This is a genomic window from Xylanivirga thermophila (genome assembly GCF_004138105.1).
GTDB classification, from domain to species: domain Bacteria; phylum Bacillota; class Clostridia; order Caldicoprobacterales; family Xylanivirgaceae; genus Xylanivirga; species Xylanivirga thermophila.
Genome location: NZ_RXHQ01000018.1, coordinates 1 through 51,433, shown reverse-complemented (window position 1 = coordinate 51,433; position 51,433 = coordinate 1). Strand labels below are relative to the sequence as shown.

Annotated in this window: 42 protein-coding genes, 1 tRNA gene and 1 other RNA gene; 1 reads left to right on the top strand and 43 read right to left on the bottom strand. The window is 36.3% G+C overall.

The annotated features are described in order from the left end of the window. Positions 1 to 348 precede the first annotated feature (348 nt). The 16 genes from EJN67_RS09150 to EJN67_RS09075 form a co-directional block, all read right to left on the bottom strand. A complete protein-coding gene (locus EJN67_RS09150; RefSeq protein ID WP_129724024.1) occupies positions 349 to 804 on the bottom strand; it encodes a VOC family protein in 456 nt (151 codons plus the stop codon). A 28-nt stretch (positions 805 to 832) separates the two neighbouring features. Beyond that, positions 833 to 2,191, bottom strand: coding sequence for a GH1 family beta-glucosidase (locus EJN67_RS09145; protein ID WP_129724023.1), 1,359 nt, complete (start codon positions 2,189 to 2,191; stop codon positions 833 to 835). Between the two features lie 111 nt (positions 2,192 to 2,302). Beyond that, positions 2,303 to 4,744, bottom strand: coding sequence for a GH36-type glycosyl hydrolase domain-containing protein (locus tag EJN67_RS09140; protein WP_129724022.1), 2,442 nt, complete (start codon positions 4,742 to 4,744; stop codon positions 2,303 to 2,305). 66 nt (positions 4,745 to 4,810) lie between these two features. Further along, positions 4,811 to 5,827 carry a LacI family DNA-binding transcriptional regulator gene (locus EJN67_RS09135; RefSeq protein WP_129724021.1) on the bottom strand — a complete coding sequence of 339 codons (1,017 nt, stop codon included), beginning with the start codon at positions 5,825 to 5,827 and terminating at the stop codon, positions 4,811 to 4,813. 182 nt (positions 5,828 to 6,009) lie between these two features. After that, positions 6,010 to 8,829, bottom strand: coding sequence for a glycoside hydrolase family 3 protein (locus tag EJN67_RS09130; RefSeq protein ID WP_129724020.1), 2,820 nt, complete (start codon positions 8,827 to 8,829; stop codon positions 6,010 to 6,012). 125 nt (positions 8,830 to 8,954) lie between these two features. Further along, positions 8,955 to 11,276, bottom strand: coding sequence for an alpha-xylosidase (gene yicI, locus EJN67_RS09125; protein WP_129724019.1), 2,322 nt, complete (start codon positions 11,274 to 11,276; stop codon positions 8,955 to 8,957). 128 nt (positions 11,277 to 11,404) lie between these two features. Beyond that, positions 11,405 to 13,141, bottom strand: a complete 1,737-nt coding sequence (locus tag EJN67_RS09120; protein ID WP_129724018.1) for an ABC transporter substrate-binding protein — start codon at positions 13,139 to 13,141, stop codon at positions 11,405 to 11,407. Between the two features lie 153 nt (positions 13,142 to 13,294). Beyond that, a complete protein-coding gene (locus tag EJN67_RS09115; RefSeq protein ID WP_165000822.1) occupies positions 13,295 to 14,191 on the bottom strand; it encodes an ABC transporter permease family protein in 897 nt (298 codons plus the stop codon). A 20-nt stretch (positions 14,192 to 14,211) separates the two neighbouring features. Beyond that, positions 14,212 to 15,165 (bottom strand): ABC transporter permease, encoded by a 954-nt coding sequence (locus EJN67_RS09110; RefSeq protein ID WP_129724017.1) that lies wholly within the window; start codon positions 15,163 to 15,165, stop codon positions 14,212 to 14,214. A 118-nt stretch (positions 15,166 to 15,283) separates the two neighbouring features. Then, positions 15,284 to 16,516, bottom strand: coding sequence for an ROK family transcriptional regulator (locus tag EJN67_RS09105; RefSeq protein WP_129724016.1), 1,233 nt, complete (start codon positions 16,514 to 16,516; stop codon positions 15,284 to 15,286). A gap of 172 nt (positions 16,517 to 16,688) precedes the next feature. After that, positions 16,689 to 17,029: RNase P RNA component class A (gene rnpB, locus EJN67_RS09100), an RNA gene on the bottom strand. A gap of 67 nt (positions 17,030 to 17,096) precedes the next feature. Beyond that, positions 17,097 to 17,807 (bottom strand): zinc ribbon domain-containing protein, encoded by a 711-nt coding sequence (locus EJN67_RS09095; RefSeq protein WP_129724015.1) that lies wholly within the window; start codon positions 17,805 to 17,807, stop codon positions 17,097 to 17,099. Between the two features lie 112 nt (positions 17,808 to 17,919). Beyond that, a complete protein-coding gene (locus EJN67_RS09090; RefSeq protein WP_129724014.1) occupies positions 17,920 to 19,038 on the bottom strand; it encodes a Nif3-like dinuclear metal center hexameric protein in 1,119 nt (372 codons plus the stop codon). Beyond that, complete coding sequence (locus EJN67_RS09085; protein ID WP_165000821.1) at positions 19,014 to 19,718, bottom strand: tRNA (adenine(22)-N(1))-methyltransferase; 705 nt, start codon at positions 19,716 to 19,718, stop codon at positions 19,014 to 19,016. The genes EJN67_RS09090 and EJN67_RS09085 overlap by 25 nt, the downstream gene beginning before the upstream one ends. A 72-nt stretch (positions 19,719 to 19,790) precedes the next feature. Further along, positions 19,791 to 19,867: transfer RNA gene (locus EJN67_RS09080), tRNA-Ile, on the bottom strand. Positions 19,868 to 19,922: 55 nt separating this feature from the next. Then, positions 19,923 to 20,504 carry a YdcF family protein gene (locus EJN67_RS09075; protein ID WP_129724012.1) on the bottom strand — a complete coding sequence of 194 codons (582 nt, stop codon included), beginning with the start codon at positions 20,502 to 20,504 and terminating at the stop codon, positions 19,923 to 19,925. 177 nt (positions 20,505 to 20,681) lie between these two features. On the opposite strand from EJN67_RS09075, the gene EJN67_RS09070 reads away from it, so the two are divergent. Then, positions 20,682 to 21,470 (top strand): undecaprenyl-diphosphate phosphatase, encoded by a 789-nt coding sequence (locus EJN67_RS09070; protein ID WP_243641272.1) that lies wholly within the window; start codon positions 20,682 to 20,684, stop codon positions 21,468 to 21,470. Positions 21,471 to 21,502: 32 nt separating this feature from the next. Here EJN67_RS09070 and EJN67_RS14400 read toward each other — a convergent pair whose 3' ends face one another. From EJN67_RS14400 to gpr, 27 genes are all read right to left on the bottom strand, one after another. Then, on the bottom strand, positions 21,503 to 21,628 hold the full coding sequence (locus tag EJN67_RS14400) for a hypothetical protein (RefSeq protein ID WP_279387724.1): 126 nt from the start codon (positions 21,626 to 21,628) through the stop codon (positions 21,503 to 21,505). Between the two features lie 589 nt (positions 21,629 to 22,217). Then, positions 22,218 to 23,288 carry an RNA polymerase sigma factor RpoD gene (gene rpoD, locus EJN67_RS09065; RefSeq protein ID WP_129724011.1) on the bottom strand — a complete coding sequence of 357 codons (1,071 nt, stop codon included), beginning with the start codon at positions 23,286 to 23,288 and terminating at the stop codon, positions 22,218 to 22,220. A 24-nt stretch (positions 23,289 to 23,312) separates the two neighbouring features. Then, positions 23,313 to 25,118 carry a DNA primase gene (gene dnaG, locus EJN67_RS09060; protein WP_165000820.1) on the bottom strand — a complete coding sequence of 602 codons (1,806 nt, stop codon included), beginning with the start codon at positions 25,116 to 25,118 and terminating at the stop codon, positions 23,313 to 23,315. A 107-nt stretch (positions 25,119 to 25,225) separates the two neighbouring features. Continuing rightward, positions 25,226 to 26,227: a deoxyguanosinetriphosphate triphosphohydrolase gene (locus tag EJN67_RS09055; protein WP_129724009.1), complete on the bottom strand. Its 1,002-nt coding sequence runs from the start codon at positions 26,225 to 26,227 to the stop codon at positions 25,226 to 25,228. Between the two features lie 190 nt (positions 26,228 to 26,417). Continuing rightward, complete coding sequence (gene ppdK, locus EJN67_RS09050) at positions 26,418 to 29,051, bottom strand: pyruvate, phosphate dikinase (RefSeq protein ID WP_129724008.1); 2,634 nt, start codon at positions 29,049 to 29,051, stop codon at positions 26,418 to 26,420. A 92-nt stretch (positions 29,052 to 29,143) separates the two neighbouring features. Further along, positions 29,144 to 29,896: a DNA repair protein RecO gene (gene recO / locus EJN67_RS09045; RefSeq protein WP_165000819.1), complete on the bottom strand. Its 753-nt coding sequence runs from the start codon at positions 29,894 to 29,896 to the stop codon at positions 29,144 to 29,146. Further along, positions 29,847 to 29,999 carry a YqzL family protein gene (locus EJN67_RS14050; protein WP_165000818.1) on the bottom strand — a complete coding sequence of 51 codons (153 nt, stop codon included), beginning with the start codon at positions 29,997 to 29,999 and terminating at the stop codon, positions 29,847 to 29,849. Before EJN67_RS14050 ends, recO begins: the two co-directional genes overlap by 50 nt. A gap of 116 nt (positions 30,000 to 30,115) precedes the next feature. Then, positions 30,116 to 31,006 (bottom strand): GTPase Era, encoded by an 891-nt coding sequence (gene era / locus EJN67_RS09040; RefSeq protein WP_129724006.1) that lies wholly within the window; start codon positions 31,004 to 31,006, stop codon positions 30,116 to 30,118. Between the two features lie 16 nt (positions 31,007 to 31,022). After that, positions 31,023 to 31,466, bottom strand: coding sequence for an rRNA maturation RNase YbeY (gene ybeY, locus EJN67_RS09035; RefSeq protein WP_394347514.1), 444 nt, complete (start codon positions 31,464 to 31,466; stop codon positions 31,023 to 31,025). Positions 31,467 to 31,506: 40 nt separating this feature from the next. Next, positions 31,507 to 33,729 carry an HD family phosphohydrolase gene (locus EJN67_RS09030; protein ID WP_129724004.1) on the bottom strand — a complete coding sequence of 741 codons (2,223 nt, stop codon included), beginning with the start codon at positions 33,727 to 33,729 and terminating at the stop codon, positions 31,507 to 31,509. Positions 33,730 to 33,731: 2 nt separating this feature from the next. Continuing rightward, positions 33,732 to 34,655, bottom strand: a complete 924-nt coding sequence (locus tag EJN67_RS09025) for a PhoH family protein (protein ID WP_129724026.1) — start codon at positions 34,653 to 34,655, stop codon at positions 33,732 to 33,734. A gap of 10 nt (positions 34,656 to 34,665) precedes the next feature. Continuing rightward, positions 34,666 to 35,910 (bottom strand): sporulation protein YqfD, encoded by a 1,245-nt coding sequence (gene yqfD / locus EJN67_RS09020; protein ID WP_129724003.1) that lies wholly within the window; start codon positions 35,908 to 35,910, stop codon positions 34,666 to 34,668. 33 nt (positions 35,911 to 35,943) lie between these two features. Continuing rightward, positions 35,944 to 36,222, bottom strand: coding sequence for a sporulation protein YqfC (yqfC, locus tag EJN67_RS09015; protein WP_129724002.1), 279 nt, complete (start codon positions 36,220 to 36,222; stop codon positions 35,944 to 35,946). Between the two features lie 119 nt (positions 36,223 to 36,341). After that, on the bottom strand, positions 36,342 to 37,193 hold the full coding sequence (locus EJN67_RS09010; RefSeq protein WP_165000817.1) for an endonuclease/exonuclease/phosphatase family protein: 852 nt from the start codon (positions 37,191 to 37,193) through the stop codon (positions 36,342 to 36,344). Positions 37,194 to 37,367: 174 nt separating this feature from the next. Continuing rightward, positions 37,368 to 37,541, bottom strand: a complete 174-nt coding sequence (gene rpsU / locus EJN67_RS09005) for a 30S ribosomal protein S21 (protein WP_129724000.1) — start codon at positions 37,539 to 37,541, stop codon at positions 37,368 to 37,370. Positions 37,542 to 37,657: 116 nt separating this feature from the next. Further along, entirely contained in the window at positions 37,658 to 38,002 is a 345-nt protein-coding gene (locus EJN67_RS09000) for a histidine triad nucleotide-binding protein (RefSeq protein WP_129723999.1), read from the bottom strand. Positions 38,003 to 38,087: 85 nt separating this feature from the next. Continuing rightward, positions 38,088 to 39,407 carry a tRNA (N(6)-L-threonylcarbamoyladenosine(37)-C(2))-methylthiotransferase MtaB gene (gene mtaB, locus EJN67_RS08995; RefSeq protein ID WP_207208005.1) on the bottom strand — a complete coding sequence of 440 codons (1,320 nt, stop codon included), beginning with the start codon at positions 39,405 to 39,407 and terminating at the stop codon, positions 38,088 to 38,090. Beyond that, the gene (locus tag EJN67_RS08990; protein ID WP_129723998.1) at positions 39,398 to 40,144 is read right to left on the bottom strand and encodes a 16S rRNA (uracil(1498)-N(3))-methyltransferase; all 747 of its coding nucleotides are present in this window, start codon (positions 40,142 to 40,144) and stop codon (positions 39,398 to 39,400) included. Before EJN67_RS08990 ends, mtaB begins: the two co-directional genes overlap by 10 nt. Further along, on the bottom strand, positions 40,137 to 41,081 hold the full coding sequence (prmA, locus tag EJN67_RS08985; protein WP_129723997.1) for a 50S ribosomal protein L11 methyltransferase: 945 nt from the start codon (positions 41,079 to 41,081) through the stop codon (positions 40,137 to 40,139). Before prmA ends, EJN67_RS08990 begins: the two co-directional genes overlap by 8 nt. Before the next feature lie 39 nt (positions 41,082 to 41,120). Next, positions 41,121 to 42,257 carry a molecular chaperone DnaJ gene (gene dnaJ, locus EJN67_RS08980; RefSeq protein WP_129723996.1) on the bottom strand — a complete coding sequence of 379 codons (1,137 nt, stop codon included), beginning with the start codon at positions 42,255 to 42,257 and terminating at the stop codon, positions 41,121 to 41,123. A gap of 80 nt (positions 42,258 to 42,337) precedes the next feature. After that, positions 42,338 to 44,179 carry a molecular chaperone DnaK gene (gene dnaK / locus EJN67_RS08975; RefSeq protein ID WP_129723995.1) on the bottom strand — a complete coding sequence of 614 codons (1,842 nt, stop codon included), beginning with the start codon at positions 44,177 to 44,179 and terminating at the stop codon, positions 42,338 to 42,340. Between the two features lie 72 nt (positions 44,180 to 44,251). Then, positions 44,252 to 44,833 carry a nucleotide exchange factor GrpE gene (gene grpE / locus EJN67_RS08970; protein WP_129723994.1) on the bottom strand — a complete coding sequence of 194 codons (582 nt, stop codon included), beginning with the start codon at positions 44,831 to 44,833 and terminating at the stop codon, positions 44,252 to 44,254. 34 nt (positions 44,834 to 44,867) lie between these two features. Then, positions 44,868 to 45,902: a heat-inducible transcriptional repressor HrcA gene (hrcA, locus tag EJN67_RS08965; RefSeq protein WP_129723993.1), complete on the bottom strand. Its 1,035-nt coding sequence runs from the start codon at positions 45,900 to 45,902 to the stop codon at positions 44,868 to 44,870. Positions 45,903 to 46,008: 106 nt separating this feature from the next. Next, entirely contained in the window at positions 46,009 to 47,145 is a 1,137-nt protein-coding gene (hemW, locus tag EJN67_RS08960; RefSeq protein ID WP_129723992.1) for a radical SAM family heme chaperone HemW, read from the bottom strand. A gap of 12 nt (positions 47,146 to 47,157) precedes the next feature. Then, positions 47,158 to 48,963 carry a translation elongation factor 4 gene (lepA, locus tag EJN67_RS08955; RefSeq protein ID WP_129723991.1) on the bottom strand — a complete coding sequence of 602 codons (1,806 nt, stop codon included), beginning with the start codon at positions 48,961 to 48,963 and terminating at the stop codon, positions 47,158 to 47,160. 133 nt (positions 48,964 to 49,096) lie between these two features. After that, complete coding sequence (gene spoIIP, locus EJN67_RS08950; protein ID WP_129723990.1) at positions 49,097 to 50,209, bottom strand: stage II sporulation protein P; 1,113 nt, start codon at positions 50,207 to 50,209, stop codon at positions 49,097 to 49,099. Positions 50,210 to 50,274: 65 nt separating this feature from the next. Then, complete coding sequence (gene gpr, locus EJN67_RS08945) at positions 50,275 to 51,246, bottom strand: GPR endopeptidase (RefSeq protein WP_129723989.1); 972 nt, start codon at positions 51,244 to 51,246, stop codon at positions 50,275 to 50,277. Between the last annotated feature and the right edge of the window lie 187 nt (positions 51,247 to 51,433).

The following is a 51,433-nucleotide window of genomic DNA, read 5'->3' as shown; positions in this document are numbered from 1 at the left end:
ACTATATGACTCCTGAAGCTTGCTTTAATAGTGAATTATCTACTCTCAGTGTAATGTGATTATGAATATACTAGTAAGGCCTTCCGGCAAATGTGCCGAAAGGCCAACAGAAATTATATCATTACCACCGTTGTCAAGGTTGGGTAGTATTTTCTCGTATACACTCGAAAATCTCCACCCTCCCCTTGACAAGAGGAAGTAAATGGATAAGTATGATTTTCTCAAAAGTGTTGCATTTAATATTGCAATTTAGAAATAAAATATGATATATGTTTGTAAAAGCATTATAAAATGCTCTCATAGAAGATCAATTTACCAACTATATTTTTTACTTCCATTAAACCCATTTTAGTCATTTTCTAGCGTTTCAATGATTACCTTTAAATCTTTTAATGCATCTATATATACATATCGTCCACCTTCATACTCACCCCTTTGAATTAGCGGCATATCCATATCTTGCAACTTTTTAATCTTTACATTAGTATCTTTTATATTGAATGCTATATGATGTATTCCCTCCCCCTTAGTATCCAAAAACTCTCTCCAGGTTGAAGGATGTTCATCAGGTTGAATTAATTCAATCTCTAACAGCTCTCCCACCTTAAAGAAGGCAAGATATGCCCTTGCAACACACGGCTCTCCCTTATACATGGCCCTAGTTTTATCAACGGTATCTGTTAATATAATCTCAGGTTGAGGCAGACCCAAAAACTGGGCATAGTTCTTAGACGTTTCCTTTATATCCTTTACTACTATACCTATTTGAGTCACCATATTCGTACCTAATACACCCTTATCCATACTTATATCCCCCTTCTTAATAAGAATATTATAAAATTTCACCATTCGTTTTTATCAGTTTTTGATACCAATATCCAGAATCCTTAATAATTCTCTTTTTATTCTTATAATCTACATATACCAATCCAAACCGTTCAGAATATCCATTAGTCCATTCAAAATTATCCAACAAAGACCATATAAAATATCCTGAAATATCTACTCCATCTTCAATAGCTCTCTTTAGTTCACTAATATAGCGGTGTAAAAAATCTATTCTATTGGGATCATGCACTTTACCATCTACAGATACAGTATCGTGACATGCCATTCCATTTTCAGTAATATAGATTGGAAGTCCATAACGCTCAAATAAAAATTTAGGCCCCCAATAAAGACATTCTGGTGTTACGGGCCAGCCAATAGATGTCTTTGAATAGCCCTTTACCCTTTCGGCATATTCACAAGCGCCATCTATGCCTGCTTTGATAGCAAAACCATTATATATATTCTGACCATAAAAATCCAGTGGTTGAGAGATTATATCCATATCATCCTGTCCAATTACAGGTAAATCTGGTCCAAATAATTTGATCCCTTCTTCTGGATATTTTCCAAGTAGCACAGGATCACTCCACCAAGTTACATTCCATAAATAATTATGTGGATTTGTTTGTATACTAAAATAGGCATTGCGCGCTGCATCTATATCTTCCGGAGAATTGCTAACTGGATATGCAACAGAGCTTGTAGGAGCATAGCCAATCTTTGAATTGGACACTACACTTCTAATGGCCTGTACCGCATAGCCATGGGCAAGCATCACATTGTGCGCCATTTGCAAATTTGACCTCTTCGACATGATATTTCCCGGGGCATGTGCCCCAGTAACATATCCTAATCCAATAAAGCACTGTGGCTCATTAAATGTAATAAAACACTTTGCCCTATCGCCAAGTTTTTTTGCCACAATTTCAGCATAGTCTGCAAACCATTTTGGACTGTCAGGATTTAGCCACCCCCCATGTTTAAAGAGTTCATAAGGCAAATCCCAATGAAATAAAGTAACATAAGGGAGGATATCCTTTTCCAATAAGGCATCCACTAATTTATCATAAAAATCAAGCCCTTTAGAATTAATCTCACCAAAACCACTAGGTAAAATTCTTGGCCAGGCTGTAGAAAATCGATACGCATTAATACCTAGCTCTGACATTATATCTACATCATCACTGTAGCAATGATAGTGATCACAAGCAATATCTCCCCTATGTCCACCAAAAATTTTTCCCGGTATAGAACAAAAATCATCCCAAATACTAAGCCCTCTACCATCTTCAAAGGCAGCGCCTTCTATTTGATATGAAGAAGTCGCTGCACCCCATATGAAATTTTCCCCAAAACTCATATATAATTCCCCCTATCCCGCAATGGCATTATAGACATAATCAAAAATAGAATCAGTATAGCTTATAAAGGTCTTTCCATGCCATTATTAAATTAATTTAATCTATTTAATTTAAATCTGACCCATATAGGCACATACTTTATGCTTTTCACCATCACCAAATACAGGAATAATATTCCCCTCTATTTCTTTACCATCTATCTCTAAGCGCTTAATTCCCCTTTGTACATGGGCAGAATTATCAATAGTAATTTCATAAGTATCCCCACGAAAATGTCTTATTACTGTAAAACCAGACCATTTTTCAGGTATACATGGTGAAATTTTTAATCCATCATAATCCGGCTTTATACCCAATATGGCTTGAGTGATAGCCACATAGTTCCATGCAGCTGTACCTGTTAGCCAAGAATTCTTCGCTTCACCATAACGTGGGGCATCTTCCCCTGCAATCATCTGTGAATACACATAAGGCTCTGTACGATGAATTTCGCTGATTTCCTCCCGCCAGGCGGGAGCTATTTTACAATATAGATCAAATGCACGATTTCCCCGGCCTACAATAGTCTCGGCAATTATAATCCATGGATTGTTATGACAGAATATACCGGCATTTTCTTTATAACCTGGAGGGTATGAAGAACATTCTCCAAGGTTGGTGTAGTACTTTGTAAAGGCAGGCTGATGGATCATTATACCATGATCTGTCTCGAGCCATTTTTTAACAGAATTCAGAGCACTCAAAGCCTTTCCATCCTCTAATCCAATACCTGCCATGATACAATACCCTTGTGTTTCAATAAATATCTTACCTTCTTTGCATTCATGACTTCCCACCTTATTACCAAATGCATCATAGGCACGTAAAAACCATTCACCATCATAGCCATATTCTAGTATAGCTCTACGCATCGTTTCAATCTCATGACGAGCTCGCTCTGCATTTCCTGTTTCGCCTTTTCGCTCTAACATCTCCACAAGTTCTGGACCAATAGCTACAAACATACCTGCAATTAGAACTGATTCAGCAATCCTTCCGTCTGCAGTTCCAGTTGTTTGAAATGACTCATCTGCTGTAGTAGAATGGCAATTAAGATTTAAACAATCATTCCAATCGGCCCGTCCAATAAGCGGTAAACCATGGGGCCCTTTATTCTTAACCACGTGATCAAATGATGCCTTAAGATGCTCCAATAAATTTCCGCAATCCTCAGGATCGCAGTTATATGGAACTTGTTCATCAAGGATTCCTAAATCTCCTGTTTCTTTTATATAGGCTGCAGTCCCTAAAATTAACCATAAAGGGTCATCATTAAAACCGGATCCAATATCATGATTGCCTTGTTTTGTAAGGGGCTGATATTGATGATAGGCACTGCCATCTTTAAATTGAGTTGCAGCAATATCTAATAGACGCTGTCTAGCCCGAGAAGGAATTTGATGTACAACTCCTAGCAGATCCTGGCTGGAATCACGAAATCCCATTCCACGGCCTACACCTGATTCAAAGTATGAGGCTGAGCGGCTCATATTAAAAGTAGTCATACATTGATACTGATTCCATATATTTACCATGCGTTCTAATTTTTCATTACCGCATCTTAATTGATAAACTCCTAAAAGTTTATCCCAATAATTACAGAACTCTATTACTGCATAATCAACATCTTCATCCGACTTGAATCTATCAATCATTTCATATGCCTTTTGTTTATTTATAACTCCAGGTGAAATAAATTTTTCTTTTTCTGCATTTTCAACATAACCTATTATATAAATTAATGATTTCTCTTCACCAGGCTCTAGCCTTAAATTTACTTGGTGGCTACCACATGGACGCCAGCCTGAGGCAATAGAGTTGCTACAAACTCCCTTTAAAACACTTTTTGGTGCCTCAAGGCCATTATACATGCCTAAAAAGCTGTCAAGATCTGTATCAAAACCGTCTATCTCATGATTAACCGAGAAAAAAGAAAAATGATTCCGTCTCTCCCTATATTCTGTCTTATGATATATAACACTACCTTCTATTTCTACTTCGCCAGTAGAATAGTTTCTCTGAAAATTCGTCATGTCATCCAATGAATTCCAAAGGCAAAACTCAATAAAAGAAAAAACACTAAAATCTTTAGTCTCATTGCTAAGGTTAGTAAAAATCAGACGATGCACTTCGCCATTAAAACCTAAAGGCACTAATGCTAAATGGTTAACCCTTAGATTACCTCGCTGACTGCTGATTTTGGTATATCCCATACCATGTCTACATTCATACCTATCTAATTCTTTTTTTACCGGCTGCCAAGATGGTGCCCAATAGTCCTCTCCATCTCGTATATAAAAATATCTTCCCCCGCTATCCATAGGAATATTGTTATAACGATATCTAGTAATACGTCTCAAGCGTGCATCACGATAAAAGCAGTACCCTCCTGAAGTATTGGAAATTATGCCGAAGAAATCCTCACATCCCAAATAATTTATCCACGGATAAGGCGTACGTGGAGAAGTAATTACATATTCTTTTTGCTTATCATCAAAATATCCAAATTTCATTATAAAAATTTCCCCCTATATAATCTTAATAATCTAGAGTACCATTCAATAATTATTGTTAAAAATTTAAACGTTAACAATAGGTCCAACGGTTTCGTTAGTCCACAATTCACCTTCTATTACGGTTGGCTTAAAAATTGAATGCTTTTTATGTTCAATATTATAAATCAATAATCTAGCTGCTTCTTCTCCTATTTTGGTTGTATTTTGATGAATTGTAGTTAGTTTCGGTGACATAATACGCGAAAATATAACACCATCATATCCAGCAATTGAAATATCATCAGGAATTGTTAGACCATACGATTGAATAGCATCTATAGCACCAAAAGAGCAAACATCATCTGGTAATAGAATGCAGGTAGGTCTATCTTTTAGTCTTAATAATTTCTCCATTGCTTTTCGTGTGGTATACGCATTTGTATATAAGCTTTCAATCATATACTCCATCTTAACCTCTAAGTTTAATTCATTCATAGCCTCAACATACCCAGCAATACGCTGCTGAGTAACATGCGAATCAGTACCATGAATATATGCAATTTTTGTATGTCCCATAGAATAAGCATGATAAACTAGCTTTTTCATATCCTCTTTATTATTAGATAAAACACATGCACAATTTGGAAAAATATAATCAATACTGACAACTGGTATATTACTTTGTGCAAGTTCTTGTACTTCAGGGTCTTCTTGATCTACACAAGCGATACAAACCCCTTCAATGCCCCGAAATTTACAATTTTGTAATAATGTTATAGTTTCCTTACCCCAACGTCTATTAATAAAGGTAATATTATAACCATCCTTTTCGGCTTTATCTTTAAAGCTATTCAATACATGGGAAAAATACAAATGGGTAAGCCCGTTATTTTGGTCATCTATGAATAAGATCCCAATATTAAAAGTCCGATTAGTTTTTAAAGCACGTGCATTGGCATTAGGGACATACCCTAAACTTTTAGCCGTCCTAAGTACTAATTCACGCGTCTGTTCATTAACATCACTATAACCGTTTAATGCTTTACTAACAGTTGATACAGAAAGACCACATTTTAAAGATATGTCGCGAATATTTGCCATGTTTAGCACACCCCACTTAAAAACTATCCATGTTATAGATTATCTAAAACGTTTTAGATGGTGTTTACCTATATTTATTATAGGCACCTTTTATAATAAATGCAAGTATAAATAAAAAAATTATCTATAATACTAAATCAAGATATAAAAATTATAAGAAAAAATAACTTAATTGGTTTAGATTAAAAAAATCTAAACCAATTAAGTCTCAATGGTGTGGTAAATCTAATATAAAGATTATGGTTACCTTCTATAGTTTGAGTTATTTTACATGAAAAAGTTTCCCATGAATGTACCTTTTCTTCATCTTCTGTATAGCATTTTGCTATAATTTCTCCATATGGGTCATCTATTCTTACTTCTAGTAAATCCCCTTTTGTATAAGCGAATGCCCTAACTTCAAAAGCATCTATTCTTTTTGAAAATTGAACATCATTAAAAGCAATCCAGCTCTCTTTATCCTTTGCAATAACGCAGGTTTTATTTTCTTCTCCTTCCCCCAAGGCTATATGACCAAAGCTATAATCATCATAGTTTAAAGCTTTAGTTCTGTATGTAAGGTCACGGGGAGGTATTTTTTCACCTTCTATTTTTATTATTTTATCCAGTCTAATATCTTTAGAAGATGAACCAATCATGATATGATAAAATCCCGACTCGATGCAGAATTTTTCTCTAGTCACATCCCAAAAAGCAAGTTCTTTTGATGATAAGGTAAAATCCATCCTTTTTGATTCTCCTACATCTAGATGAATCCTTTCAAAACATTTCAATTCCTTTAGTGGTCTTTTAACTCTGGAATTATCTGCTGAAACATATAATTGAACAACTTCATCACTTGCCCTTTTGCCTATATTTTCTATATAAAAAGTAATTTTTATATCTTTATCTTGTTCGCTATTTTCTACATCTATTTTTAAATTACTATATTTAAAATCTGTATATGTAAGTCCATGTCCAAAAGGATAAAGGATATCTCCATCGAAATACATATAAGTCCGGTTTCCCTTAATAATATCGTAATCTGTAATAGGCGGGAGCTGATCCATGGATTTATACCATGTCATATTTAGTCTACCTGCAGGACTATAGTCACCAAATATTATATCTGCAAGTGCACTACCTATCTCCTGGCCTGCATGGGAGGTATATAATATAGCTGGGATGTTTTTGTCTGCCCAATTTATGGCGAAAGGATAGCTACCTACCACTACCATAACAGTATTAGGATTGGCTGCATATACAGCTTCAATAAGCTTTTCCTGGGCTGGAGGTAGTATAATATCAGGTCTGTCATAGTTCTCCTTGCCATTTATATAAGGATTGTTGCCCACAAATACAATAGATACATCTGCACCTTGGGCTGAGGCTACTGCATTTTTAATACCATCTGATAGGAGCTCCAATTTGAATCTAGATGCACTTTCCTCGCTTTCTACTGCCAATAAAGTTCCATCTTCTTTGTTGACAGTTATATACTTGCCATCCCATATCTTTATTATATATATATCGTCTCCCTTGGAGATCATGTTGAAAGACTCTTCAACAAACCAGCTTCTAACTTCCTCTTTAGATGCAGTTAAACTCTCTGCTCCATTTACAAATTTGCCATTCACATAGGATTTTAATGTAAAGTTTCCCCATCCCCAATCAGTCACATCAAACATTTCGTTTATTCCTATTGTACTACCTTCTGCCCTCAAGACATTGTCACTGCCTCCTCTTACAGATATATACCTATCATTGTCAAGAGATTTTAATGCAATACAATCGCACCCTTCTGTAAAGGTAATAGCTTTATTATCTGTTTTTTTGCCTATACCTTTAAATGGTGTTATTTTGTAGGGAAGAGTACCACTATACCAGTCTGTATATACTACGTCACCAAGGGGACCAATTACAGCAATGCTATTTATATTATCCCTATTAAGAGGAAGTACCCCCTCTTCATTCTTAAGTAAGACAACAGACTTTTTAGCTGCCTCTCTAGATAACCTCCTATGTTCTGGTCGGCAGATATCTTCCTCAGATATACCTGCATAGGGATTGCATGACTCAGGATCAAACTGTCCCAACCTAAATCTAACCCTGAATATATTTCTTAGTGCATTGTCAATATCTACCTCTTCAAGTAGACCATTTGAAAGTGCTCCTCGTACTGATTCAATAACAAGTTCTGGTTCATCTGTTATACAATCTACACCATTTTTCAAAGCTGCAGCAGCAGTCTCATAATATGAAGAATAATACCCATGCATAGTAACTGTCTGGCTAAAATCAGCAGCATCTGTGACTATAAAACCTGGTAGTCCCCATTCACCCTTTACAATATCATTTAGTATAGGATCCACTATACACGGCGTTCCATTTACAGCGTTATATGCAGTCATAATACAACATGTCTTAGCATTTACTATAGAAGGTTTAAATGCATTCCAATAATATTCCTTCATATTTCTAGGATCAATACTCGCTGAAGAAGTCCCACGATTATACTCGTTATTATTAGCAAAAAAATGTTTTAATGTAGCACCCATTTTTAAATAAAAGGGGTGATCCCCTTGCATTCCATTAATTAACTGGGTAGTTAACTCCCCAGTTAAACAAGGGTCTTCTCCATAAGCCTCTTCGGTTCGTCCCCATCTAGGATCCCGCGCCATATCAACAGTAGGAGCCCATAAAGTAAGACCTCCTTTTGAACCTAGCTTCTTATAATATGCCCTTGCCTCTGTTCCAATTACATCTCCTATTTTATATAGTAAATCCTTATCCCAAGTACATGCCAAACCTATTGGTTGTGGAAATACTGTTGCTTCCCCAACCCAAGCTACACCATGCGCAGCTTCACCCCCAACAGAATACTCTCTTATACCTAAACGTTCCACTGCTGCCTGTTGAGTAGGCAAAAGACTTATTTTTTCTTCCAATGTCAAACGTAATATAAGATCTTCCACTCTATCTTCTAAAGGTAAATCAGGATTTTCAAAAGGATATTTCCCCATTTATACACACCTCACATATCTGATTCAATAAATCGTGTAAATGGATGGATTAGAAATCATCCATTTACCATCCCATATATCTTCTACCCTCGTAGATAAAACACGTTAAACCATAACTACCTATTCTATAGCATTTGGACTTCTAGTCCGTGAATTTCTGGTTTTGGTACTATCTCTAATCCCATATCTCTTTGAATTACCTCAGATGCTCCTTCTACTTTTGCCCCATTGACACCCCTTAGGCAAATTTTATATGGTTTCGTTGCCCCTTCTACTTTTATCTCTATGATATTACCTGATCTCTTTGCCTCTACTTCGAGTTCTATCTCCCCTCGCATATCACAGACAGTGCTTGTTGCAGTATGATTGTCTTCAAGCTGGAAGACATTTAATGTGACTCCCTCTGCATAGTCATAATCAGGTCTATCATCCCTATTGCCCATGGCAATAATACTATTTGGCCTTACAAATAAAGGCAGACTCATATAATCATGATTTTCTTCTATCCATCTCCCGCCTTCTACTCTTTCCCCTGTTAAGAAATTGCTCCATATCCCTTTAGGTAGATAATAGGAGACATTCCCTGTCTCGCTAAAAACAGGTGCAACTAAAATAGAATCGCCTAGCATATACTGCGTATCTAAATAAGTACATGCCATATCTTCTTGAAACTCCAATACCATAGGTCTCATTATAGGTATACCATATTTTGAAGCTTTACAAGCCATACTGAACAAATAAGGCATCATGCTGCATTTTAGTTTGGTAAAAAAACGTAAGACATCTACCGATTCATCATCAAAAAGCCAAGGTACCCTATATGAAGCATTGCCATGCAAACGGCTATGGGAAGAAAGGAGTCCAAAGGCAATCCATCGTTTATAAAGATCAGGAGTTGCTGTATTTTCAAAACCACCTATATCATGGCTCCAAAATCCAAAACCGCAAAGACCTAAAGATAAACCACCGCGCAAGCTTTCAGCCATAGAATCATAATTAGCCAGACAATCTCCTCCCCAATGCACAGGGAACTGTTGACTACCTGCTGTAGCAGACCGAGCAAATAATACTGCATTATTTTTTCCGTACCTTTCCTCAAGTACTTGAAACACAGTTTTGTTGTATAAATATGTATAATAATTATGCATTTTTTCTGGATCCGAACGATCATAATATACAACATCAGTAGGTATACGTTCTCCAAAATCCGTTTTAAAACAATCAACGCCCATATCTATTAATTTTCTCAACTTATCAGCATACCACTCTCTAGCTTGTGGATTCGTAAAATCTACAATCCCCATACCAGGTTGCCATAGATCCCATTGCCAAACACCTCCATCGGCTTTTTTCAAGAGATAACCATTTTTCATACCCTCATCAAATAATTTAGATTGTTGAGAAATATAAGGATTAATCCAAACACATATCTTTAGTCCTTTATCTTTCAGCCGTTTCAACATCCCTTCAGGATCCGGAAAAACTCTTTTATCCCATTCAAAATCACACCAATGAAAGTCCTTCATCCAAAAACAATCAAAATGAAAAACATGAAGTGGTAAATCTCTCTCCTTCATTCCATTGATAAAACTAGTTACAGTTTTCTCATCATAATCAGTTACAAATGAGGTAGAAAGCCATAAGCCAAATGACCAAGCAGGTGGGAGTGCTGGCTTACCAGTAAGATTGGTATAGTGTTCCAATACATTTTTCATACTAGGTCCATTTATAATATAATATTCCAGATACTCCCCTGGTACACTGAATTGAATTCTTGAAACTTTTTCAGAACCCACCTCAAAAGAAACATGCTCTGGATGGGCAACAAATATCCCATATCCTTTATTACTTATATAAAACGGAATATTCTTATAAGCCTGCTCAGAACTAGTCCCCCCGTCTTGATTCCAAACTTCAACAACCTGACCATTTTTAATGAAATTGGTAAATCGTTCTCCAAAACCATAAATATATTCATTTACACCCAAATGGAGCTGTTCACACATATAACTTTTATCTCCATTTGCAGTTATATAGCCCAAGTTTTTTTCCCCTGATCCCGTAAGATAGTTTCCCCGATCAAAAAAATCAATTGCCCAATACTTTTTTGACATCACTGCTTCCAAATTTCCACTCCTAAAAACAATGCTTTCTTCATCATCATCTATATTGATATCCACATCCTTGCTTTCATTTATGTTAAAGCTAGGTTTAGCTTTTATATTCCCTTTATGGTGATATGCCTGAATGCGTATCACATCTGCCATTGGAGAAGAAATTTTTATAGTTATTAAAGGACCAGCCAATGTCTGACCCCTATGATCTACTTTAGTACATGGTGCATAAACCATAACAGAATTATCATTAATATTAGTTTCATATACTTCAGCTGGATTATAAATTTTAAAACCATCTCTAACCAACCAAAAACCATTGCTAAATTTCATGTATAAATCACATCCTTTTGTCTCTCTTCTGCAAGTTTTATTTATATAATAAATCTGTATTGTACAGCAAAATTATATTAATATAATTTTGCTGTACAATACCATTGAAATTTTTTCAATATGCAATCCTATTTACTTTGCCATAACTCCATTTTCTCTTGTATAAGTTTATTCATTGCTTCTGTTAATTTTGGCAAATCTGCTTCATCCATTTCTTTTAAATATTGATCCCAAATCTCATCAAATTTATCTGGTGATGCAAGAATTGCCTTTGGAATCAATCGCATTCCTATATCATCTCTTACTTTATTATCAATTTCCACCAAATCTGGATCATCTATATTATACATCCATGTAGCACCCCATGGCTTGCTTGTAAACTTCTCTGGAGAAGGGAATAGATCCATCCATGTTTTTACACCATATCCTGCAAGTATTTCCTTTTCTGTATCAGTATAATTTGCTATAACATCATCTATTTCACTATCAGGTTGAACATAATTATCAGTGGAATCCTTTATGCCATTACCCCATTCAGGAAATGGATAAGCGTAGTTTCCTATACCCGTTTTCTTAGAAAATTCCGTATCATTACGTCTCTGCTCATCTATTTCAGGCAAAAATACCCTTTTACCATTTGAATCATATTCCCAGTGTTCTCCTTCTATCCCCCAATGGGTAAGTATTTGAGCTTCCTCTGTGGCCATCCAATCTAAAAATTGTATTGCCCTTACAGGATCTTTACAACTCTTAGTTATAGATACGCCCCATCCTCCAGTATATCCAGGGCTTTGGTTTACACGACATTCTGTAGATTCATTTAACACTATAGGATAGAGACCATGCATACGTTCTTCTAGTCCACTCTGACGTAATGCCGTCTCTCCTTCAGAAATTTCCCATTCTGCATCTGTTAATGCTAATACTCTTCCAGATGCAATTTTTGCTTTATATTGATCATACTTTTGAGTAAAACTTTCAGGATCTAACAGTCCTTCGTTATTCATGTGATTTAACCATCTAAAATACTCTTTCTCTTCCTCTCTAGTATGATGACGTACTGCTTTATAAGTCTCAGGATCAACATACCATTCCCCATCATCCGAACCACCTGTTACAGCCCATGCAGGATTAGTTACAGATATCAAAAATCTCCATCCATCTGCCAAAATCGTAATAGGAATTGTATCCTGCCCATCAATTTTAGGATTTTTAGCATAATAATCTTTTATAGCTTTTCCAAAATCATCCAATGTCTTTATTTCAGGATATCCTAATTCTTTAACAACTGCATGTTGTAACCAAAATGCACCCGCTGGCTTTAGACTTACTTCATGTACAGGATAAGTACCTACATAATATATATGAGGATCATCTAAACTCCATTTTAGCCTTGGTAGATAGTCCCCAAATAATTTTTTAATATTTGACCCATGTTCTTCAATCAAATCATCTAATTCAACTATGCCACCAGCATCTTTTAATAAATTCAGATCTCCTTTAGCATATACCAAATCTGGATAATCACCGCTAGCTGCCATTATGCCTAAACGCTGTTTGGGATCAGTTCCTATTTCATTTTCAATCTCCAATGTTACGCCTGTCAACTCTTTAATTTTCTGTGCAACGGGACTTTTAAACTCATCATAGTTTGCATTAGCCTCGGCACTATACATAGTAAATGTAATAGGTTCTTTGGAAACTTCTTCTTTAGGCTCATTATCAGATGTATCGTCATTTCCATTATCTACAGTTTCAGAATTGGATTTTTCGATTTCTGAAGTATTTTTTTCATTTTTCTCACAGCCTGTAAACAAACCTGTAATCAATAGCATTACCAATAATAGACTCAAAAATTTTTTCATATCTATCCCCTTTCTAATCTATTACGTTTCAAAAATCATAGAAAAAATTTATCCCCTTCTAAATTCACCTCCTATCATGATATATTTTATAAACCAATCTAAAAAATCAGCTATATATTCTTATATATTAGCTGTATAGATTGTCCCTTTGAACTAATTCTTCACTGCTCCCAAAACAAGTCCCTGTACAAAATACTTTTGAACAAAAGGATATACAAGTAGAATCGGAACAGTAGCAACAACAGTCATAGCCATCCTTATTGATTCCGGAGAAACCGTCTTTGCTTGAGCTTTATTCAGACCATAGCTATGTATATCCTGACTAGATGTTAATTGCACCTGTGCATTTACTAATATTTTTTGTAGTTCAAACTGCAATGTTGTTAAACGCTTGTTATGTCCGCAATAAAGATAGGTATCAAACCATGAGTTCCAGTGCCCCACTGCAATAAACAAAGATAATGTAGCAATAGCAGGAACACATAGTGGCATAATAATTTTAGCAAATATTATAAAGTCATTTGCACCGTCAAGCTTTGCTGATTCTTGAAGTGCAATAGGTAAACCTTCAATATAAGAACGAAGTATAATTACATTAAAAGCACTTATAAGCCCTGGAATTATATAAACCAAAAATGAATTAATTAGATTTAAATTTCTCATCAGCATATATCCAGGAATCATACCTCCACTTATGTACATCGTAGTTACAAAAAGTGCAGAGACAAACTTCCGGGCAAAAAAATCTTGCCTGCTAAGCACATAAGCCAACATAGATGTAGAAAATATTCCAAGTGCTGTCCCTATTAAAGTGCGTAAAGCTGATATGAAAGTAGCCCAACCAATTGATGGATCATCTAATATCTTTTTATAGTTCTCCAATGTAAATACTCTAGGTACAATAGTTATACCCCCACGCACTGTATCAATAGAGTCATTAAATGATACGGCCAATACATGTAGAAATGGATATAATGTACAAACAGCAATTATTAACATAATAATATAATTAACTATATTGAATATATTATCACCAAGTGAACGTTTCAATCTTCCCGCCTCCCAATCAACTAGATAACCCTTATATCTGTTGTTTTCTTGCTAACTGTATTTGCAACAGTAAGCAATATCAATGATATAAGCGATTTAAACATTCCTGCTGCAGTTCCTAATGAATACCTGCCACTTCCTATTCCATAGTTTAAGATATAAATATCTAGTACATCTGCATATTCTTTTACCAAGGGGTTTCCAAGTAATAATTGTTTTTCAAAACCTATATTTATTAAATTTCCTATACTCATTATTAAGATTACAACAACTGTCGGCATAATCCCTGGCAAAGTAATATGCCGCATTTTAGCGAACCTTCCAGCACCATCAACAGTAGCGGCCTCATATAACTCAGGATTTATAGATGATATAGATGCTAAAAAAATAATAGAATTCCAGCCTAGCTCTTTCCAAACATCTGCAGCAGTTACAATCCACCAAAAAGATTTAGGTTCAATTAAAAATTGCACAGGCTTATCCTTTATACCAAGATTTAACAACAAATTATTTAAAGGACCATTCATTGATAACAATTCAGTAACTATACTTGCTACAACAACCCATGAAACAAAATGGGGTAAATATGAAACAGTTTGCACTGTTTTTTTAAATCTCAAATTATTTATCTCATTCAATAATAAAGCCAAAATAATCGGAAGTGTAAATCCAAAGAGTAAACCTAACAAACTCATAACGATAGTATTTCTCATAACAAGATAAAACATCGGGTCTTTAAAAAGTTTTATAAAATGCTTAAATCCTACCCATTGCTGCTCCGAAAATGGTATACCAGGTTTATATTCTTGAAAAGCCATAGTCCAACCCCAAAGAGGTACGTAGGCAAAGATAATCACCCATATTACAAAAGGTAAAGACATCGCTATTAGATATTTTTGTTGAGATAACGTTTTATGTATATTTTTACTTGAAAATTTGTTTTTTACATTTTCCCTCGCTTTTACTGATACCATTTAAATCACCTCCAAAGTTTATCAAACAATATTAAATATAAATCTGCTCTTTTTAACACCTCCCTTTCTTTTTAATTTCATGACTAAATTTAGTCATGAAATTAAGTTTCTAAAAAAATTATGAAGAATATAACGTAAATCGATCTTTATATAAAGGTACTTGGAATAATTCTTTTATAACCAAAGCTACCGTTCCCAATTCCCAACCAATATTACCTAGTTCTGATTTTTTTACTTCAATATCTATATACCTGCTAAAAAAACTATTCGTTACCGCATTTAGTACATTAGGGGTCAACCATTCTTCCGCTTGCACGCCTTCATCTGCCATTATTATAGTAGAAATATTAAAAAGATTAATTGCACTTACCAAACCTAACCCCAAATTATATCCTGCCTCATTATACGCCTTAATTGCAACCTTATCCCCATATTTTGCAGCTTCACGAACATCATCTATCCATACTTGTTCGTTACTTTTATTATGAAGAATAGAATTTGAATTATCTTTTGCTAGCTCTAAAGCCCTATTCACTATAAATTCTTCATTTGAGTATCTTTCCAAGCATCCTTTTTGTCCACAATAGCATGGTGCCCCATCTTTTTCTAAAATTATATGTCCAATTTCACCTGCGCCTCCAAACTCACCCCTATATATTTCTCCATTCAATACAATGCCAGCGCCTATCCCTATACCGCATTCTACCAATAAAAAATTATCTAAATTTTTACCTGCTCCATACATCATCTCGGCCAAAGTATATGCATTAACATCATTGTCAACAATAACTGGAACATCTATAATCCGTTGAATTTCAGACTTAAACGACACATTATTCCAACCCAATAAAGATGAATTTATTAAAATACCATTTTGTGTATCAACAATACCAGAAACACCAATACCAATTCCTAATATCTCTTTGCCTTCTCCATTAACTTTAGAAAACCATAACCTAATTTCATTTAGTATGATATCCATAACAACGTTTGAAGAGGATCCTTTTACATATTCTTTTATAGCTTTTGCTACAATTTCTCCATTAAGATTTGATAAGGTAAAAATAACTTTTCTGACTTCTATTTTTATTCCAATTATATATCCATAGTACTGATTAAAAAGTAGATGTATTGGCCTTCTACCGCCTGTAGACTCTCCCTCGCCCTCTTCATATATAAAACCCTCTTTTATTAACTGATCAGCAATTCTTGTTATACTTGAAAGACTCAACCCTGTATTTTGTGATATCTCTGTTCGACTTATTGGTCCTTTTGTCCGTATTTCATTTAAAACTAGGGTCTTGTTTAGATCCCTTAATAGTGCTTTACTGCCTTTTCTTAATCCATTCATTGTATAAATTCACCTTCTAGGAAATATTTCATTATAAATATAACATACTTTCTATATGAAATCAAGTAAGAATACTATATAACTTTATTTCATAATTTAAAAATGTCGCAAGTTTTGTATCAACTACAATAAAAGGAGATACCAACCTTAAAAGTTGGTATCTCCTTTTATTGTAATGAGTAAGTCTATAAGCCGAGTTCTGTATTAGACGATCATCTGTCTAGGCCTATCGTTACCGATAGGCTCCAGCGACCTTACCAGGACGTGACGGGCCGCCACAAAACGTCCTATTTGGTCTTGCTCCGGATGGGGTTTACAGAGCCATTCCAGTCGCCTGGATGCTGGTGAGCTCTTACCTCACCTTTCCACCCTTACCTATAAAATAGGCGGTATATTTCTGTTGCACTTTCCTTAAAGTCACCTTCACTGGGGATTACCCAGCATCCTGCCCTATGGAGCTCGGACTTTCCTCGTCTGTTTTATTGGAACAGACGCGATCATCTGGCTTACTCACTTCATATTCAATTCTGAAATATAATATTAACATTAAAAAATGGTATCGTCAACTATAATATAATGGTTACTTTGGCATATATAGTATTCTACCACAGTTTTCGCATTCCACCACTTTTTCTCGTGCTTTAACATTTTGCACAACTAACGATGCCAACTGCATATTACATCCATCACAACAAGTACCATTAATAATAGCTACTGGCATTTGATAGTTTGATTTTAGGGTTTGATATTTATTTAAAAGTTCCTTATCTATCTGCTTTTTAAGCTCATCTCTCTTTTGTTTTGCCTCTCTATAACCTTGATTTATAACCCTTACTTCCTGATCATATTCCGACTTAATAGCATTGTAATTTCTTTTTACCTTTGCTAGATATCTCCTTATTGAATCCAATTCCCTATTGAATTGTTCAAAATCCTTCATGAACTGTAGGAGTTCTTCTTCTTTTTTATCAATTTTTTGTTTTAAATTATCCGCATTTTTTTCAATTTGCTCTAGCTGTTTTAAATTTTTTATAGATCCATCAGTTATTTTATCCCTATCTGAATTTAAACTACTTACCATGCTCTCATATTCATGATGTATTTTGCTAAGTTCATTACTCTTTTTATCTGCTTCTTCATTAAGCTTTAAAAGTTTGTCCTGCTGTTTCATCAAATTCCTTTTTAGTTTTACCAATTTATGTCTAACAGGTAATTTCTTCTTCTCCTTCTGACAACTAGCCATCTTTTGTTCAAGTTCCTGATATTCCCATAACAAATCTAACTGTCCCATCTTCCTTCCTCCTTTTGTACCAAAGTAAAATCTCGTGCCAAATATATTAATCCCCCTATTGGGGGAGTACACATATCCAATTATATAAAAAGGAATAAGAAAGACTTATTCCTTAAAATACATAATAGGGATCAACTTGTTTATCAGGTACTATGACCTCTATTCTATATTGTAAACCATCTAACGCCTTTTGTAAACTAGTAATTAGTTTTGATACAATAGGAATTTCTGTCGAAAAATGGCCTGCAGCAATAACAGGTATGCCTAATGCATTCGCCATTTGGGCCTCATGATATTTAAGTTCTCCAGTTACAAATACATCTGCGCCTTTATATTTTGCCATACCTACTAGGTCGCCTCCCGCCCCTGCACAACTACCTACCCACTTGACTTTTTTATCCCTATTGCCTACTATGGCTACACTTCCTGCATTCAGACTTCTTTTAATATATTCAGCATATTCGATAACCGACATAACCTTTGGAAGCTGTCCTATCCTTCCTATGCTTGGTACCTTTACCCTATTTGCCAATTGATACACATCGTATGCTACCTCTTCATACGGATGCACTTTAAGCATCGCATCCAATACCTTATCTAAATGAGATTTGGGCACAATGGTTTCCAATCTAATTTCATGAACATGTTCAAGCATCCCCACATCGCCTATATATGGTTTAGCTCCTTCAAGGGGTAAAAAAGTACCTGTACCTTCTCCTTGAAAAGTACAATGACTATACCCGCCTATACATCCAGCTCCCGCCTCTGCCATAGCATACAATACTTTTTCCTCGTGTCCCTTTGGAATGTATACAACAATCTTATAATAAGGCATACTATCAACATATGTAAGAGGTTCAACCTCATTTAATCCCAGTATATCAGCTAATGTATCATCTACTCCACCTAAAGCCTTATCCAAATTTGTATGTGCACATAGAACTGAAATATCATGCTTTATAAGGGGACAGAGTATCTTACCTGTATAAGAATCCAGCCTTATATCTTTTATAGGTTTGAATATTATTGGATGATGGGAAATAAGCATATCTATATCCTCTTTTACAGCCTGTTCTATCACCTCGGGCGTCGCATCAAGGGTTAGCATAATCCGTGATACATTCTCTTCCATATCGCCAAGGAGCAGTCCAACATTGTCCCAATCTTCAGCATATTGAAACGGAGCAATCTGTTCCATTATATCTACTATATCTCGAACTTTTGCACCCATCCATATACCTCCTCATATTTTAATAGTCTTGTTTTCAATTCATCCATTCTCTTTTTTGCTGTTTGAGTGTCCTGCTTTTCCAAATGACTAATCAACTTCTTTGTCTTATCCATCTTTTTATATATAAATTTAGGTAAATATGGATCATGATTTACTATAAGATTATACCCTATCTCATAGTATATATCATCCTCAACCGTTTGACTACCATGCCTTGCCACCATTACCTCATAAAACTTTTTATCTTCATATACTAAAACTTCATCCTCTATTGCGAAGCCATTATTTAAAAGATAATGTCTTAATTTTTCCTGACCCATCATAGGTTGTAGTATAAACGTATCTATTTTTTCTGCTATATCTAATCCATCTTTAAGCATATTACCTATAAGTACGCCACCCATACCGGCTATTATTACCGTATCAACCTCTCCAATTTCAAGGGGCAAGAGCCCATCCCCTACCCTAGTATATATTTTATCCTCAACTCTGTGATTTTTTATAATGACTTCAGCTTTTTTAATGGATTTGCTGCTTATATCCGTAGCAATAACAGTTTGGGCTATTTTGTTTTCTATAAGATATACAGGCACATATCCATGATCCGTTCCAATATCTGCTACCTTAACAGATGGTGGTACCTTGTCTGCTATCTTTTGTAATCTTTTGCTTAACTGCATACTTTCACCCATCTACAATAAATTTGTATCAAAAAAAGGCACCATATATATGGTACCTTTTATACTATAAAATGGTGGGCCTTCAGGGACTCGAACCCCGGACCAACCGGTTATGAGCCGGTTGCTCTAACCAACTGAGCTAAAGGCCCTCGAGCTGACAGAGATTATTATAACATCATCATAGTATATTCGTCAATAGTTATTTTAAATTTTTTTAATAAATGCATTTCTTATAACTGCAGGTACTTCCCTAATAAAACCTTTTATCTCGCTACATTTATGCTGCTTTACAAACACCCCTGAATAACTGGCATCCATACCCAATCTTTTTGCTATAATAGATGACCTTTTTAAATGAAATTTGTTAGATACTATTATACTCGTTCGTAAACCACGTTCATCCATCTTAGCTTTAGAGTAGCTTATATTTTGAATAGTAGAAAATGATCTATCCTCCATTATAATCTTTTCTTCATCTATTCCATGTTTTGATAGATATTCTTTCATAGCCTGGGCTTCAGAGATATTCTCTCCCTGCCCCTTGCCACCCGATACAATTATATAGTCTGCATAACCAGCATTATATAACCTCAAGCCCTCATCCAATCGAGCCATCAAAAGAGGGCTAGGAATATTACCATATACACTACATCCAAGTATTATTATACAATCAGCCTTATAAGGACTTGCCTGTATACCGAACAATATTATGCTTGATTCTAATACTATAAAGGAAACCAGAAATATCATCAAAATCTTGAATATGACTGCTCGCTTTTTTCTCATATCATAGCCTTTCAATATATAATTATATAAGTATAGTATATTATATTATATCTAGAAACAAATCAAGAGCTTTATTTTACTGCAATCAATTGAATTCTAGATAATTACCAAAAATGATTGACCATTCAAAATCGTTTGTGTTAAAATCTTTGTAGACTATATTCTTGATAGGAGGTAATGAACATTAGCATTATAAAAGCCATCATACTAGGGATAATACAAGGACTTACTGAATTTTTACCAGTAAGCAGTTCAGGTCACCTGGTATTAGTACAAAATATATTTGGCCTTGAAGGAGATATGCTGCTATTTGATACAATGCTGCATGTAGGCACATTACTTTCAATACTAGTAGTGTTCTGGAAAGATATAGCATATATGTTTAAACACCCTTTTAGTAAATTGCCAATATATATAATAACAGCGACCATACCTACAGTAATAATAGCTCTTTTATTGAAGGACAAGGTAGAAGCCGCTTTTGCATCCGCATCTACACTGGGATTTGGTTTTATCGCAACTGGTTTACTACTTTTGTTTGTAGAATTAACCCAGTCAGGGCATAAGACTTTAAAGAATATGCAAATTAAAGACGCGCTTTTAATTGGTACCATGCAAGGTATAGCCATTTTCCCAGCTATATCGCGTTCAGGATCCACTATATCAGGTGCACTTCTTGGAAAATTGGATAGAAAATTTGCAGCAAAGTTTTCTTTTCTAATGTCCATACCCGCCATTTTGGGATCAGTAGTGCTCCAGGCAAAGGATTTAAATGAAGCAGTAACTGCTGCTTCTGTAACTCCAGCTATAGCGGGCATGATAGCTGCTTTTATATCTGGTCTTATCGCAATAAAAGCTATGATAGAAATAATAACCAATAAAAGTCTTAAAGGGTTTTCATATTATTTGTTTACATTAGGTGGTTTAGTATTGTTGGATCAGTTTGTATTTCATATTTTTCTATAAAAAAGAGGCGAAAGCCTCTTTTTATAATTGTGTCATTTTTGATTTTTTTTATTTTTCTGTCCATCATCCTTCTTAGTAGATGTAGCTTTTATTATAACAAAACTAGCTATACAAAATACTACGACCATAGATAATACAGCTATTTCATCTGGAGCCATACGTTCACCCCCCCTTGCTTGAACTTTATTAGTTCAAACAAGGAACGCTCTTATATTTGCTCCCATTGAAATATGAAGGAATTCTCATAATTATATTTTCCCTTTTATCAATCTTATCAGTTCTATAGTAAAAAACAAATCTTATAACTGCCAGTATACAAACTATTAACAATATCAATAATGTTTGCCACTTTTTTGAACTATATCTCATATTATATCTATATTGTTCTGTCTGCGGCGAACTGGACACTATGTATGAAAACTCATATATTATATCCAATGTTTGATCTCCATGTGAATGGTCCATATACGGGGTATGGTATAGACATATATAAACTTGTTGATACGTAGTACAAAGTAAAAATACAATAAAAATTATGATTATTGCATATACAAGTTTTTTCATTACCTCACCCCCAACCATTTTACAAAAGTATGTATTAATATATAAATTATATATGCTACTCGCCTAAAAGTATAGATATATAAAAAAAGTTTTTATCTGTAATATGGTATATAAGCTCTATTTATTTTTATATTAAAAAATGTACTTACAAAAATAGATAGCCGAAATTATCGGCTATCTATTTTAATCAAGATAATCCTTTAATTTTTTACTTCTACTAGGATGCCTTAATTTACGAAGGGCCTTGGCCTCTATCTGTCTTATCCTCTCACGTGTTACATTAAATTCTTTACCCACTTCCTCTAAAGTCCTGGCACGTCCATCTTCTAGCCCGAATCTGAGTTTTAAGACCTTCTCTTCTCGAGGAGTCAATGTATCTAGTACATCTACTAGCTGCTCCTTTAACAAAGTAAATGCAGCGGCATCAGCAGGTGCTGGTACATCATCATCTGGAATGAAATCACCTAGATGACTATCTTCCTCTTCCCCTATGGGGGTCTCCAATGATACGGGCTCTTGCGCAATCTTTTGAATTTCCCTTACCTTTTCCTCAGAGATACCCATCTCCTGTGCAATCTCTTCTGGAGTAGGCTCCCGCCCTTTTTCTTGCAACAATTGCCTTGATACCCTAACCAGTTTATTTATAGTCTCTACCATATGGACTGGAATACGTATAGTTCTAGCCTGATCTGCTATAGCCCTAGTTATAGCTTGACGTATCCACCAAGTAGCATAAGTACTAAACTTATAACCTTTTCTATAATCAAATTTTTCCACTGCCTTCAAAAGGCCTAAATTGCCTTCTTGTATAAGGTCTAAAAATAACATACCGCGTCCTACATACCTCTTTGCAATACTGACAACCAGCCTTAAGTTAGCCTCTGCTAATTTTTTCTTGGCTACTTCATCTCCTGCCTCCATACGCTTTGCAAGCTCTATTTCCTCTTCTGCAGTAAGCAGAGGAATCTTACCAATCTCCTTTAGATACATCCTAACTGGATCATCAATATTTACCCCTTCAGGTACGCTAATTTCTACTTCTTCTTCTTCCTCTTCCTGTTCTTCATTGGCACTATCATCCACTACATCAATTCCTAAAGTTTCGAGGGTCTCATATACCTTTTCAATATGTTCAGGTTCCAACTCTATCTCTTCCAACATATCCATGATCTCTTTATATGTTAAAATGCCCTTGGCCTTTCCTTTTTCTATAAGTTCCTTTATCTTTAATTTTTTTTGCTCATTATTTTTCATAGGCAGTTCCCTCCTTTCCAGACTCTACATTTTCAATCTGTAGTTTAAATCTTCTAATTCCTGTATTATAGATCTATATTCATCTAGATCAGCTATTCCATGCTGATCCATATCAGCAATTTGCTTTTGTAATTTTCTTCTTCTATCTTGTAAGTTATAAATCTCTATTTCCTCTATACAATCTTGGACATACTTATTAATATTATCATACTCCATTTCTCGCGCAAATATTTCAGCTATTTGCTCCATTTTTTCCTTATCTTTAACGTATGATAGTACGGCAGCAACATTTATCTCTTTTCCCTTTTCAAGGAGCTCCATAATAATCTTAGCTACCTCCTTATTAATATCAACCTGAAACTGTTCTACAGTTAACCTTTTAAATACCTCTTTAGCTATATCCTCATTTTGAGCCATCAAATTTATAAGCCCCTTCTCGGCCTTTATATAGCCAGGTAATAGCGCTGTTTGAGTTTCCAGCCTTCTAATATGGCTATTATTGCCAACACTCGGGTTTTTTACACCTTTTGGGCCATTTCTCGATAATAGTTTGTCTATCTGCTGGTATAGCAACTCTGATTTAAAGCCTGTAAGGCGTTCGAGACGTTTTATATGTACGTCCCTCTCCAGTACGTTATCTACCGTTATTAGAATATTTGCAGCTTTAGTAGCATAACTAACCCTGCCTTCCACAGTCTCCAAATCATGTTCATTTTTTAGATGATCAAGTTTATAATCTATGAGGGATACCGCCTGATTCATAAGTTTATTAAAATATTCACTCCCATACTTCTTCAGTACCTCATCAGGATCCATACCCTTTGGAAATTCCATTACTCTAATCTTTAGCCCAGCTCTGTACAATATATCCAATCCCCTTAGTGTAGCTCTCTGGCCAGCTGCATCGCCGTCATATGCTATAAAAACTTCCCTTGTGTAACGCCTTATAAGGCTGGCCTGCCCTTGCGTTAGCGATGTGCCTAAAGAGGCTACCGCATTTTTAAAGCCATATTGATGTAGAGTAATTACATCCATATATCCCTCTACTATAATTATGTTTTTAAGTGGACGTTCCTTTTTCGCTAAATTAAGGCCAAAAAGAACACTACTCTTATTAAAAACAGGACTATCGGATGAATTAAGATATTTAGGAAGAGAATCATCAAGTACCCTCCCACCAAAGGCTATTACAGTCCCTCTAGGATGTATAATGGGAAACATCACCCTGTTTCTAAATCTATCGTAGCTTTTATTATTCTTTTGTATTATAATACCAGATTGTACAAGCTCTTCCTCTTTAAATCCTAGCTGCAACAAATAGTCTTTTGTATTTTTCCAGCCAGCTGGTGCATATCCTAGTCCAAATCGTCTTATTGTCTTTATATCCACTCCCCTAGACGTCAAATATTCAAGTGCCTGCTCTCCTTTTTGAGAAAATAGCTGTCTGTGGTAGTAACGGGCTGCTTCCCTGTTTATATCATAAAGGGTATCCTTTGTATCCTTAGAATGTATAGCCTGATTAGGGCTTACAGTTTCAGGTAGAGATATACCTACCCTATCTGCCAGATACTTGACAGCTTCTGTAAAATTTAACCCTTCAATCGACATTATAAATGAAAAAACATCTCCACCAACACCACAACCAAAACAATGGTATATCTGTTTCTCAGGATATACATGAAAGGATGCTGTCTTTTCATTATGAAAGGGACACAAGGCAAAAAAACCTCTCCCGCTTGGTTTTAAAACTATATATTCTGAAACAACATCTACTATATCGTTTCTTGACCTTACTTCTTCAATCCAATCTTCTGGAAGAAAATTGTTCATGGCGTTCACCCGACTTTTCATTTATATAACTTCGCCAAATTTTTTGTTTTTCCTTCTTTTTTTGTCATTATACTCGATAATTTAAATATTTGTAACATATGCAAATACTAGTATATGTTCCAGGCATGGGGCATGAAGGTCTCATAGAATAAATTTAATGCATATCTATCACTCATACCTGCAATATAATCACATACTACCTGTTGCACTCCATAAAAATCAATGTTACAATAGTATTCAGATGGGAGTTTGTCGGCGTATTTTAAAAAGTAGCTATAGAGTTCTTCTATAACATACGCCGCTTTTTTTTCTTCATTCCTGGCCCATTCATTAAGATAAACCTCCTCAAACATAAATTTTCTAAGTTTTTCAGTCGCAATATCTATTTTATTGCTCATACATATATTAGCTTGGCCAGTGCTGTTTACAATAACATCGGTAACCATACTGTTTATTCTTTGAGCATGGGTAGTCCCTAATATATCTATGCAATCTTTTGGTAAATCATCCGTTGAAATTAATTTTGCCCTTATAGCGTCATCTATATCATGATTTATATATGCTATCCTATCACTTAAGTTTACTACTTGCCCCTCCAAAGTAGATGGGCGGGAGGATTTTGTATGATTTAATATACCATCCCTAGTTTCCCATGTAAGGTTTAATCCTTTACCATTTTCCAGTACTTCTACCACCCTTAAACTATGAACATTATGTTTAAAACCAAAGTCAGTTATACCATTAAGCACTTTTTCGCCTATATGCCCAAATGGTGTATGTCCTAAATCGTGTCCCAAAGCAATTGCCTCAGTTAAATCCTCATTCAGCCTAAGGGCCCTAGAGACAGTACGGGCAATCTGGGCAACCTCCAATGTATGGGTAAGACGAGTGCGATAATGATCACCTTCTGGGGCTATAAATACCTGTGTCTTGTGTTTAAGGCGTCTAAATGATTTGCAATGTATAATTCTATCCCTATCCCTCTGAAATTCAGTACGTATGATACATTTTTCTTGAGGATACTGACGCCCCTTTGAATTACTACTGAGTGCTGCATAAGGTGATAGAATCTGCTTTTCCAGCAATTCCGTATGTTGACGTATATCCATAAAAATCACACCCAATGATATATAATATCGTATGTTATTTATATACTGAACATTTATGGGCTAAACATATATTTTATTGTCTATAATAATATATACAACATTTATATCTAATATCCTTCTTTTTAAGGCTGATTTTTATAAAACCATTAAAAAATGCATGGAATAAACTCCATGCATTTTTTATATAATCCTATTTATTTAAAATCTCTTTTACTCTAGCTTGAGCTGCAGCTAATCTAGCAATCGGCACTCTATATGGTGAACAAGATACATAGTTAAGCCCTATGTTATGGCAGAACTCAACTGAACTTGGATCTCCACCATGCTCACCGCATATACCCAGTTTAATTTCTGGATTTACTGGTTTTGCAAGTTCGACAGCCATATTCACTAGCTTTCCTACACCCTTTTGATCCAATTTTGCAAATGGATCACTCTCAAAGATGCTCTTGCTGTAATAGTCCTCTAAGAACTTACCAGCGTCATCCCTTGAGAAACCAAATGTCATCTGAGTCATATCATTGGTACCAAAGGAGAAGAACTCAGCTTCTTTTGCTATCTCATCAGCAGTTAAGGCAGCTCTTGGTACCTCTATCATAGTACCTACCTTGTAGTCTATATCTACGCCCTTATCTTCCATAGCAGCCTTTGCAGCCTTATCTATAGCCTCTTTTACATAACTAAATTCCTTAACTTCACCTACTAATGGCACCATAATCTCAGGTACTATATCGTAGCCTTTTTCCTGCTTAACCTCTATAGCAGCCTCTATGATAGCACGAGCCTGCATCTCCGCAATTTCAGGATAGGTTACAGCCAAACGGCAGCCACGATGACCGAGCATTGGGTTGAACTCCTGTAAGCTCTGTACAATTCCTTTAAGCTCTTCAAAATCCAATCCCATTTCCTTAGCCAAATCCTGTATATCATCATCCTCATGTGGCAGGAACTCATGTAGAGGTGGATCTAAAAGTCTTACAGTAACAGGTCTACCTTCCATAGCCTCATATAACCCCTTGAAGTCACCTTTCTGTATAGGTAATAATTTTGCCAGGGCCTTTCTTCTCTGCTCTTCTGTACGTGCTACGATCATCTCTCGAACAGCAGGGATTCTTGTTTCATCAAAGAACATATGCTCAGTACGGCATAGTCCAATACCCTCTGCACCAAATTTAACGGCTTGAGCAGCATCCTTTGGTGTATCGGCATTGGTCATTACCTTAAGTGTTCTCGTAGCATCTGCCCATTCCATAAATGTAGCAAAATCACCTGAAACAGCTGGTGGCTGGGTAGCTATAGATTCACCATATACATATCCAGTACTACCATCTAATGAAATAAAGTCACCTTCGTTATATTTTTTCCCTTTTGCAATAAAGTATTTTTCTGTCTCATTTATGGTAAGCTCACTGCATCCAGCTACACAGCATCTCCCCATACCACGAGCAACAACAGCAGCATGGGATGTCATCCCACCACGGCCTGTAAGAATACCTTCTGCTACATGCATCCCCTCTATATCCTCCGGAGATGTCTCAAGACGTACTAGAATAACTTTTTGGCCGTTCTTACCAGCTTCTACAGCCTCTTCAGCAGTAAAATATATCTGACCGGCAGCTGCACCAGGTGATGCAGGTAATCCCTTTGCAATAGGATCAGCAGCTTTTAATGCCTTAGGATCAAATGCAGGGTGCAATAAAGCATCCAACTGCTTTGGTTCTACCTTTAAAAGTGCCTCTTCCTTTGTTAGTTTGCCTTCATTAACCAAATCAACAGCTATTTTAAGGGCAGCCTTTGCAGTTCTCTTACCATTTCTGGTCTGTAACATATAGAGTTTGCCTTTTTCAATGGTAAACTCCATATCCTGCATATCTCTATAATGATCTTCTAGCTTTTGAGCAATATTTACAAATTGATCATATATCTCAGGCAATGTGTTCTGAAGATGGGATATGGGCTCAGGAGTTCTTATACCAGCAACTACATCTTCACCTTGTGCATTCATCAAATACTCACCATACAGTTTCTTCTCACCTGTTGAAGGATCTCTGGTAAATGCAACACCGGTACCTGAATCATCTCCCATATTACCAAATACCATAGCCTGTACGTTAACAGCAGTACCCCAATCACCAGGAATATCGTTTAATCGTCTATAAACTATTGCCCTTGGGTTATTCCATGAGCGGAAAACAGCCTTTACAGACTCAAGCAACTGTACCTTGGGGTCTTGAGGGAAATCGTTCCCCATCTCTTTTTTGTACAGTTCTTTATAACGCTCTACAACTTCTTTTAGATTTTCTGCTGTTAAGTCAGTATCAGCCTTCGCGCCATTTTTTTCCTTTACATCATCCAATATAGCATCGAATTTAGTTTTATCTATCTCCATAACAACATCTGAAAACATCTGAATAAAACGGCGATAGCTATCATAAGCAAAGCGCTCATTATTGGTTTGTTTAGCCAAACCTTTAACAGCAACATCATTTAAACCAAGATTTAGTATTGTATCCATCATTCCAGGCATAGAAGCCCTAGCACCAGAACGAACTGAAACTAGAAATGGGTTCTCTAAATCACCAAATTTTTTACCTACTATTTTCTCTACCTTTTCCATTGCAGCATAGATTTCATCCACTATCTCAGATGCAATCTTCTGTCCATCTTCATGATACCTTGTGCATGCCTCAGTAGTTACAGTAAAGCCTTGTGGAACTGGTAGTCCTAAGTTTGTCATTTCAGCAAGGTTAGCACCTTTACCACCAAGCAGTTCTCTCATATTGGCATTACCTTCACTGAAAAGATATACGTACTTTTTTGACATACTCACGCCTCCTATGTATGTATTTATATTATTTATTTATTTAAAATAAAATAGTTTGCCAACCTTTATATTATACAATTTTCATTGATAGGTCAACACTCATCACCGATTTTATCTATAAAATCTTTAGATTTTATATTTTTTCCTAGATAATAAACAACATAATTCGACAGTATCTTTTTAAGCTCCCGCCTAGTATTCGTGGACATCTTTAAACTATCCATGCGCTTCATATCCATTTCTAGGATATACTGCATAGTTTTTATAGTGCCCATTTGGATAGTATATCCATTCGACGTTCTATTATAACACCTAGGGCATAAAAGCCCGCCTTGGTCAATGCTAAACTTAAAATTTTTATCCAAATCATTTCCACAGCTAACACATCTGTAAACTTGCGGTCTATACCCAAGTATATCCATAAATTTAAGCTCAAATATACGCGTTATATCCTCGGGATTTGTACTTCCATATGCAAGATATGTAAGCGTGCTAAGGAGCAGATGGAATAGGGGATAATTCCCCTCATTAGAATTTATAGCCTGCTCCGTAGCATTTAATATATAGGTAGCATACGCAAATTTGTCTACATCTTCCCTAATATCAAAAAATATATCCTTAACTTCGGCCTGGGATACAATATAAAAATTATGCACTTTATATAGTACATAATCACCATAGCAAAATGGTTCACTAGTTGATAAAAATCTGCTCTTGGGCTTTCTGCATCCCCTTGCTATGGCATCTACCCTTCCCATCCCCGGTGTTAAAAGAGTAAGCATTCTATCAGCCTCTTTAAAATTGGCGTACCGTAGGACTATGGCCTGTGTCTTCAAAATCCTCATTGTTTGCCTCCGTATTCTGGAGATCACCCTGAACTGCTTTATAAAATAAATAGCTGGATACAGATCCAGTTTGTTCGAAAATTTTCCATAATAGATCATCCATGCTGAAAATGCCTCCTCCTATATGTTGTCCAATATTAGATTTCCCAGGGCATTTTCCATCTATCCCATGTAAAATAATCCGTATACGTCAAAAACCGTCAACCTTTTGCTATATTTTTATTTATAGCCAAGCGTTCTAAGCATACCAGGGCTGTTCCTCCAATCATCCTTTACCTTAACCCATAGTTCTAAATATACATGCGTATCTAGTAGCTTTTCTATATCCGATCTAGCACTGCTGCCTATAGCCTTTAGCATACTCCCGCCTTTACCTATTATTATAGATTTATGGGAGTTTTTTTCACAATATATAGTTGCATTAATATCTATAATATTTTTATCATCACGTTCTTCCATATGCATTATCTCCACACCTATTCCATGGGGAATTTCCTCCCTTAGAAAATTTAGTGCCTTTTCCCTTATAAGTTCTGCTATTATGATCCTCTCAGGTTGGTCTGTTATCATATCTGGAGGATAATATTGGGGACCTTCCGGCATATATGAACGCAATATATCTTCCAGTTGATTCAAATTTTCACCTGTAGAAGCAGATACTTTTACAATTCTATCAAATATATCAAATTGTTCTATCTTTGATAGTTCCCCGTCTATTTTTTTAGTAGACATACCATCTATCTTATTAGCGGCAAGTATAATGGGCGCCTTTACCCCTTTTAGCATCTCAATTATTCTTTTATCTCCTCCACCTATGCCATCTTTAATATCTACCACAAAAAGAATTGCATCCACCTCATCAAGGGTGCTACTAGCAGCGTTTACCATATATTCTCCCAGTTTATTTTTAGGCTTATGTAGCCCTGGGGTATCTATAAAAACTATCTGATATTCTGGACGGGTAAGTACACATTGTATTCTATTTCTAGTAGTTTGTGGTTTATTCGATATTATTGCAATTTTTTCACCTATCATAGCATTCATAAGTGTAGATTTTCCTACATTTGGTCTTCCAATTATAGATACAAATCCTGAATGATATTTTCCCATATTACTTATCACCTCTTTATCTAGTTATCTCAAGCTTATCCAATATTTCCTCTTCCCTTTTACGCATTCTATCCCTCTCATCATCCTCTTCATGATCATACCCGAGTAAATGGAGCATGCTATGTACAGTCAAAAAACCCACTTCTCTAATAAAACTATGACCATACTCATTAGCCTGATTTTGTGCCCTCTCAAGGGATATAACCACATCGCCTAAAACTACAGCATTTGTTTCAGGGTTTATCTCATACTTCACATCATCCATAGATACTTCTGCCTTATCACAATATGCAAAACTAAGCAATGGAAATGACAATACATCTGTAGGCCTATCTATATCTCGATATTCCTTGTTTATCTGGTGTATAGTTCCATCATCTACCAATGTTATACTAACCTCTGCTGGAAAATTGAAATTTTCCACATTTAACGTCTTTTCTACACATTTTTTCAACACCATCTCTATATCTTCTGAATACTCGACCTTATCTTGTCTGTTATCAATTTCTACTAGCATTTGATTTTATTTTTTCCTCCTCTAAATTCACATTAGGATACTCTATCCTTTCGTGAAATATACCGCATAACACCTTTACAAAGGCATTAGCTATATTATCAAGATCCTTCAGCGTTAAATCACATTCATCAAGTTGTCCATCCGTCAATCGATCCCTTATGAGTTTACGTATAAACTCTTCTATCTTTGCAGGCGTAGGATCTGATAATGATCGCGCCGCAGCCTCTGCCATATCAGCCATCATAACTATAGCTGCTTCCTTCGTTTGTGGCTTAGGACCAGAATATCTGAAGTCATCTAGATTTGTATTCTCCTCACCATTTTGTTCCTTTGCCTTATGATAAAAATATATGACTGGTGTAGTCCCGTGGTGTTGAAGTATAAAATCATGTACCACCTCAGGTATCTTATAATGCTTTGCAATATCTATACCATCCATAGTATGCATAGTTATTATATGGGCACTCAATTCAGGTCCTATCTTATCATGTGGATTATCGCCTAGTTGATTCTCCTTAAAGAAATAAGGACGTTTCAATTTACCTATATCATGATAAAAAGCCCCAACCCTGGCCAAAAGTCCATTAGCACCTATGGCATCGGCGGCATTTTCGGCCAGATTTGCCACTATTATGCTATGATGATAAGTACCAGGAGCCTCCATAAGTAAGCGCTTCAATACAGGCTGATTGGGGTCTGATAATTCCACTAGCTTTATAGGAGTTACTATGTTGAATAGATTTTCCCATATGGGAAGTGTCCCTATGGTAAGTACAGATGACAATAGTCCACCCCCTACGCCCATTGCACCACTGTTTAACGCTTGAGACCAACTGTTTCCAGATATGAGTTGCATTGAAAATATAACTGCAAAATTTACGAGTCCAGCAACAAGTCCAGCTAATACCAGATTGTTACGCTGCTGTGAATTGTTTGATATATATATCCCCATAGCCCCGCCCAATAGGATAGTCATAACCACCGCAAACTGGTTATCAAGCATCACCCCCAGTAGGATAGACAGAGCTGCATTTATTACTAGAGCAATCTGTGAACCTGTAAGTACCGTTATAAGCATACCAGCCATAGCAGACGGTATCAGATATACATCTAACCACGACACAACATAGCAAATACCTATTACTAGACACAATATAAGTCCTACTACACATATCATAACAGGCTTCTGTATGAGCTGTTTTTCAAAGTTAACAAAGTGCATAGCGATTATAACCATCACTACAAATATTATAAGACCTATTCCCAATGTAAGAGGCATATCCATCTTTTGATTTTTTAATATACCCAATTCCCTTAAAATCTCTATTTGGTTTTGAGTAATTGGTTGGCCGGCTTGTACTATATATTGCCCCTTTTTATACATTACATGTTCAACATCTTCCGCTGCCTTTTCCTTTTCCCTCTCTGTAGCATCATTATCATACAACATATTAGGCTGTATAATCGTCCCTCCTATGGTAGTCCCTAAAAATTTAAGTTCATTGGACAATGGCAACGCCTGTATATTTTCCCTCAAAGTATTTTTAGCCTCATATAAATTTTCTTTTTTTATACCAAACTCTAACATATCTAAAAGTGACTGTTTAAGTGCATTATAAAGCTTTTTCATATCATTTTCATCGGCAGTTATGCATGTTACCAGATCATCACTTGAAAGCTGTATGGTAAATTTTTTCTCCAGTTCTGTTAAAAAAGCATCATCCAGCACGTCTGTTATACTCTCTATCTTTGTTTGCTCTTCCCCTGTGAATTTTTCTCCAGTATCCCCCTGTTGTTCATTTTCTTGATCGCCTTTTTGCTGACTCTGTGCACTCCTAAATCTCTCTCCCGCCATGTTGCGTGCATCTTTTATACTCGCAAAAACTGTATCCAGTTCCTTTATAACTTCCTCACTTATATGCTTGTCCAATCTATATACAGCAGGTACATTTTGTTTAGCCTCTTCTATCCTCTGATGAGTCAACAATTTATCCTCTACATTACGAGGCGCCTTTATGGGTTCATCTAATATATCACCTACAGATAGGTCATATTGTTTGGGAGAGATTGAAACTATTATCATTACAAAAATAATAGCATAAGTGGCTATTAATATTAAAATATTCAGCATTCTCTTATTGGTAAAAAACTTGAACCATTTACCACTATTTGGAGCACCGCCTTTTTTCAAGGCCAGATTGTTCATAATTAGGCCCCCTTGTTATTATATCTATCATATGCCTCTATAATCTTCATCACCAATTCATGCCTTACTACATCCTTATATGTAAGATAGGCAAACCCAATCCCCTCTATATCTTTAAGCACCTTCTCTGCTTCTATAAGTCCTGAATGCTTATCACGTGGCAAATCTACCTGAGTTATATCCCCTGTTATAACCATCTTTGATCCCGTACCCATACGGGTCAAAAACATCTTCATCTGTTCCGATGTGGTGTTCTGAGCCTCATCTAGTATTATAAATGAATCATCTAGGGTACGACCTCGCATGTATGCAAGAGGGGCAACTTCTATAACACCATGTTCTATAAATTTTAGATAGGTATCAGGTCCCATAAGATCATATAAGGCATCATATAGCGGTCTTAAATATGGATCTACCTTATTTTGCAGATCTCCAGGTAAAAAGCCTAATTTTTCACCTGCTTCTACTGCCGGTCTAGTAAGCACTATACGATTTACCCTTTTGTTTTTAAATGCAGTAACTGCCATAGCCATAGCAAGATATGTCTTACCTGTACCTGCGGGTCCTATACCAAAAACCACATCATTTTGTTCTATGGCATCTATATACCGTCTTTGTCCCATAGTCTTGCATTTTATAGGTTTTCCCCTATAGTTTAAGCATATTACCTCCGACATTATATCGTCTATCAAGTTGTCATTTTCCTCCAATATAAGGTCCATAGTATAGCGTACCTTGCTTTTATCTATCACCTCTCCTTTCTTTATAAAGCAAAGCAATTTCTCCATTATATCCCACGCCTTTTGTACTTTATACTGATCATCGCCTAATATCTTTATATTAGTATCACGTGCAATTATACTGACTCCCAGCCTTTCCTCTATCTGTTTTACATTTTGATCATAATCTCCAAAAAGGGCCACCATATTGTCCAAATTATTTATTTTTAAATCCTTTTCCTTTAGTTGAATGTCTTCCAAAAACCGACTCCTCCTGATCTATTTGAATTTTCTCTTGTACTGCTATATCTTCTAATGCTTCTATATATACTATACTCTTGACTCCATCTTCTTTTATCATATCGTATTTGAACTTTTTGTCAATGATTTTTGCCTCCTCAGGCATCTTACTTTGAGCATCCTTTAATGCTAGTGTATCTGCCATCTCTTTAACTAACTCTTTACTTTCTGCCATATTCAAATATTCTATTTCATGATAATCCCTAAATATAAATTCTATAGGTACAAACCTATTTTCCCCAAAAAAGAGCTTTCTCCTCTCTTCTACTTCATAATTTTCAAATGGAATATGAGGTTCATCTAATGGCAATACCTTATCCCTTAATCCTATGTATTTTGCAGTAATTATAGCTCCAGTTCTCTTTTTTGACACATCTGATATATATGCTTCCCCTGTTCCTTCATACCATATTCGTGCAAATACCTGTCCCATAGCATGAACAAATCTCGTAATGCCCGTATCAGGATGTTCTATTATGCCGCTTATTAACATTTCCCCTTGGTTTATAGTATCTCCTTTCTCTACCACAGATTGCCCTTCCAGTGTAATAATCTTATGTATAATTCCTGTTTTTTTTGCTACTACATTACAAGGTTCTTCTTTATCTAGCATTTCAGGGGGTTTTACCGCCTCTACTACCCTTACTATAGCCTTTGCCCCCTTTAGCTCTATACTTACCCAAGAAAGTTCGGGTAGCTCTATCATAATACGATTTTCAATATTTGGTATGTCTATACCACCTTTGAAGCTACCCTGTTCTATACCATTCTCTGATAAAACATTTAATATAAGCTTAGGATCCACTTTCTCTGTTCCTAATATATCTATCTCCCATATAAAAGATGATATACCATATAATAATATCAAAAATATTATCATACCCACAATAAGCATCTTGCGATTTTTAAATCTATGTAATACAAATGGTAGGCCTCTCTTTTCTATTATTTTGCATCTGCAGCCCACCTTTCGCAGTATGGGCGGGAGTTTTTTGAAATCATCTATTCCTATACAGGCAATAAGGGAGATGTAGGCCTCTCTTTTGACCTTCCATAGATATATACCATTGCTAACCGTCAGGTTCATGAATTTTTCAAGCGATAGTCCCTCTATTTTTATAACAACATATCCAACTAAGTAATTCCATAATCTCCGTATCAATAAATAACCCCTCCCTTTGAGACAAAATAATAATCACATAAATTCTATGGACCTTATACTACCAGTTATCATTATATCTTCAACTGCTATATTCCGAAGATTTAAGCCTTCGCCTTGAACCCTTATAACTCCATTTGTCGAATTGACCCTAACCCGCTCAGGAGTGTACTCTATTATGCCCTTATGATTTTCAACTAACATCTGCATATTCCCCACCATGCTAATTTTGGGCAAATCGAGGGTTATTTCCTTAGGCAATTCGAAGGCCTCAGACATTTTATTTTTAACGTCCTCCAGCCGTTTTTTATTCATGATAATACCTCCCTAATATTACAACTTACAAAACTAAATCCAAAATTTCATAAATTATCTTATAATTTTAATATTAATTATCTATATTATGATATGCACACGAATAAAAAACTAGAAGGTTAATCCCTTCTAGTTTTTATGCCTACCATATAATGATCCGAGACCTCTGACGGGAACACGAAATATTCCTTAATATCAATATCTCGACTTGTATATATGGCATCTATTCGAGTATCCGGTTTTGTACTATAAAATGAATAGGTATATATATCATCATTGCCAGTTTGTATTGCCGCATCTATTAGATCTATGCCAAAATCCAGAAAAAGCTCCCCTTCTAATTGTATATTAAAATCCCCCATTAATATGATATTTTCCTTGGGAATACTTACCACTTCTTTTATCTTCTTTATCTGCTCCATACGCTCCTGAGCATTCAGACCAAGGTGAGTATTAAACACATTATATATCATTCCGTTAACATCTATGCAAGATGCTAAAATTCCCCTTGGCTCTATGGAATTTGAAGGCATTATAATGTTTTCGTGTTTCAAAATGGGATATGCACTTAATGTAGCATTGCCATATCGTATGCCCATAACATTTATGGTTTCCCCATAGACATATTCATATCCCAACTTATTGGCAATTTCCTTTACTTCATCTTTGAAACTGGAACGGGGCATATACCTATCTACTTCCTGTAATGCAATTATTTGAGCATGTGTTTCCTTTATCTCATATATAAGCTTATTTAAATTTACCTTACCCCTATCATCTTTCCCATGTCTTATATTGAAACTTAAAAATATAATATTCTCTGCATCCCTGTTTTCGTGACGACTTGATTCAAACAAGTTATATGAAGTGTTTCTATAATTGGCATCATGGGGGGAGAAGGTGACATATATTTCTATAAAAACTACGAATATTAATACCATGGTCATATAGCATTTCATTTGCTTCAACATCTTCCCCACTCCCCCCATGTGCAATTATATTATACTATACACATGAATCATATTTATAGTTATTTTTTATTCCATTTATACATAAAAATGTATTCAATAGACATGAATAAAGCCTGGCTATAAAACCAGGCTTAGTTTTCAAAATTCGTGGACAAACTGCCGAGGAAGGTGTTTTTAATGTTTCCTCTTACGAGCGGCTTCAGATTTTTTCTTCCGTTTTACACTAGGTTTTTCATAGTGCTCTCTCTTCCTAACTTCAGCCAGTACGCCAGAACGTGCACATTGCCTTTTAAAACGCTTCAAGGCATTTTCAAAGGACTCATTTTCTCCTACTCTAACTTCAGACATTTAATTTCCCTCCCTCCGCTAGCACAATTACAGTTTATTATACTCCAGCAGGGCAGCTTGTGTCAATAACCCTGCATGACTAAAAAACAATTTATATTATCGAAAATATTCGCTTATCAGCCAGGTGGCCAGTCAAGATTTCTTCCTCCAAGCAGATGATAATGCAGATGTCCAACAGTCTGCCCACCATCCTTTCCACAGTTTACCACTACTCTATAGCCGGAATCATATATATCAAATTGCTTTGCAAGCTTTGGTATAATAGACGCTATATGTGCCGATACAGTGCTATTGCCACTATTTATATGATTTGGGGAAGGGATGTGTTCCTTAGGAATAATCAATACATGTACTGGTGCCTTTGGATCAATATCATTGAAAGCTACTACCTTATCATCCTCATATACAATTTTGGAGGGTATTTCTTTATTTGCTATCTTGCAAAATATGCAGTCGTCCATACTTTCACCTCCATATTAAAGGTTTATAAAAGCCGCTTACTTTAAATATTCTATATTGAAGCCTAAAATCCTCTTTTTAATTGTTCTATTTTTGTATTCGACCTAATATATGCTCATCCTGTATTTGCTCAAGCAATACCGGCCGTATCTCCCCATGTATATTTTCACTGCACGGTGCCAGAACCTTTATATAATGCCCAGTATACCCTTCGAAAAAGGCGGGAGAGTCCTTGGACTGCTGCTCAAATAAAACATCATACGTCTTCCCTAAAAATCGCTCCATATAATGTTCTTCTAGCTTACTCCCTCTATATATCAATTCCCTACTTCTATCCTCTTTTAAATATGCTGGCACCTGATCAGGGAAATTAGCTGCCGGTGTACCCCTTCTAGGAGAATATTTAAATACATGTATCTTACTAAAAGCTATTCTATCAACAAAATCTAATGTTTCTTTAAATTCTTCCTCGGTTTCACCAGGAAATCCTACCATGATATCCGTAGTCACTGCCACATCTGGTATATTTCCCCTAAGCTCATCTACTACTTTTGCATACTGCCCCGTAGTATAATGCCGTTTCATGCGCTTTAATGTTTTATCACTACCACTTTGAAGGGATATATGATAATGGGGACATACCTTTAGAAGCTTGGATAATCTTTGAATCACTTCAAATGTTAAGAAAGTAGGTTCTAAAGATCCCAGCCTTATTCTGAGCAAACCATCTATATTATGAATGCCTTCAATAAGTTCTAATAAATCTGTATGCTCCAGATCCTTTCCATATGATGCTATATGTATACCTGTAAGCACCACTTCTTTAAAGCCATTATCTACTAGGGTCTTTACCTGCTCATACACATCTTCAGGATTTCTGCTCCGTATAGGTCCTCTAGCATATGGTATGATACAATAAGTACAAAACTGATTGCAACCTTCCTGTACTTTCAGCACTGCACGACTATGTTGTTCGTATTTCTCTATTTGCATATTTTCAAAACTAGTAGTATTCATTATATTATCTACAACATTTATTGGACTTGAGCTACTTTGTGCCTGTTCTACCAATTCCACTATACTTGACCGATCCTTATTTCCTATTACTAATTTAACTCCAGGTATTGATATGATTTCCCCTGGGGCGGTCTGTGCATAACATCCTGCTGCTACTACTATTGCTTCAGTATTCTGTTTATGAGCCTTTCTTATCATCTGTCTAGATTTTCTATCCCCTAAATTCGTCACCGTACATGTATTTATTACATATATATCGGCATATTCATCAAAATCAACTATTTCGTATCCATTCTTTTTAAATTGTTCCAACATAGCCTGTGTATCATATTGATTCACCTTGCATCCAAGCGTATAGAACGCAACCTTTTTCTTTTGTATCATGCCCATTGCATTTCCTCCATATAAAACATCGTTGCAGACAATAACGCCATACCTGCTGTCTCAGTTCTAAGTATTCTTGGACCCAATCCAGCCACATCCCATCCATATTGAATAGCCATGTCTACTTCCTCAAGAGCTAATCCCCCTTCAGGTCCCACAAAAAAAGCCATACTGGCTGATTGTTTACCCGCTTCAATCAAGGATTTAAAGCTAATTTTCCGTTCATCTTCCCAAAGCATTACTTTTAGATCATGTTTCGATAAATCTAGAGCCTCCTCAATGGAAATTGGCATATGCACTGTAGGAATTATTCCCCTTTTACTCTGTTGTGCTGCTTCTCTGGAGATCTTTTGCCACCTTTTTACCTTTGTGTTTCCATGCTCTTCATCCCGTATCTTTATTACTGTTCTTGAAGTAACAACCGGTATAATTTCATATACACCCAACTCAACAGATTTTTGTACTATAGTATCCATTTTATCGCCTTTTGGTATACCCTGATACAATGATACCTTTATTTTAGGTTCGCCCTGTGATATCGATCTATCTTCTATTTCGGCCTTTACTTCATGTTTCCCAATATAAATTATCCTTGCAAGATAATCATTTCCCATTCCATCGCATAATTCTACAGGATCATCCTGCTTAAGCCTTAAAACCTTTGTCATATGTTTTACATCTTCACCATTTATATGAACTGTCCCATCGTCAATATTACACGGATCTATAAAGAATCTATTCATATCTACTCACCACAACTGCCCATTCGCCCATCTTTTGTGTTTCTATGATTTTATAACCCTTAGATTCAAGGGTGGATAGTACTTCCTCCAGTCTGTCCAAAATAATACCACAGGCAATAAAGACCCCTCCTGGATTTAAATACTTCCACACATCTTCAGAAAGGCTTATTATGGCATCTGCTATTATATTTGCCACTATGACATCAAATCGTCCGCTTATATTATCGAGCAAATTTCCACATACAATTTTTAACTTGTCATTAACCCCATTTAATTTTGCATTTTCCTTGGCTACCTTTACTGCATTTTCATCTATATCTACTGCAATAACACTTTTAGCTCCCAAAAGGGCAGATGAGATACCAAGTATCCCAGTACCACAGCCAACATCTAACACATGAGACTTACCATCTATATAGTTCTCCAATTGTTTTATACAAAGCATGGTTGTTTCATGGGTACCTGTACCAAAAGCCATACCTGGATCTAAATGTAAAATAATTTCATCTTCTTTAGGGATATATTCTTCCCATGTAGGTTTTATAACTACTTTATTACCAACTTTATGGGGTTTAAAATATTTCTTCCAATTGTTTGCCCAGTCTTCTTCTTTTACATTATTAAGCCTTATTTTGCCTGTACCTATATCTATACCTAGATCCTTTTTTAAAAGATTAAATACCCTGCTTCTTATACATTGAATCTTATCATGAAAGGAAGCCCCTTCCGGCAAATATCCCCTTACTAGTACATGTTCTTCCATATTATTTAACAAATCCTCATCCACGTAGTCCCAGTCAGTTTCCTGTTTCTTTAGCATATCAATATCTGCCGGATCTTCTATTACTACTCCTGAAACTCCCGCCTCATATAAAACCTGAGATACAGCTTCTATACCTTCACTAGTAGTCTCTATGGTAATTTCTATCCAATCCATTAAATTAGGCCTCCTTATCTCATATTATAAATAAAAACATTAAACTCCAAAGGCATCCTTCATCTTATCGAAAAATGATTTTTTTCCATCCTCGCTATATTGCTTTCCAGTAGTCGAAAGTTCAAATTCCTTTAAAAGTGCCTTTTGTTTTTCATTTAGGCGTTTAGGTACCTGTATGGATACAGTGACATACTGATTTCCCCTACCCGTTCCCTTAAGTTTTTGTATGCCCTTGTTTTTCAGTGTAAATACTGTCCCAGTTTGCGTACCTTCTGGTATTTGATGCTTTATATTACCTTCAAGGGTAGGCACATCTATTTCTGCACCCAAAGCCGCTTGGGCAAATGTTATTGGTACCTCGCAATATATATCGTATTCTCTCCTCTTAAATAGCCTATGGGGCTTTACAGTTATATATACATAAAGATCCCCGGGAAGGCCTCCACGTTCACCCATCTCTCCCTGACCACGAAGGGTAATAGCCTGGCCGTCGTCTATCCCCGCTGGTATCTTGACATTCATTCTACGCTTTGTACGTATCCTTTTTTTGCCATGACATTTAGTACATGGATCTGATATGATAGTCCCCTCTCCATGACACCTATCACAGGTCTTTACATTCACAAATCGTCCAAATACCGTCGTTTGGGAGTAGGATACCTCACCCTTCCCATGACATACTGGACATGTTACAGGATTTGTTCCAGGTTTTGCACCAGTACCATTACAATCTGGACATTCTTCGGTTTTTACTATCTCTATCTCCTTTTTAGTTCCAAATGCCGCCTCTTCAAAAGTCAATTCCAAATCATACCTAAGATCAGCCCCATGGACTGGACCTTTTCTTCCCCTATCTGAAGAGCTAAAACCTCCACCAAAGAACATATCGAATATATCTCCAAGGCCACCTTCGCCAAATCCTCCAAAATCAAAACCTCCAAAACCTTGACCATCGGCACCTGCATGACCAAATCTATCATACTGAGCTTTCGCTTCTGGATTGCTAAGCACTTGGTAGGCTTCATTGACCTCTTTAAATTTAGCCTCTGCTTCCTTATTATCTGGATTTAAATCTGGATGATATTTCTTGGCTAAATTCCTATATGCTTTTTTTATTTCTTCATCTGTTGCATCCCTATCTATACCAAGCACCTCATAATAATCGCGCTTTTCCAAATAATTCACCACCTTTTTCCTTACAAAAAGCCAAAGCCATAATGGCTTTGGCTTTTTTCATCTTTAATATTATATACTAATTATTCATCATCGTCTACTACTTCATAATCTGCATCTACCACATCGTCATCATTGTTAGAACCATTCCCTGCTGCAGAGTTTTCACCTTGTGCACCAGGATTTTCCTGAGCTTGTTGCTGATATATCTTACCAAAGACTTCATATGAAACCTGTGTCAATTTTTCAGTAGCAGCCTTCATCTTTTCCAGATCGTTTTGATTTATGGCTTCCTTTGTAGCATCTATCTCAGATTGTATCCTATCCTTATCAGCCTGGTCTATTTTATCCCCCATCTCTTTTATAGTCTTTTCCGTATTGTATACGAGGGAATCTGCCTGGTTCTTTACCTCTATCTCCTCTTTACGTTTCTTATCCTCTTCAGCAAACTTTTCAGCCTCTTTGACAGCCTTATCTATCTCTTCATCTGATAGATTACTAGAAGCCGTTATGGTTACATGCTGTTCTTTACCTGTACCAAGATCTTTTGCCGATACATGTACTATTCCATTAGCATCTATATCAAATGTAACCTCTATTTGTGGTACTCCACGGGGTGCTGGGGGTATACCGTCAAGCACAAAGCGTCCTAATGTCTTATTATATGCAGCCATCTCCCGTTCACCCTGCAGCACATGTATCTCTACACTAGTCTGGCCATCTGCTGCAGTTGAGAATATCTGGCTCTTTTTAGTAGGAATAGTAGTATTCCTCTCTATTATCTTTGTAAATACGCCACCCAAAGTCTCTATACCTAAGGATAGTGGGGTTACATCAAGAAGTAATACATCTTTTACTTCTCCACCCAATACCCCCGCCTGTATGGCAGCACCTACAGCTACACACTCATCAGGATTTATACCCTTATGAGGGTCTTTTCCAGTAAATTTCTTTATTGCCTCCTGCACAGCAGGTATTCTACTTGAACCACCAACCAGTATTACCCTATCCACCTCATTTGGACTTAAACCTGCATCTTTAAGAGCCTGTCTGGTGGGGCCCATCGTTTTTTCCACTAAATCCACTGTCAATTCTTCAAATTTTGCCCTTGTAAGACTCATATCCAAGTGTTTAGGACCATTTGCATCTGCAGTAATAAACGGTAAATTGATGTTAGTTGTAAGTACACTGGATAATTCTATCTTTGCCTTTTCAGCTGCCTCGTATAGCCTTTGAAGTGCCATATTATCTTTTCTTAAGTCAATACCCATTTCTTGCTTAAAATTATCTGCTAAATAATCCACTATGCGTTGATCAAAATCATCCCCGCCTAAACGGTTATTTCCACTTGTAGCTAGCACTTCGAAAACCCCGTCGCCTATCTCCATCAATGATACATCAAACGTACCACCACCCAAATCATAAACAAGTATCTTTTGACTGTGTTCCTTATCCAAACCATAGGCCAAAGCAGCAGCCGTAGGTTCATTTATTATACGCAAAACTTCAAGCCCTGCAATCTTACCTGCATCCTTTGTAGCCTGTCTTTGGCTATCGCTAAAGTATGCCGGAACTGTTATTACAGCCTGTTTTACCTCTTCACCTAAATATTCCTCTGCATCCTTTTTAAGCTTCATAAGAATCATGGCTGATATCTCAGGTGGGGTATACTCCTTATCGTCTATCTTTATCTTTTTATTTGTACCCATATCCCTTTTTATAGACTTTATAGTCCTATCGGGATTGGTAATAGCTTGCCTTTTTGCTACCTGTCCTGCTAGCAATTCTCCAGTTTTTGAAAAAGCAACAACCGAAGGCGTTGTCCTCCCGCCTTCCACATTAGGGATTACAACCGGTTCGCCACCTTCCATTACGGCAACACAGGAGTTAGTAGTTCCTAGATCAATTCCTATAATCTTTCCCATCTTGTTCATCCTCCTTTTTGTTTTAACAGAGCTAATTTATATTATATATCAATGGTCAAAAATTACTGGCCATTATTTGGCTACCTTTACCATACTATATCTTATTACCTTTTCCTTATGCTTATATCCTTTCTGCAAAACCTCAACTATTATGTCTGATTCTTGCCCTTCATCCGCTTCTACCTGCATGACAGCATGGTGAATATTAGGATCAAATGGTTTATTCAAAGCCTCAATCTCATGTACATCCATCTTTGATAAAACTTCCCTAAACTGTTTTACCACCATTTCTATTCCCTGGACAAAAGATTCAGGGCACTCACCCTGCTTCATACTTTCTAGGGCGCGCTCCAAATTATCCAAAACGGGCAGGATTTTCTCTATCGTCTCGCCCACAGCATCATCATAGGCATTGGAAACAGCAGACTGGTTTCTCTTTTTATAATTATCAAAATCAGCCTTAAGCCTTTGAGATAATGCAAGATATTCCTCTTTTTCCTTGGTTACCTCTTTTATCATATCCATAGCCTTTTCTATAGATATGGTATCCTTATCACTCTTTTCCCCACAGCATTTTTCATTTTCTTCAATCTTAAAATCTTGCTGATCGGATATGTTGGTCTGCTGTTTATCCTGCTCTTGTATATTTCCCATATATACTCTCTCCTTTATCTATGATAACAATTGGCTATTCGCCGTACAATTTGGTCAAATATTGTGTAAGTGCCTTCTCCATATATTCCATTACGGAGACAACCTTGGAATAATGCATACGCGTAGGTCCTATCACGCCTATGGTCCCAACCATTCTATCCCCTACATGATAGGTAGCTGTTACTATGCTGCAATTTTGCATTTCAGTAAACTCGTTTTCCTCACCTATTGTAATGCTTACACCATTATCTCCTAATTTGTCTATTATATCGTATATAAACTCAGTCTCTTCCAAAATATCTAAAAAAGTCTTTGCTTTTTCTATATCATGATATTCGGGAAAATTGAATATATTGCTCGCTCCCCCTAGGAATATTTCCTTTTTATCTCTGCCTGCCATGCTTTCAGTCAATGCATCTACAATATTGTTGAAGAAATCCCTATTGCTCATTATTTCCCTACGCATATCCGGTATTACCTCTAAATCTATTTGGGCACAACTCCTATTAGCAAATCGCTCACTTAGCATATTTGATATTCTATCCAAGTAACCCGGTTCAATTCCCTCAGGTAATCTTATTACACTATCTCGTATAATTCCCGAATCGGTAACTACTACAAGCAATCCATATGCTTGATCTATAGGTATAAGCTGAATACGTTTTATAAGAATTTTGTTCAGCTGAGGTCTAAGTACTACGGAGGTATAATCGGTAATATCTGAAATAACTCTAGCTGTTTGGCTTATAATATCTTCTAACTGACTATTTTTTTCATCATAAAATCTTTTTATAAATAGGGCCTGTTCGGTAGATAATGTCTTAACCTGCATAAGCCTGTCTACATACAATCGGTATGCCTTATCGGATGGGATCCTGCCTGCCGATGTATGGGGCTGTTCTAAATATCCCATTTCCTCAAGGTCTGCCATTTCATTTCTTATAGTAGCAGAACTTATACCTATACCATATTTTTTAGCAATGGTACGAGAGCCTACCGGTTCAGCCGATATTATATAATCATCTATTATAGCCTGAAGTATTCTTAGCTTTCTATCACCTAATTCCACAACCATCACCTCCTACCTGTTAGCACTCTATCTAGTTGAGTGCTAATCACAACTTAAAATTATCACTTAATACCGTTTTTGTCAATACGTTTTCATCAAAAACTTTTTAATCCATAAACTCCATCAGGACCGTATTCTGTAAATCCAGACCTTTAGATGTCAATTTTATACGATATTTATCTTCAACTAATAGACCCTGTTTTTTTAGCCTTTCCATTGCATCTGCATAATAAAATTCAAAATCATGGTTAAATCTGCTTTTAAATAAATTCTTATCTATCCCATCAACCAATCTAAGTCCGAGCATCACAGTTTCAAACCGTTCAGTTTTTTTACCTATATCCTCACTAAACACCACTGGACTTTTCCCTTTAGCTATTAATTGTATATAGGATTCTGGATACCTTGTATTTGCAAATCTTTTCCCTTTAAAAAAGGAATGGGCACCGCTGCCACAGCCAATATATTGATGATTTTGCCAATATATGAGATTGTGCCTACACTCTCTACCTGGCAATGCAAAATTTGAAATTTCATAATGTTTAAATCCTTTATCACTAAGCACTTTTATCCCTTTATGATACATGTCCCGTTCAAGCTCTTCTTTAGGTAATAAAAGCCTACCTTGCTTCTGCATTGAATAAAATGGGGTATGCTCTTCAACCCTCAGACTGTACGCCGATACGTGTTCTAATCCCAGGCCACATATCCCTTCGATAGTCTCTATCCAATCATCCATAGTTTGATTGGGCAGATTAAATATAATATCAGCATTTATATTTTTAAAACCATATTTTCTAGCCATATATATACTATCAATAAAATCCTGGCAGGTATGCACTCGTCCTAAAGCTTTAAGGTGCCTATCCTGCCAGGCTTGTAACCCTATACTCAATCTATTTATGCCGCCCCTTTTAAGACGATACAGCTTTTCATCATCCAATGTTCCGGGATTTGCTTCTATTGTCATCTCAGCGCCATTATCTATATCCATATAAAGATAACAAGCATCAAGGACCTTCTGTATATCTTCCCCACTAAATATAGTAGGAGTGCCCCCGCCCATGAATATGGTATCTACCTTGTATCCGTCAAGTACAAAAGCCAAATGTGATATCTCTTTTATAAGGGCATCTAAATATGCTTTCATAAGAGATTGTTTCCCGTCATAAGACGGGAAATCACAATAATTGCATTTCTTTATACAGAATGGAAAATGTATATAAAGTCCTAAAGTCTCCAAACAGCCTGCCCCCTAATTTATCTTTAAAACAGCCATAAATGCATCTTGAGGTATTTCCACCGATCCTATCTGACGCATACGTTTTTTACCTTCTTTTTGCTTTTCAAGTAATTTCCTCTTCCTACTTATATCCCCACCATAGCATTTAGCTAGCACGTCCTTACGAAGGGCCTTTACGGTTTCCCGGGCAATTATCTTATTGTTTACCGCTGCCTGTATGGGAATTTCAAACAACTGTCTTGGTATAACTTCCTTTAACTTTTCTGCAATAGCACGGCCTTTTGTATATACCCTGTCCCTATGGGTTATTATAGACATTGCATCTACCACTTCTCCATTTATAAGTATATCCAGTTTTACAAGGTCAGATTGACTATAGCCTATAAGCTCATAGTCAAAGGAAGCATATCCCTTAGTTCTAGATTTTAATGTATCAAAAAAATCATAGATGATCTCATTAAGTGGCATATCATAGGTAATAACCACCCTGGTTTCATCTATATACTCCATATCCTTATATATACCCCTTCTATCCTGGCACAATTCCATTACAGCACCTACATAGTCAGATGGCATTATTATCTTGGCATTTACCATGGGTTCTTCTATATATTCTATTTCTACAAGAGGCGGGAGATTTGTCGGATTAGATACTTCTACCATATCCCCATCGGTTTTATATACCTTATACACTACACTAGGAGCAGTGGTTACAAGATCCAGATCGTATTCTCTCTCAAGCCTCTCTTGTATTATCTCCATATGGAGCAAACCTAAAAAACCACAGCGGAATCCAAATCCTAGAGCTGCAGATGTTTCCGGTTCAAATATCAGTGAGGCATCATTTATCTGCAATTTCTCTAGTGCATCCCTTAAGTCTTCATATTTTGCCCCATCGGCAGGATATATACCACAATACACCATTGGCATTGCCTTTTTATACCCAGGTAACGGTTCTTTTGCAGGGCTATCGGCATTTGTTATGGTATCTCCTACCCTTGCATCTCGTACATTCTTTATGCTTGCTGCTATATATCCAACATCTCCCGCCTTAAGCTCAGATACTGGGTAAAGTGAAGGATAGAATACACCTACTTCAGTTACTTCAAATTCTTTTTTAGTTGCCATCATGAGTATACGATCTCCCGGACGTACCACTCCTTCTTTAACCCTTATATGTCCAATAACACCACGATAGCTATCGTATACCGAATCGAATATAAGAGCACGAAGGGGCGCTTCCTCATCACCACTTGGTGGTGGGATACACTCTACTATAGCATCTAGCACCTCTTCTATTCCTATACCATTCTTTGCAGATACAAGGGGTGCTTGTGATGCGTCAAGACCTATTACCTCTTCTATCTCCTTCCGCGCCCAATCCGGTTGGGCACTGGGCAGATCGATTTTATTTATAACCGGTACTATCTCCAAATCATGCTCTAAAGCCAAATAGACATTGGCCAACGTTTGAGCCTGTACACCCTGCGTAGCATCCACTACTAGTATTGCTCCTTCACAGGCAGCAAGACTTCTAGATACTTCATAGTTAAAATCAACATGTCCAGGGGTATCGATTAAATTTAGTTCATATTCCTGTCCATCCGATGCAGTATACATAAGCTTGACCGCCTTGGCCTTGATTGTAATACCCCTCTCCTTTTCAAGATCCATATTGTCAAGCACCTGATCTTGCATCTCCCTCTTAGTAAGTACGCCGGTTTTTTCTATAAGCCTATCCGCTAACGTAGACTTACCGTGATCTATATGAGCTATTATGCAAAAATTTCTTATATTACTTTGCCTAGAATTGGGCATTGGCCTTCTTATCCTCCTTATTTTGCAACTTAGTTTACTTTAACATATAATATCATAATTCTATAGTAAAATACAAAAAAAGTATAGGTGTAAATCCTCTTATAACGTAAAATAGGAGAAGGTTAGCCCTCTCCTATTCTACTATTTCACTAATGCCTTCAGCTATATATACAGCAGCCCGTTCTGCTTCTTCCAGCGTGGTAACATTGCTCCCCACCTCTATCAGGATGGCATTCGTGGATACGTGCTGATTATACCTTCCCGATCTTACATATATGGGTTTTGCAAGTCCTGGATACTTTTCATTTAATTTATTTGTCAACTTGAGGGCCAACTTATAGTTTTCCTCCCATTTCGGCCTATCTTTAAAGGCACTATACTGTCCTTTTCCCGTGCCTATAACAACCATTACCTTTGCCACCCTTTTCCCATCTATCTCTATGGTTTCCTGCTCCGGCGTCCTAGTATTTTCCTTGAACCCGTCTCTATGTATATCTATAAACATCTTAAGAGAAGAATTCTCTTTTTTGCACCTGTTTATGGTCTTTAATGAAAGCTCATACCCTTTTGAATGCCCCTCAACTTCATGATCAGTAGTATCATGTAAAACCGGCACACCTTTTTTCCTAAGCTCATTGGATAGCACCTGCCCAACTTTTATTACATTCTTGTTGGTATCTACAGTATAAAAGGTCTGTACGGCCCCTTCCATATTAGGTTCTCTGTATGATTCCCTTGAATGGCTGTGATATATCATAACCTGAGGGCCTTCCCCTGTTAAGGGGATAGGCTGCTCATCAGGCTGTATACTAGATACCTTTATCTTTATCTCTTCGGCATCCTTATCCTCTATCTCCTCAGATATTTTGGGCTCATTTTTTAATATTATTTCCGTTTCATAATCATCTGGAGGCACGTCCCTTTTTGCATCACTCCCTCGCGAAACAGTAATGCTCTCTTCTTCCTCCACTTCATCAAAACCTTTTATAAAGGGCATTTCAAATACCAATATGTTCTTTGGATCCTTGAATTTTTTCCCCGTTATAAAATTCCATGCCCTAATAAACCAATTTGGCTCATCAAACTTATACTCATCTGCGTTATCCGCAGAAAATGTTGGCACAGATTCATTATCCTTAGTTTTATCCGTCAATTTTACAACTGAAAAGATTATACTTATTACGAGTATTATTACTAATATATAATATATAAGAGTTGATAGCTTTATAACTTTAATACGCACCACTTATGCTGCACCTCTTTTTGCTGGTTTTATTAAAACATATTCAGTGCAGCTTTATTATATTACAACTATTGAAGAAATGTATGCACTTCCTCCAGTGTTACATCTTTGTGTAGAGCCAGATTGATGCCATCTGCTATTATTCCTGAGATATGCTCCATCATGACGTCTATATCCTTAGGTGTTACCACCAAATCCCCCATATTATTTGTTAAGATCTCTTCTACTATATTATCCATCTTATCTTCCCCTAACTCCTTAATCATGCCATAAAGGGGGGTACCTGGTGTAGTTCTCGCCGAAAGTTTATCAATAAGAAGCTGCAATGAATCCCTGCCTATTGTATGGGCATATACTACAGTAGGCACACCTATTGCAATTGTAGTCGCACCAAGTGTCTCCTTGCTAAGACCCATACGATGGTTTCCAATTCCAGAACCGGGATTTATCCCTGTATCTGCTATTTGAATGGTTGTGCCTATACGATTGGTGCTACGGGAAGCCAAAGCATCTATTGCAATTACACAATCGGGCTTTATCCTATCTACTATCCCCTTTATAATCTCTCCCGTTTCAATGCCCGTAATACCTAAAACTCCAGGTGCTATGGCGCATACTGGACGCACCCTTTCATCTACCTGATCTGGCATAAGCTGTATTATATGCCTAGTTACCATCATCCTGTCTACTACCTTAGGTCCTAAAGAGTCGGCTGTAATATTCCAATTTCCCAATCCTACTACCAGTGTAGTACTATGATCATTTAAATTCACTATTTTTCTTATCTCATCGCCTATACGCCTGCTTAACATTTCTCCATATTCTGGGTCCCTCTCCCTTATATCAACAGCATCTATAGTTATATAATTCCCCATGGGTTTATTTAGCTGTCTTTCTCCCAAAGGAGAAGTTATACGTACTCTGTTAATCCTTATATTATCAGATTCCTCATCCTCTGTCTCAACTCCCGGTATCTCTTCATGATCTTTTGCATATAGCTCCCTAGCCTCTATAGCTAGATCTGTCCGAATGTTACTCATAACACTCACCTTCCATTGTCTTATTTAAAAATATCTTGACCCATATCCATGTTTTTTATTCGGTTCGTTGTATAATTAAATGCAACACCAAAAAAATATAGAACCATAGCGAGAAAATCATGTATAATATTTTTAACCAAAAAAAAATAATACAGTGAGGTGCTCGCTATGGCTAATTCTAATTGTA

Bases quoted from the DNA above. Each gene is read 5' to 3' on its own strand.
- lepA (WP_129723991.1), bottom strand. From the start codon at position 48,963: ATGCCCAATTCTAGGCAAAGTAATATAAGAAATTTTTGCATAATAGCT.
- ybeY (WP_394347514.1), bottom strand. From the start codon at position 31,466: ATGGTGTTGAAAAAATGTGTAGAAAAGACGTTAAATGTGGAAAATTTC.
- EJN67_RS08990 (WP_129723998.1), bottom strand. From the start codon at position 40,144: ATGAATAGATTCTTTATAGATCCGTGTAATATTGACGATGGGACAGTT.
- EJN67_RS14050 (WP_165000818.1), bottom strand. From the start codon at position 29,999: ATGGATGATCTATTATGGAAAATTTTCGAACAAACTGGATCTGTATCC.
- yicI (WP_129724019.1), bottom strand. From the start codon at position 11,276: ATGAAATTTAGCAATGGTTTTTGGTTGGTTAGAGATGGTTTTAAAATT.
- EJN67_RS09010 (WP_165000817.1), bottom strand. From the start codon at position 37,193: ATGTTGAAGCAAATGAAATGCTATATGACCATGGTATTAATATTCGTA.
- rpsU (WP_129724000.1), bottom strand. From the start codon at position 37,541: ATGTCTGAAGTTAGAGTAGGAGAAAATGAGTCCTTTGAAAATGCCTTG.
- EJN67_RS09120 (WP_129724018.1), bottom strand. From the start codon at position 13,141: ATGAAAAAATTTTTGAGTCTATTATTGGTAATGCTATTGATTACAGGT.
- mtaB (WP_207208005.1), bottom strand. From the start codon at position 39,407: ATGGGCATGATACAAAAGAAAAAGGTTGCGTTCTATACGCTTGGATGC.
- dnaK (WP_129723995.1), bottom strand. From the start codon at position 44,179: ATGGGAAAGATTATAGGAATTGATCTAGGAACTACTAACTCCTGTGTT.
- EJN67_RS09145 (WP_129724023.1), bottom strand. From the start codon at position 2,191: ATGAGTTTTGGGGAAAATTTCATATGGGGTGCAGCGACTTCTTCATAT.
- rpoD (WP_129724011.1), bottom strand. From the start codon at position 23,288: ATGAAAAATAATGAGCAAAAAAAATTAAAGATAAAGGAACTTATAGAA.
- EJN67_RS09095 (WP_129724015.1), bottom strand. From the start codon at position 17,807: ATGGGACAGTTAGATTTGTTATGGGAATATCAGGAACTTGAACAAAAG.
- dnaG (WP_165000820.1), bottom strand. From the start codon at position 25,118: ATGAACAATTTTCTTCCAGAAGATTGGATTGAAGAAGTAAGGTCAAGA.
- EJN67_RS09130 (WP_129724020.1), bottom strand. From the start codon at position 8,829: ATGGGGAAATATCCTTTTGAAAATCCTGATTTACCTTTAGAAGATAGA.
- yqfC (WP_129724002.1), bottom strand. From the start codon at position 36,222: ATGAATAAAAAACGGCTGGAGGACGTTAAAAATAAAATGTCTGAGGCC.
- EJN67_RS09090 (WP_129724014.1), bottom strand. From the start codon at position 19,038: ATGGGTGCAAAAGTTCGAGATATAGTAGATATAATGGAACAGATTGCT.
- era (WP_129724006.1), bottom strand. From the start codon at position 31,006: ATGGGAAAATATCATTCAGGATTTGTATCTATAATTGGAAGACCAAAT.
- prmA (WP_129723997.1), bottom strand. From the start codon at position 41,081: ATGGATTGGATAGAAATTACCATAGAGACTACTAGTGAAGGTATAGAA.
- EJN67_RS09105 (WP_129724016.1), bottom strand. From the start codon at position 16,516: ATGAATGGATTAAGAAAAGGCAGTAAAGCACTATTAAGGGATCTAAAC.
- gpr (WP_129723989.1), bottom strand. From the start codon at position 51,246: ATGAGTAACATTCGGACAGATCTAGCTATAGAGGCTAGGGAGCTATAT.
- EJN67_RS09055 (WP_129724009.1), bottom strand. From the start codon at position 26,227: ATGGATATACGTCAACATACGGAATTGCTGGAAAAGCAGATTCTATCA.
- EJN67_RS09110 (WP_129724017.1), bottom strand. From the start codon at position 15,165: ATGGTATCAGTAAAAGCGAGGGAAAATGTAAAAAACAAATTTTCAAGT.
- EJN67_RS09085 (WP_165000821.1), bottom strand. From the start codon at position 19,718: ATGCAGTTAAGCAAAAGATTACAAAAGATAGCAGACAAGGTACCACCA.
- EJN67_RS09025 (WP_129724026.1), bottom strand. From the start codon at position 34,655: ATGGTGGCCCTTTTTGGAGATTATGATCAAAATGTAAAACAGATAGAG.
- EJN67_RS09075 (WP_129724012.1), bottom strand. From the start codon at position 20,504: ATGAGAAAAAAGCGAGCAGTCATATTCAAGATTTTGATGATATTTCTG.
- EJN67_RS09135 (WP_129724021.1), bottom strand. From the start codon at position 5,827: ATGGCAAATATTCGCGACATATCTTTAAAATGTGGTCTTTCTGTATCA.
- EJN67_RS09000 (WP_129723999.1), bottom strand. From the start codon at position 38,002: ATGGACGACTGCATATTTTGCAAGATAGCAAATAAAGAAATACCCTCC.
- EJN67_RS09030 (WP_129724004.1), bottom strand. From the start codon at position 33,729: ATGAACAATCTGGCCTTGAAAAAAGGCGGTGCTCCAAATAGTGGTAAA.
- EJN67_RS14400 (WP_279387724.1), bottom strand. From the start codon at position 21,628: ATGGCTCCAGATGAAATAGCTGTATTATCTATGGTCGTAGTATTTTGT.
- recO (WP_165000819.1), bottom strand. From the start codon at position 29,896: ATGAGGATTTTGAAGACACAGGCCATAGTCCTACGGTACGCCAATTTT.
- EJN67_RS09150 (WP_129724024.1), bottom strand. From the start codon at position 804: ATGGATAAGGGTGTATTAGGTACGAATATGGTGACTCAAATAGGTATA.
- ppdK (WP_129724008.1), bottom strand. From the start codon at position 29,051: ATGTCAAAAAAGTACGTATATCTTTTCAGTGAAGGTAATGCCAATATG.
- EJN67_RS09140 (WP_129724022.1), bottom strand. From the start codon at position 4,744: ATGAAATTTGGATATTTTGATGATAAGCAAAAAGAATATGTAATTACT.
- EJN67_RS09070 (WP_243641272.1), top strand. From the start codon at position 20,682: ATGAACATTAGCATTATAAAAGCCATCATACTAGGGATAATACAAGGA.
- grpE (WP_129723994.1), bottom strand. From the start codon at position 44,833: ATGGGAAATATACAAGAGCAGGATAAACAGCAGACCAACATATCCGAT.